Here is a 57,671-nt window from a genome sequence, read left to right as displayed (position 1 = left end):
TGAAACAATTGCCATTTCCATACGATCAAAAAGATATTTCAATACGCGTCCCATCAGAATGTTTGCATTTGCATGTTCTTTATCAATCTCACTGCCAGAGTGACCGCCCTCTAAACCGGTTACAGTCAACCCCACACTATATCCCTGCTGTGTCTGCCATGTTACCGGGATCACCGTGTCCACGGTCATGCCTCCGGCACAGCTTGTCAGAAAATGACCTTCCACATCAGAGTCAATATTTAACATCTTGTGGCCTTTTAACATGGAAAGGTCTATAACTTCTGCCCCAAGCATACCGATCTCTTCATCTACCGTGATCACAGCTTCCAGCCTCGGATGTGCGATTTCCGGTGAATCCATGATTGCCAGTATATAGGCAACTGCAATACCATCATCACCGCCTAATGTCGTTCCTCTTGCTTTTAAGAAATCGCCATCCACATAAAGATCAAGACCATCTTTTTCAAAATCAATCTCCACGCCCTTTTCTTTTTCGCAGACCATATCCATATGTCCCTGCATGATGATCGGATCTGCATTTTCATAACCGGCAGATGCCTCCTTTATGATCACAATATTGTTTGCCTCATCCTGGTAATATTCCAATTCATGCTCTTTTGCAAAAGAAACTAGATAATCACTGATCTGTTTGGTGTTTCTTGAGCCATGCGGAATCTCTGCTAATTTTTCAAAATATGCAAATACTTTTTTTGATTCTAACTCTGGTAAATTTAATTTGTTCTTCATAGATGCCTCCTGTTTCTCATATATTCTAATATGAAAAAAAAATTATTATTATTGTATATCCTTATTTTTGTTATTTATATTTTATTTTTCCCCAAAAGCGCAGTAACTGCAGCTGCAAATGGACTCATTCTGTGGTATGAGCGTGTGCTTCCCTCTCTACTGCCATTTGCTATTTTATCCAATATACTGATCTACTCCGGTTTTACGGAATATCTCGTAAAACTCTTTTATCCTTTTCTCCGCCTGATCTTACCAACCAGCAGAAACGGTTCGTTTGTATTACTTTCAGGTTTTCTGTTTGGTTTTCCAATGGGAAGTAAAAACTGCGCTGAAATGTTAAAATGCGGGCAACTGGAATACATAGAAGCAAACATACTGTTTATGGTTACAAACAATATCAGTCCTGTATTTATCAGCGGTTATATCCTCTGTCAGGAGCTCCAGATGCCTTCTCTGATCTTTCTCAGCTATCTGGTGTTATTTCTTCCTCCCATTATTACCGGGAGAATTCTGTTTGCCATCGTACAAAGGAGAAGAAAAACACTTGCCAGGCAAAACAGTAAAAACACCAGCACATACAAAAAGCCAGCATCTGGATCTCAAATAAATTTTAAAATCATAGACGCCGGCATCATGAACGGTTTCGAAACATTAACCAGACTTGGAGGTTATATTATGCTGTTTTCCATGATTTCTTCCATGCTTCAGCTGATTCCATTTCCGGAAATCATAAATCTGATGCTTTGTGGATTTACAGAAATCACAAACGGTATCAAAGCCGTGAGTCAGTCATCTCTCTCACCTGCACACCGCTACACACTTGCCATGGCATTTACCGCCTTCGGCGGGCTCTCCGGTCTGGCACAGACTGGTTCAATGATAAAAGGAACCAGTCTCTCCATCAAAACATATGGAATGTTTAAACTTATCATGACCGTAATTACTGCTGTTCTGGCATGGGCTGCTGTATCTCTTGTGTATCCGGCTGCTGTTCTTCCTGCAGATCTACCGTAGGATTCAACTCGGCACGATTTGTGGTGACAACATCAAGAAATCCCTGCAGAGCACTCATATATGCTTCGCTTCTTGCCTTTGAAGAATCCATTGCATGCGAGATCGTGCTCTCTAAATTCTTTAAAATATCGTCCGTATACTGCATAGCGCCCATACGGATGTTATTGGCATCATTGGTCGCATTGTCTAAGATCTCCTGTGCCTGCTTCGTTGCGATCATGACAACTTCATTTGCCTGTGCATATGCCTGCTGCATAATTTCATGCTCGCTGACAAGTTCATCTGTTTTCACCTGCGCCTGGGCGATGATTGCATCCGCTTTTGCCTGTGCATCTGCTAAGATTGCCTCTTTATTGCTGATAATCTTCTGATATCGCTTGATCTCATCCGGAGTCTTACTACGGAGTTCATTTAATAATTCTTCCATAGTCTCACGGTTTACAATGATCTTAGACGGTGCAAAGGCCTGTGTCTTACAGCCGTCAATATAATCTTCGATCTCATCTATTATCTGTTCAATTCTGCTGGCCATAGTAACCACTCCTTATTTTTTAATCTGATACTTTTCATAAATCCGGTCTATAAAACGTGTCGGCACAAACTTGGATAAATCTCCTCCATAAGATGCAAATTCTTTCACGATCGTAGAACTCAGATAAGAATACTGGAGACTGGTTGTCAGAAAAATCGTCTCTACTTCCGGATTTTCCACATGATTTGTCTGTGCTATCTGCAGCTCATATTCAAAATCGGTCACAGCCCTGAGTCCTCTTACAATGATCGTTGCGTCAATTTCCCTCATATAATCAACTAACAGACCATCAAAACATGTCACTGTAACATTTGGCATGGAATCCGTCATCTCTTTAATCATACTAACACGTTCATCTAAAGAAAACAACGAATTTTTTGCGCTGTTATTAAGTACCCCGACAACAAGTTCGTCCACAATTTTAGCAGATCGTTCTATAATATCTAAATGACCTAATGTCAGCGGATCAAAACTTCCCGGATAAATTGCTTTTTTCATAGGTTCCTCCCATACAGATGGATCACATAATTTTCTCTAGTTGTTTCTGATGATAAATGCATGTTCATTTGTCTTATATGTCTTTAAGCGTTTTAATGTATATCCCATGTCTGACAGATAGTCAAATGACGTATCGAGAGAAGCCTCAACAATGATCATCCCATTTTCTTTTAAAAGTGAGGAGTCTTTCAGGTAAGTTAACACCTCATATTCAAGTTCCTGTTTATATGGAGGATCCATAAAGATGATATCAAACCGGTATTTTCCTTCCATCGCTCTTAAAGCAGATAAAACATCCGAATTATATAATTTCGTTTCTTTTGTGAACTTTGTAAATTGAATATTATCCTCTACACATGCAGCCGCCTTTTTATTATTTTCAACAAAAACCGCATACTGTGCCCCCCTGCTGACTGCCTCAAGTCCCATCTGTCCGCTTCCGGCAAACAGATCTAAAAAATAACATCCCGGAACCTCGTCCTGTATGATATTAAACAAAGTTTCTTTGATACGGTCTGTGGTAGGTCTGGTGTCAAGTCCCTCTACTGTCTTTAAAGGAAGGCTTCTCGCTGTTCCTGCAATAATTCTCATATTACACTCCATTCTTGCCCGTATTCAGGGCATCTCAAGTTTGTGCGCAAGCACAAATCTTGTGTGTAAAAAATCTTTGATTCTTCACACTAATCTCCATTATACTCTTTTTCTATACATTTCTTTAGCAGTAAAAGTGCACTCTCTGCAGCACTTTTTCTTACATCCATGCGGTTACCGGAAAACAAATGACGTTCCGTCACTGTTTTTCCATTCAGATAACAACCGATAAAAACCAGTCCGACCGGGCACTCTTTTGTTCCACCGTCCGGTCCCGCAACGCCTGTCACGGACACGGCAGCCATGGTTCCTGCTGTTTTTGCTGCCGAAGAAGCCATATCTGTTGCTGTCTCACTGCTCACCACGCCATAAGTGTCAATGGTTTCAGGTGCAACATGTATCATTTTTACTTTTGCTTCGTTCGAATATGTCACATAGCCTTCGGTAAAGAATTCTGAAATTCCCGGAACATTGATCAACGTCGATGCGATCATCCCACCGGTAGCGGATTCAGCCGTGGTAATCGTGATTTGATATTTTTTTAACAAACTATAAATGGAATATTCCAGCGGCTCCTGTGCCACATTTTTCCCGGTACAGGAATCACTGGAATCATATACATGTTCAGCCAACTGCTATTCTCCTATTTCTGCTCTTTTAAAACATTTTTGTTCTTGGCAATATAGTCGATCAAAGATACAACTGTAAGTATAAGTGCAATGTATGTAAGAACCGTGCCAAGCACTGCAAAAAACTGATTTGGGATATCTAAGATCAATACGATCACCATCAGCATCTGGAAAACCGTTTTAAATTTTCCCCAATAGCTGGCAGCAATTACAATTCCATTGTCGGCCGCAACCAGACGAAATCCGCTGATAATAAATTCTCTCGCGATGATAATGATAACGATCCATGCTGCAAGCTGTCCTTTTTCAATCAGACAGATCATTGCTGAGCAGACAAGCAGTTTGTCTGCCAGCGGATCCATAAATTTTCCAAAATCAGTAACCAGGTTATATTTTCTCGCAATCTTACCATCTAACATATCAGTAAGGCTTGCAATAATGAAAATTGCTACTGCAATATAATTTCCATAACCTTCAAAATACGGAGCAAGCATAAAAAAAACAAAAAACGGAATCAATATCATACGCATTACTGTCAGTTTATTTGGCAAATTCATAATTTACACTCTCCATTCTGCACAATAAATTTTAAATACGATCAGATCAATTCTCCAATCAGATCATACTCATAAGCACCGGTCACACGTACCTTTGCAATATCTCCAGTCATGAGTTCTTCATCTGTGTTGATAAAAATGTAGCCATCCACATCAGGCGCATCACGGTAAGTTCTTCCGACGTATGCATTTTCATCGCTCACTTTTCCCTCAATGAAAACGTATAACTCCCTGCCTTTCATAGTCTCATTTTTATCAAAAATGATCTCTTCCTGTAGCTCCATGACATCTGCCTGCCAGTCTTTTTTCAATTCTTCGTCAACCTGATCTGCAAACTCAGCAGCAGGTGTTCCTTCTTCCGGCGAATACGTAAAAGCTCCGAGACGGTCAAACTCCATGTCATTGATAAACTGCATCAATTCTTCATGCATTTCCTGCGTTTCGCCTGGAAAACCACAGATCAGTGTAGTACGCAGTGTAATATCCGGAATACGTTCACGTAAATGCGTAATTATCCGTACCAGATCAGCATTGTTTGTTCTTCGTCCCATACGTTTTAATATGGTATCGTTTGCATGCTGGATCGGAATATCCAGATAATGGCACACTTTCTCATTGCGGATCATTGCATCAATAAGGTCTTCGTATATTTCTTCCGGATAACAATACATGATACGGATCCAGAACAGACCATCAATTTTGTTTAATTCATCTAACAGGCGATGCAGTGACTTTTCACCATAGAGGTCTACTCCATAAAGTGTGGTCTCCTGTGCTACTAAGATAAGTTCTTTTGCTCCGGCAGCAACCAGCTCTTTTGCCTGTGCGATCAGATCTTCCATCGGAACACTGCGGTAATTACCACGGATGTACGGAATGATACAATAAGTACATCGTTTATTACATCCCTCTGCGATCTTTAAATACGCAAAATGTCCACCTGTTGTCACAGACCGTTTTGTATGCAGTGTCGGAAGTCCCTCTAATGTTTTAAAATTTTCATAATGTTTGCCCTCTAAGGACTGATGAACTGCATTTACAATGTCTTCGTAGGAATTCGTACCAAGGATTGCATCCACCTCTGGGATTTCCTTGATAATCTCCTCTTTATAGCGCTGTGCAAGACATCCTGTCACAATCAGGGCTTTTAACCTGGCTTCTTTTTTCAGTTCTGACATCTCAAGGATGGTATTGATGCTTTCCTCTTTTGCATCATTGATAAAACAGCAGGTATTGACAATAATTATGTCCGCCTCACGCTCATCATCCGTCATTTCGATCCCATCATCCCTTAACATGCCAAGCATAAACTCTGTGTCGACTAAATTTTTGTCACATCCGAGTGATACAAATAAAAGTTTTAAATTATTCTTCATCCGATGACTCCGGTAAAATCTTTACTTTTCCTTCATAAAGTTCTTCTACTGCGATAGATAATGGTTTCGGGCATACTTTCTTCTCTGCCATCGGCTCATCACCTGCAATAATCTGGCGTGCTCTTTTTGCCGCTGCGATCACAATAGAATAACGGCTGTTTACAACCGGTTCCTCGCCGATCTCCACACCGTCATTTACAACTTTCATTAATTCTACATAAGATGGATGTATCATAATAATTCCCCTTTCTTTGCGCATTGCGCATATGGCGGTTACCCGCACTTAAATTCTTATATTTATGCTACAGATAGTAATCTGTGTCATGGACAAACTATTTTGAAAATGCTTTTAGTTCATTCCGCATTTCCTGTATCGCTGTCGTATTTCGATTCACGCGGTAATGTTCATTTTTTATGATCTGATGAACTTCCTCCACGCATTCTTCTAATATATCATTGACCACAAGATAATCATAGGACTCAATGCCCTCTGCCTCTTCAACAGCTCTCGCCAGTCTTGACTCAATTACATCCATGGTCTCTGTTCCTCTGCCTACCAGACGATTTTTTAACTCTCCGGCGCTTGGCGGAGTCACAAACAAAAGTAACGTATCCGGGAACTTTTCTCTGACTTTCAGTGCTCCCTGGATCTCGATCTCTAAGATGACATCTTTCCCGGCTTCTAACTGTTCTTCCACATATGCTTTCGGTGTTCCGTAATAATTGCCAACGAACTGGGCATATTCGATCAATGCATCTTCTTCTATCATCTGTTCAAACTGTTCTCTGGTGCGGAAAAAATATTCCACACCATCTGTTTCGCCCGGTCTTGGATTTCTTGTTGTGGCTGAGATAGAAAGTGCATAGCTGTCAGCATATTTTTTCATCAGTTCTTTCATGATGGTTCCTTTTCCAGAACCGGAAAATCCGGATACCACCGTAAGGATTCCTCTATTCTTTCGCATCATCATATACCTCTGTCACATTGCCGTTAAACCGGCCTGCAAGTGTCTCCGGCTGCAATGCTGATAAAATGATCTTATTATTTTCTGTAAAAATGACACTTTTCGTTCTGCGTCCCTGTGTCGCATCGATCAGATTTTCCTGTTCCTTGCCTTTCTGTACCATACGCTTTGCCGGTGCAGAATCTAAGGATACGATGCAGACAATCTTATCGGTATTGACCATATTGCCGAATCCGATATTCATTAACTTTGCCATACACCACCGCCCTATTCTATATTCTGAATCTGTTCCCTGACTTTTTCGATATCCGTCTTTAAGCTGATACCGATATCAGAAATTTCAAGATCATTCGTCTTAGAAAGGATCGTATTGGCTTCGCGGTTCATCTCCTGTGCGATAAAATCAAGCTTTCTGCCCACACTTCCGCCTGTCTCTAAAGTATCTTTGGTACTCTTAATATGACTGCGCAGCCGGACTGTCTCTTCATCCACACAGATCTTATCCGCAAAAATTGTTACTTCTGTTGCAATTCTTGCATCATCAATCTGACGGTCACCTAACAACTCAGCCACTTTAGCTTCTAAACGTTCCCGATATTCTTTAATGATCATAGGAGAACGTTCCTCGATAAAGTCAACATAAGAAAGCATGCCATCAAGTTTCTCGCACAAATCTTTCTTTAAATGTTCGCCTTCTTTGATCCGGCTCTCCACGAGCTGCTCTGCTGCACCACGTATCGCCCTTTCAAGTCCCATCCAAAGCGATTTTTCATCGATACTCTGTTCTTCCATGGCAAACACTTCCGGATATCTTGAAAGCGTACTCACACGGATATCATTATCAAGTCCGAACTTCTCAGCCATCTGATTTAAATATGTCAGATACTGGGCTGCAAGTGCTTCATTGTATTTTAATGAAACATTATCCTGCGTAAAATCTTCATAACTGATAAAGATATCGACTTTTCCCCGTTCCATATACTCTTTCAAAAGAGTGCGGATCGCGCTTTCAAAGAAATTCAGCTTTTTGGGCATCTTGATATTAACATCGAGATAACGGTGATTGACCGCTTTTATCTCTACTGTAAATTTACGGTCTTCATCCGCAAATTCACACCGGCCGAAACCGGTCATACTTTTTATCATATCTTTCTCCGTTTCTGCAAAATAACCTGTCACGTAAAAATCACTTATGCATCACGGCTTCATCTCTTTCTCGTATGCATAAGTGATTTTATTATAAAGCGAATTTGGTTTCAAGTCAATATAGCGGATTTTTTATTTTACTTTAATTTTCAGACTGCAACGACTATTTATGTTTTTCATCATATTGCTTTCTGTGCTTCCATGCAAAGAAAAGTGCAGCGCCAACAACAAAAACAAGAACTACATAATGCAACATCATTTTGTATAGAAACTATACACATACATATGGAGGTATGTATGATTGCAGACAAAATTAAGCTTTTACGGGAAGCAAGTCATCTGACACAGACAGAGCTTGCAAAAAAGTTAAACATCACGCGAAGCTGCGTCAATGCCTGGGAAATGGGTATTTCCGTTCCAGCTACCACTTACCTGATCGAACTCGCCTTACTTTTTCATGTTTCTACAGACTTTTTACTAGGCTTAGAACAAAATAATACCATTGATATTTCCACGCTTTCTGAACGTGAAGCTGTACTAGTCTATGAATTGGTGGATTATTTTACTTCACAAAAAAAGATGTTGTCGACTGACAACATCTTTTTGGGTTGGCAATATTACTTTCTTACTGTTCATACGGAAGTAATTCCGCAAGATATCCTTTCTTTTTGAGTGCTTCCTCTATCTCATTTAACACTTCTTCACTCTCAGCGCTGATCTTATGAAAATGATATCCAGACGTCACATTGAGAAGTGGTGTTGATTTTCCTGTTTTTAAATCATCCATAAAATTCTGCACATCACGCCTGCTCTTGATGTTTAACGAGGCATCTAACTTTCCATAAACCCGGTGATTGACCATGACATTGACCACACAGCCACCAAGATCAACGATTGTGGTAAGTTCATCCTCCACCTGTTCATTGGTATGACAGACTTTAAATATCTTAGACGCCTGTTTCGGCTCATCTAATAAATATCCCCTTGCCGTAGAAATAATCGGATACCCTTGTGTGCGGAGAAGTGCAATATCCTGTACCACAACCTGTCTGCTGACACCTGTTTTCTTTCCAAGTGCTGTACCCGACACCGGTGTATCTGCTTCCCGTATCATGGTAAGGATTTCTTTTCTTCTGTCTGTTCCGGTCATTTCTTTTTCCATTTACGATCCTCTCCTTTTTGACTCTCCACTTATTTTAGCTGAATCTGTTTATTTTTACAAGCGTTACTGAAGGGAATCTGTTACTTTCAAATGTTTCAGACTGACATCTAAGATCGGTGCAGAATGTGTCAGTGCACCACTGGAAACATAATCAACGCCAAGCTCTGTGATCGTCCTGATATTTTCTTTTGTGATATTTCCGGAACACTCTGTCTTTGCCCTTCCAGCAATCAGACGGATTGCCTCCGCCATCTGTTCCGGTGTCATATTATCAAGCATAATGATGTCTGCACCAGCTTCCACAGCTTCTTTTACCATATCAAGATTTTCTGTTTCCACCTCAATCTTACGGACAAACGGAGCATAGGCTTTTGCCGCAAGAACTGCCTCTTTTACACCGCCTGCCGCGTCAATATGATTATCTTTTAACAGCACACCGTCAGACAAATTATAGCGATGATTCTGTCCACCACCCACGCAGACCGCATATTTTTCAAAAATACGCATACATGGTGTGGTCTTTCTTGTATCAAGCAGTGTTGTACTGCTGCCTTCTAATAACTGAGCAACCTCACGTGTATATGTTGCAATACCACTCAGACGCTGTAAATAATTAAGGGCCGTACGTTCTCCAGATAAAAGCACACGCACATCTCCCTTTACCGTTGCAAGAAGCTGTCCCTTTTTAACAGCATCACCGTCTTTTACCTCAGTACCATCCTGTTTTTTTGCCCATATCACTTTTGTAGAAGCATCTAACATGGTAAATACACGCTCAAATACCGGAAGGCCTGCGATCACTCCATCCTGTTTGCAGATCAGTTCCACCTCTCCGGCTTTATATTCCGGCATTACTGCGTTAGTGGATACATCCTCACTGTGAATATCTTCCTCTAAGGCAAGACGGATATATTTGTCAGCAACAAGCTGCATGGTAATTGGATTCAAATTCATGATCTTTATTTCCTTTCTCTTCGTTTTGTATTTTTATTGCTGCACGTTTTGCAAATACAAGGCTTTCTAACAGACTGTTGCTTGCAAGACGGTTCTTTCCGTGAACACCATTGCAGCTTGTTTCCCCAGCTGCGTAAAGATGCGGCATTGTAGTCATGGAATCACGGTCCACATGAACACCACCCATAAAATAATGCTGTGCCGGTACGATCGGTGCCGGTTCTTTCAACAGATCATAGCCTTCTTCTAAACAGCGCTCATATATGTGTGGAAAATGTTTTAAAATAATTTCTTTTGGAACATGTGCAAATGAAATCCATTCATGTTCCACACCTTCTTTTTTCATCTCTTCCTGAATCGCTTTGGTCACAACATCACGCGGCAGAAGTTCATTAACAAAACGTTCTCCTTTGTGATTGAGCAGAATCGCTCCCTCTCCCCTTGCTGATTCCGAGATCAGAAAACTTCTTCCGGGTTTTTTGCTGTAAAGACAGGTCGGGTGGATCTGTACATAGTCCATGTGTTCAAGTTCCACACCATGTTTTTCGGCAATCCGGCATGCATCGCCGGTCAGGATTGGAAAATTAGTGGAATGTTCATAAAGTCCGCCAATTCCTCCCGTCGCCATGATCGTGTTTTTGGCATGGATATGTAGTGTCCCGCCTTCTTTTGTTTCTGCAGCCATACCGGTACATTTTCCACCATCCACCAAAATATCTGTCATTGTCGTATATTCTAAAATGGTTACATTAGAACATTTTTTTACATGTGATAAAAGTGTCGTCGTAATTTCTTTTCCGGTAATATCCTCGTGAAAACAAATTCTTGGTCTTGAGTGTGCTCCCTCTCTGGTATATGCAAGGCTGCCATCCGGATTCTTTGCAAACCGTACACCAAAATTCAGCAGATCATTGATCACATCCCTGCTGGAACGTATCATGATGTCAACGCTCTCTTTCCGGTTTTCATAATGCCCTGCCCGCATGGTATCTTCAAAATACGAATCGTAATCCTCTTCATCCCGTAATACACAGATTCCTCCCTGTGCCAGCATGGAATCACAGCTTTCTAAGTCCTCTTTTGAAAGCATAAGAACACTCATTTCTTCTGGCAGATTTAAAGCTGCATAAAGTCCTGCCACACCACATCCTGCAATTGCCACGTCGTAATACAGATTTCTCATATCTGACCTCATTTCTGTGCTGCCACCTGATATAATTTATATTTTACAGCACACATTACTTTTATTTTCCTGCAAGTTCTAACATTCTCGCCAGTGCATTTTTTGCTGCTTTTTCCGTTTCCGGTTTCGCATGGATTTCATTCTCTCCCGTTTTTAAAACATGAAGCACTTTTTCAGGCGTGATTTTTTTCATATTCACACAGGTCGGTATCGTCTCCGGGAAATAAAATTCTGCATCCGGTCTGCGCTCTTTTAACTTTGTAAGAACTCCGCACTCCGTACCAATGATAAATTCTTTGTCACTGCTCTCACCGGCAAAATTGATAATTCCGCTTGTGGAACCGATAAAATCTGCAATCTCAATAATTTTACGGTTACATTCCGGATGAACCAGAACTTTTGCATCCGGGTGCTCTGCCTTTAAGTCAAGCAATTCCTCTGCCTGCATAAATTCATGCACAATGCAGAATCCCTCGTTGTAAATAAATTCTTTTTCCGGTACTGCTGCTGCAACAAAATGAGCCAGATTCCGGTCCGGAATGAATAAAATATGTTTGTTCGGCAGATTTTTTACGATCTTTACCGCATTTGCGGAGGTCACACATACATCAGACCATGATTTAATCTCCTGTGTTGAATTGATATAACACACAACTGCCAGATCCTCATACTGGTTTCTCGCCGCTTCGACAGTTTCTTTTGTCACCATATGTGCCATCGGACAATCTGCAGCAAGATCCGGCATCAATACCGTTTTATCCGGATTTAATAGTTTTGCGCTCTCGCCCATAAATGTCACTCCGCAGAGTACAATTGTTTTATTATCAAGTTCTGTTGCCTTTTTACTCAGAAAATAAGAATCTCCGATATAATCAGCAAGCGCCTGTACCTCCGGTCTTACATAATAATGTGCTAAGATCACGGCATCTCTTTTCTTTTTCCACTCTTCTAATTCTTCTAAACTAATCATATACCCTCTTAACTCTCTTTCAAAAATCTTATTTTGCCCATCAATCCCAGATTTTTACTGAAACTTTTCGTAGTATATCACTTATCATTACATATGACAAGATACATGTTTGAAATTATGTAAAGTTTTTTACAGAAAACAATCAATCATTCTGAATCCATACATAATCCAGACTGTTTTGCAGCATATTAAGCAATAGAATGTATGACCCACATTCGGTTACTGCAAAAAAATATGAAAAAGAGGTATTATATATGTTAAACGGAGATACCATAAAGTTACTGCGTGAATGTGATGCCGGCACAAAAATGGCAGTTTATTCCATGGATGAGATCTGTGATAAAATCTCAGACACAGATTTCAAAAATGTTGTCACAGCATCCAGGCAGAAACATGAACGTCTTGGTAATGAAATCCATACACAATTAGATAAATGCGATGATTCCGCCAAAGAATCGAACGTATTTGCAAAAGGAATGTCCTGGCTGAAAACAAATGCCAAATTAGCTGTCGAGGAAAGCGATGCTGTGTGTGCCGATCTGTTAACCGAAGGATGTAACATGGGTGTCAAATCACTCTGCCGTTATTACAACCAGTACGCAGCTGCAGACGAACAGGCACAAGGATTCTGCAAGGAACTGATCCATCTGGAAGAAAATCTCGCCAAAGAAATACGAAGTTATCTATAGGCAGACAAATCAAAAAAGACAATAACAACCTTTTGGATTGTTACTGTCTTTTTTGTTATCTGCCTTTTACAACAAATTCCTGAATTTCTTCCATAACCATATCATCTTCTTCATGTATCGTCAGAGTCAGTGGCTTTGACAGATCCATTGTGCAGACGCCGATAATAGATTTTCCATCCACAATATATCTGCCTTTTGCAAGATCAAATGTTCCCTTATGACTGCTTAGAATATGACATAGTTTCTTTGCTTTTTCCGGTGCATCGATCAATACTTCTATCTGCTTCAAAACAAAATCCTCCTGTTTTTATTCTTGTATAGATATAGTATTCCACAATTTTCCACCGGTTATTCATTATTCAGCAAGCAATGCTTCAATCTCATCAAGCACTTCTCCAAACACATCAAGTGCTTCCTGGATCGGCTTTGGTGTTTCAAGATTAACGCCTGCAATTTTAAGGAGTTCTACCGGAGAGGCAGAACATCCGCCTGACAAAAATTTCTTATAACGCTCTACTGCAGGTGCTCCCTCTTTTAAGATTCCATGTGCCAGTGCAACCGCGGAAGAAAATCCCGTTGCATACTGATATACATAAAAATTATAATAAAAATGAGGGATTCTTGCCCACTCATAGGCAATCTCAGGATCTGATACCATATCCGGTCCAAAATATTTGCAATTCAGGTCATAATACAGTTTATTTAATGTCTCAGCAGTCAGGCTTTCTCCCTCTTCTGCCATCTTATTACTTAACATTTCATACTCTGCAAACATTGTCTGACGGTAAACAGTTCCTTTGAAGCTGTCAAGATAATGGTTGAGCAGATAAGCGCGCTCTTTTTTATCTGTCGTATTTTTCAGAAGATATTCCATTAAAAGTACTTCGTTACATGTAGATGCCACTTCCGCAACGAAAATCTTATACTGGGAATAAATATATGGCTGCGCTTCGTTTGAATAGTAGGAGTGCATTGCATGTCCCATCTCATGTGCAAGTGTAAACATGTTATCAAGCGTATCATTGTGATTTAACAATACATATGGATGTCCGCCATATGCGCCTGCAGAATAAGCCCCGCTTCTCTTTCCCTCATTCTCATAAACATCGATCCAGCGGCTTTCAAATCCTTCTTTTACCTTTGCAACATATTCTTCGCCGAGTGGTGCTAATGCCTTTAAAACAGTCTCTTTTGCCTCTTCAAAAGAAATCTTCTTTGCTGCATCTGCAATCATTGGTGTATACACATCATACATATGAAGTTCATCTACACCGAGACATTTTTTACGAAGACGTACATAACGGTGCATTTTGTCCATATTTTTATTGATAGTATCGATCAGATTATAATACACAGACGGAGAAACATTGTTTGCATCCACTGCTGCTTCCAATGTTGAAGCATAATGTCTTGCATTTGCATAAAAAATCTGCTGTTTTACCTGTCCATTATATAATGCAGCAAGTGTATTAGCATACTGTTTATATACACCGTAAAAACCTTCAAATGCGTCTTTGCGCACGCGGCGGTCTGCAGACTCTTCAAACGGCACAAAATTACCGTGGGACAGTCTTACTGTATCACCCTCTTCATCTTTGATCTCCGGGAATACAAAATCAGCATTGTTGATAATAGAATATACCTGTCCGGATGTCTCTGCCATATCCCCTGTCATCGCCACCAGCTTTTCCATCTCCGCAGAAAGCGTATGTGCTTTGGTACGCTCAATCTCTTCAATCTGCTTCCGGTAAAGTTCCAGTTCCGGCAGTTCTTTATAATATCCTTCTAATACATTTTCATCCATTGTAAGAATCTCCGGGACAATAAATGCTGTGCGGCTCGACACTTTTGTCATCATGGAATACATTTTCTGAGACATTGCCTGATGCGCAGTATTTTTCTGATCCTCATCAAACAGTCTCTCTGCATATTCAAAATCATAATCCAGTTTTTCTCCTGCTTTTGCTGCATTTTCCAATACAAACAGCAGATTTTTTGCAGATGCAGCTACCTTGCCTTCCATTTTCCCAATCTCATCCAGGATCTTATCAATCTCCGTTAAATCTTTTTTCCAATCCTCATCGGATGCATACATATCTTTTAAATTCCATGTATATTCTTCTTTTACTTCACTTCGTTTTAATAATTTTTTTGCCATTGTAAACCTCCAGATTTTTACTGCCAGAAAATAATTCCAACACTCTTTAATTTACGCTCTGCAAAAGAAATTGTAAAGAAAAATATTGATGTTTTTTTATCTATTGTTTATTCGGTGCAAGGAACAGCTCGTAGAAGTTATTCAATGCATCCGGTTCTCTGCTGTTTCCGATTCCATGGTCTTCCACATATTTTTTTATCTCTTTGATGGTTTCTTTTGATAATACATAGGTTTCAACCGGGGTATCATTATCCATATTATTTAATGCTGATTCCAGTGCCGCACGGTATTCCGGATCGACTTTCCAGATAGAATTATCTTCAAGTCCTCCCTCTTCATACGGCTTATGATAATATTTGCTGTTGATGAAACGGGTAACTCCGGTCAGATCCATCTGTGTGATCTTCTTCGGTGTTGTATCAGTTACATACACCATGATCTGTTTCACATAAGTATTTCCTGTATGGTCAACTACAGTCAGATTTTCCGATGTGGCAAAATCATGCTGCAGGTTTGTAAACTCACCTGCCTGATAGTCCGGGATCGTAAAGGATGTGAAAACCTCCGGATCACTTGGAGCCGGGTTTGTTCCCGGTAAAATCGGGCTTCCATCCTCACGGTCGGTCGCTGTTGCATGGCTTAAAATCTCTTCTTCCGTGATAAATCCGCTCTGTGCCTGTTCTAAAGTGTAATACAGATCCTGCGCCTGAATCCACGGACAATCATCCCATACAGCATAAAGTGTGATCTCTCCACCATCTTCTGCTACAAGGTTCCGAACGATATCCCCGGCTTTCCACTTCGGGATAAAGGTATCTTTGCCATCTTCCAACGCCCATCCCATAAAAATGGATGCATATACCTTTTTCTTTGGTGCTTCGGCTTTCTTATCTTCCTCCACTTCATCCAGTCCGTCTGCTTCTTTTGCGTCTTTTAAAGCATCGATATCGACTGCATCATCTTCTGTCCTTTTTTCCAGCATAGCATCTCCGTTAAGATCTGTTTCATCTGCAGCGTCTGTATCATCAGAATCTGCTTCTGTTTCTGCAGCTTCATCAGAATTATCTTCCATGCCTGATTCATCCATATCGTCCGCGGATTTCGATACATCTTTGGTTTCAGCATCTTCAATTTCAGTATCTTCACTTTCAGCATCTTCGCTTTCAATGTCTTCACTTTCGGCATCATTGTTTTCGGTATCGTCACTTTCAGTATCTTCCTCTTCATATCCTGCCATCATGGCTTTTGGAATTGCCCCGGAAATGACACCATCTGTCACGTTTTGTCCATCCAGTGTATACTTCACATAGGCAGCTGTTCCATCTGCATTCCATACATCCGGCAGTGTCACATCGGTATCATACGTGGTTTCGATATCGTCGATATGTCCGGCTCCGCCGTTTGGATCAAAATGGATCGTATATCTATTTGCTTCTGCATTGGCTGTCATCGTGACATTTCCGGCCGGCATTGTGAATGTAAATTTCTTTGTATCCACGGTCTGATCTCCACCGGAACCTCCGGTATAATTACCAGTCCAGTTCAGCCAGTGATAGCCTTCTTTTACATTGGCATCAATCGTTACGCTCTGGCCGTAACGGTACGGTCCTGCTCCGATCGTTTTTTCTATGCCTATCCCAGCATTTAAGGTCACATTATAAAGGTGTCTTTCATAATAATAATCAATGACCATCTTTCCATCCGCAGTGACTGCTTTCGTCTGTGTTTTCGGACTGTCAAATCCGGTATATGTCTTTACTGCAGGCGTTACTTTGCTTCCGATCTGTGCTTTCTTTGTCTCTGTCTCGGCAAGCTCGTAATTTTTATCATCATGTGTGGAAGCAATGCCCGTTGTTTTCTGTTTCCAGTGACGAACGGTATAAACAGCTTCATCTAACACTCCGGTAAGAGTTAAGGTCATGTTATAAGCAGGCATGCTTCTCTCATAGGCATAGGTTTTATCATTCACATAATCAGATGTAACCTTAAAGTTTGTCGAAACACCAGTCTTTTCATTGAGATCCGTCCACATGCTGAACACGTAGCCGGTATTAAAGGTCGGTGTGGAAACAATGTTTGCATTACACGGCAATTCATACGATGTCATGTAATAATCACCAGATACCGTGCTGCTACTGTTTACTGTGCCACCGGCACCAGTGATCGCCGTCCCATTATTAAATACCTGTGTTACAGCTTTATTGACCGTGGTTTTGTCGATCTTGACAGTAAGTACATAGATCGGAACTCCGACTGATTCTTTCGTTAATATGTCATCAATGGTAGTACCAGTTGCAACATTTTGTGATCTCAAATCACCGGACAGCCTAGATCCATTCTTAAACTCTTCCACTCCGGAATTTTTCTCATATGTACAGTCGATGCTGTAACTGATATAACTGCCTCTGCTTGGGTTTTTAAATTTACTTTCTTTATAATCTGTTCCATAATTTCCCTGTGTATCAACCGCAAAGGTTACCGTATGATTTTTCGCATTCCATGTACCGGTGATTGTGGTTGTTTTATCCGCTTCCTTGTTGTAAACAGTGAGTTTTGGTTTGGTATTGGTCGGAGTCAGTGCTTTATCTAATGTGACTACCAGTTTTCCATTGTAATAACCTGTTTTTGTCTGCAGGGTTTTATTGGTGATCTTCTGTGAAACGTTAACTGTGGTAGGACTCTTTACCGTTGTGACCTGATTTCCTTCTGCAAAGTTATCCGAGATATCTATCGCAATACCTGTCACAAACATGGTAACCCATTTGGTAAAATCTCCGGTATTGGTCTGCAAAGTATAATACTGATTTGCATAGGCAGGCTGTGTACTTTCCTTTTTAATTGTAAAATCGACCAGATCTCCTCTTGTTGTCGTCGCTTTACTGTACAGTGCATTTCCATTGATCGATAAATACGGACTTACATCTTTTGACAGTCCGAAAATCTTTTTGTTTTTATCAAACTTTTCAGACGCTTTCTGTGCATACAGGTTCATTTTGGTAAATTTGGAATTACTATTAGTGCTCTCCACAAAAATCATCAGATATTGTCCGGTCAAAGGCACTTTATCATTTGCCTTGTATGCCTTTGATCTCACACTTGTAACCATTCCGGTTTTAATGTCTTTCTCTACCCATTCTCCATTATGCTTTGAAACATCATCAATATTAAAATCCGCGGACATTCTAAGACGCACTGCCCTCATCGGAACTGACATATCACAGTTTTCCACAATGATCAGCTGCCATCCACCGGCGCCCTCGCCACCGCCGATATGCTCATAATACGGAATGTTGAATACCGAATACGTTCCATAGATCTTGCTGCTTTTATTAATGATATCCGTCACATCCGCATACATGTTTACGAAGGTGTACTGTTGCCTCACTCCTTCCTCTTTGTTTTGGTTTTTATAATCAATTGACCTGTTATCATAAGTTGCATACTGTGCCTTTATCAGTTTTGCCGTTCCATCCGGCAGTACAAAAGCGATTTCTGATTTTGCAAGTGCTTTCGCATCTGTGTCCGATCTTTTGATACTTGTCCTTGCCTGCCATACCAGATATGCTGCACGGATCGTCCCATCCGCACCTTCTGACTTTGTCAGCTTTGCAGACCGGTTGTTTTTGATCTTCTTTCCGATCACTGAATTATCTGCATTTTTCAAAACATTTTCCGCAGCTTTATACTGGTCTTTTTTACTATCATAGGTATTATAATTCGTAACGATATCATAAGCCCATGTATCATAGTTCGTATTTCCGGTATAGTTAATATTCAGCCGCCCATACAGCGGGGTTTCTTTTCCAGCTTGTGAATCTGTCATATAGACATTTCCTGCTTCTTCTACCGTGATCGCTTTCACACTCTGTGGAATCATGGTGGCCAGAAACATTACTGCGCAGAGCAGTAAAAATCTGCTTAGTTTCAATATTTTTTCTTTCATAGATCTCCTTTCGACTTTTCGTCCTGTGTATTTATATTTTCATTTTGAAAATACCGTGGTAAATAAAAAATGAACTGCAAGGTAATCAGAGATTCCAAGCAGTTCATTTTTTCGACTATCAAAATTAATTTTGATAGTTTTCATACTTATTCAATTTTCCTTGCTGTTTTAAAGTTTGGTTACCCAGCCATCCTTTTCCCTAGCTTCATCTATGCCTCTTCCTGTTCTACAACCTGTAACATACTTACTAAAAGAAGTCGGTTTATCGCTGACAGTCACTTTCCAGGAATAACTCCAACGTCCATCCGCTGTTTTTAAAGTAATAACAGCTGATCCTTTCCCAATAACCTCAAGACGATCATCTTCCGTTACTCTTAATACATTTTTATTACTACTGGTCATGATAATCTTATTATTGCTTGTAATAGCATCTGCTGAATCACTTGATGCTGCAACTTTTTTATCTGCTGAGAAAAATTCTGTTGAAACAGGCAAAGTGCTGTTTTCAATCGTTCCATCCTCATGTTTCTTTACATAGTACTTGATATTATCGTACCTATCAAATCCCACTGCCAGTACCATGTCATTTTTCTTGACAGTTACATTATAAGCAGCTTTGACTTTCTTATTGGCTTTGGATGTAACTGTGATCGTTGCGGTTCCTACCTTTTTCGGTGTAACAAAACCGGTAGAAGAAACGGCTGCGACACTTGTGTTGCTGGACTTATAGGAAACAGCACTGTTATTTACACCGGTGATCCGTTTTACCTTGATCTGCGCCTGTCCGTATTTTTCTTTCTGTACTAAAAGCTGTTCTCCAATAAACTGATCCATGCTCTCGTGATCTTCGGTATAAAATTCAAGGCTGTGTGCATCACCACAATGATTATAAATCTTATGGAAAGATTTTTCCGGGTACAAAACCACGTTATCTTCTTCGAGGACGATCTTACCTTTTCCTTTTTCGGAATAGTCCGTGTCAATCATATCCGCCGTTTTTACTGTTACCTTAAACACAGCTTTTACTTTCTTGTTGATTAGGGAAGTTACAGTGATTGTAGCTGTACCAGCTTTCTTTCCGGTTACTTTTCCTTTGGATGATACCGTTGCAATTTTCTTGTCACTGGAAGAAAAGGTAAGGTTCTTATTGCTGAGACCTTTAAACGATTTTACCTTGATCGTGGTTGTATTTCCAACAATGATACTCTCTTTGCTCTTTTTTAAAGTGATCTTTGCTTTCTGCTTTCCTTTGCTTACCGTCAGACTCAGTGTTCCTTTTACTTTGGAATCATAAATGGATGTCACAGTGATCTTACATTTTCCTTTTTTCTTTACTGTCACAACACCCTTTGCATTTACTGTTGCAATGCTGGTGTTCGAGGATTTGTATTTCAGTTCACCGGATTTGATACCGTCTTTACTGTTTTTTGATCCTACTACCACTCCATTTTTAAACATGGCAACCGGGATGATCGTGAACTTCTCTCCTGCATAAACAGTTTTCTTTTTTATGCAGTGATAATGTCTGTATGTAGAAATATTGCAACAATGTTCCTGCGTTTTATGCCATTTGGCATCATCCGATGTTGCAAACACGATCTGATTCTTTGGCTGATCCTCTCCAAAGTAATCAATGTATGTTGCCTGCTTTGCCGATACTTCCTCCGGCTGCGGTACTACGATGCTGCTGATGCACATGATAAGTGCCAGCGTGAGCACGACTGCTTTTTTCCATCCTGCCACCTTTGCGGTGTTCATTCCTTTCCGGTTTCTTCTTTCTCTCATAACTTCGATTCTCCTTTATCTTTTATTTTTGATTCTTTTACCTTATGACGTTGACAAATAAAATGGAAACTTCTATAATATACCTATCAAGACAGCCGGGTGATAAGCAAATACCTATCTGCTCCGGCATATATAAATCTTTAGTTACATAAAATAACCGTCAGATCTTGCGAGGAGCTGGACGGTTATTTTTTTGTCTTATCATGGGTATCATTTCTGACACTTCTGACAAGCGTTATGATGGCACATATCCTTATTATTGCGCATGTTTTCTGCGCATCTGAAGTTTCGTCAGAAACTTCTAATATGAACTCGTTAGAGTTCATTATTTCATAATAACAAATGTGAACAAGTCACTATATGTAACCATGCTACCACCCCTTTCTCCGAATCTCGGAGCAGATCTAAGTGGTAAAGCCGTCCTTTCGGCTGCCTTGAAAAGTATACTATATTGGATTTCCTGTTTTTATTATAAACGTAATGCTATGGAAAAGCAACTCCTCTGATCGAATCTCTTCTTAATTTAATTGTCAAAGTACGGTGTGTGAATAAAGCCATTGTTTCACTTAAATGCGTCAGGAATATTCTTAAAGATATCTGTAATGAAATAAAAAAGACTGTTACGGATATGCCATCTTTATTAATAAAAAGCTGACATATAGAATATCCAGATTAAAACTGATATTTCATTTCTTCATATGTAAATTTAGTATAACAAATTTTTTACATAAAAAAAGACATTTTCATTTATTTAATTTTATTTTTATATTTGTAATTTATTTTTAATTAAAATATACAAATTCAAATTGTCCTGTTCCCGCAATAATAAAAATGAGTGCAAGCATGTTGACACACTTGCACTCATTGATATTTTATATCAGTTTAAATTTTATTTTATAGTTGTAACCTTCGGAGAATAATATTTATCCAAATGACCTCCACTGTACCACTTATAGTCTTCCTTATTAAATGTAATCTTCTGCACAGTCACACCTGAAATCTGCAAATCATCAATATATACATAACCGCTGGTCTTTGTGCAGATGCCCGTGACACCGATTCCCTGTCCAAGATTATATTTCGTTTTCGTGTTAATCTTTGATGTCTTTTCATCCTTATAAACAGTATTTTTCAATGGCATATTATTGATCGTGATCACATAATATTTTCCGGATTTTTTATAGCTGGCTATTTTCCCAGGCTTACACTCTTTTTCTTTCACCAGATCCACCAGCGCAAGACGTATTTTTTTGCCCTCTTTGCTCAGAATTACCTGATATTTTGCACCGATCTCCCCAGCATATTTACCGTTTTTACTATTTTCCAGATTTATCCATGCATCCACAATTACAGTATCTCCATTCTTTTTTAAGGCTGCTGCCGGAACGTACACTTTTGCGGACATTTTCATATTTTTCTTGATTTTTGAAGCTTTTTGATAACCTGCCTGCATAATATAATTGTTATTTCTCCACGCTTCATCAGAGTCCTTATCTCCGTTAAATGTAACCTTTGTACGAAGCGCTTTATTTGCAGCAGCAAATGTCTCTGTCGACGGAATAGCTGCAAACACACCGATCAAAAGTGCCATTACCAGTACTTTCGCTATCACCACAATACTCTTTTTTTGTTTTAACATACGCAAATCCTCCAATCCTCATTCTCCCTATGTTCCTCTTAGCAACTCATTTCTAAATACAATACTGCCAGCTTAATTTTTCTTTCAGGCACACATTCATATCAAAATCTGCATATTATTGTTTGTATAATTTTATTAGTTTTTTCGACAAATTTTGACAAGTTATTGTATTTATAGGAATTTATATAATAATTATATTATTTTCATTTTAATGTGTCAACAAATATACTATCTATCAACATTGTTTTTGCATTAAAAATCCGTTATAATATCATTCTGCGGGAAATCCGCGGAAACACATTCCGAAAGGAGATTTAAAAATGGCTTTTGATGGATTAGTAATATCCAATCTTGTATATGAACTGAATCAGACAATTTTAAATGCAAAGATCAGCAAAATTGCCCAACCGGAAAACGACGAGCTTCTTTTTACCTTAAAAGGAAGTAACGGGCAGTTCCGTCTTGCCATGTCAGCGAGTGCTTCGCTGCCTTTTCTGTATCTGACAGAAACAAACAAACCAAGTCCACTGACAGCACCAAATTTTTGTATGCTGTTGCGCAAACATATCGCAAACGGACGGATCATAAAAATTTATCAGCCCCATATGGAACGTATTATTCATTTTGACATTGAACATCTTGATGAGATGGGGGATCTGTGTCAGAAAACACTGATTGTAGAATTGATGGGAAAACACAGCAACATTATTTTCTGTAACGCCGACGGCATGATTATTGACAGTATCAAACATGTATCCTCCATGATGAGTTCTGTGCGTGAAGTCCTTCCGGGACGGGCTTACTGTATTCCTGCGACACAGGAAGATAAATTAAATCCACTTGAAGTTACGGAAGAAGTTTTCATGGAATCCGTCATGAAAAAACCTGTTTCCATCACAAAGGCAATTTATGGTTCTTTCACCGGAATCAGTCCTGTGATCGCAAATGAAATCTGTTACCGTGCTTCGATTGATGGAGATATGCCAGTAGATTCATTGGATGCAGACGGCAAAAAACATCTGTTCCATAACTTTTCATGGATGATGGATGATGTCAGAAATCACAATTACTGTCCAAACATCATCATGCGCGGACGGGAACCGATCGATTTTTCCTGTTTCCGCCTGTCAGAATATGTCCACACTATATCCGACAAAAAAATCATGCAGAACACAGATATTTCTGACACAGATGGCTATACTATGACAGAATATGATTCGATCTCCAAAGTACTTGAAGAATACTACGCTTCAAGAAATATTTACACACGCATCCGACAAAAATCTGTCGATCTGCGTAAAATCGTATCAACTGCATTAGAACGTAACCGGAAAAAATACCAACTCCAGCAAAAGCAGTTAAAAGATACAGAAAAAAGGGATAAATACAAAGTATACGGTGAGCTCATCCACACATACGGCTACGGTTTAGAGGAAGGTGCCAGACAGCTTGAAGCAGTCAATTATTATACAAACGAAAACGTTACGATTCCTCTTGATCCGACTTTAGATGCCAAAGCAAATGCGCAAAAATATTTTGATAAATACGGGAAGTTAAAACGTACTTATGAGGCACTTACCGATCTGATCCAGGAGACAAAGTCTGAAATTGAACATTTAGAGAGTATTGCCACCTCTTTAGATATTGCCCTGACTGAGGATGATCTGGTGCAGATCAAAGAAGAACTGGTAGAATATGGATATATCAAACGGAAACGCACCGATAAAAAAGCAAAGATCAAAAGCAAACCTTTTCATTACATTTCTTCGGACGGTTACCATATGTATGTCGGGAAAAATAATTATCAGAATGAAGAACTGACATTTAAATTTGCAACCGGAAACGACTGGTGGTTTCATGCCAAAGGAATGCCAGGTTCCCATGTTATCGTAAAAACAAACAACGAAACAGACCTGCCAGACCGCATGTTTGAAGAAGCCGGAAAACTTGCCGGTTACTATTCAAGCGGCAGGGACAGTGATAAGATTGAGATCGATTATCTTCAGAAAAAAAATGTAAAAAAGCCAAACGGAAGTGCTCCGGGCTTTGTGGTGTATTACACTAATTTTTCGCTGACGGTACATCCTGATATTTCTAATCTGACGCTGGTGGAATAAAACAATAACCAGCCCTCCAAAACAACTATGAATCAGTGTTATAAAATGATAAAAATCGCAGCCGTGGATTTATAAGACCACGACTGCGATTTTTCTGTCTAAAATTATATTTTAAAATAAGTTATGCTTCTTTCTTTTTACTGAGTAATAATAATGCGATGACAGCAAAAAGCAGATACGCTGCTATGGAAATAACAGAAGACTCCACACCGAATTCTCCACCCGTCAGTAGAAAAGAATCTGTATCAAGCACATAATTATACCAGGCTGTACCATCCACCGCAGAGCCGATATGGATCAATCCTCCGATCATCAGACAATTCCAGACTCCATGCATGAGTGCAGAATACCAGATTGTTCCGGTATAACAGGTCACAAGGGAGAACAAAATGCCAACCAAACTTCCTGCTATCACAACCTGGATCATTCCAGAAATACTCATCCCCTCTTCGATATGCAGACATCCAAACAGAACGGATGGAACGATCACTGCAATTTTCCGGTTCCACGCATATTCTACCGAACTCATAATAACTCCACGGAATACTGTCTCTTCCACGATTCCCGTTGCCAGCCCTAAATATGCCACGCTTCCGGCGACAAGCCGTTTTATCGTTTCCGGTTCCATGGACGATTGCTGCCATGTTCCTGCAAATAACTGATATACTAAGATCACCAGCAACGGCATTGCAAAAGCAGCGATGATCCAAAATGGATACAGATCCGGCTTCCCAACCTTAAAATCTGTCACTGGTATTTTCAACATCTTCTTGCATATCAGCCAGACTCCGCCAAGCACCAGTCCTGCATATAAAATTCCGGTAAAAATATTCCCGGTCACTGCTGACATTCCGCCTGCCACCAGCATATTTCCGATCAACAGTGCCAGAAGCTGTGAAAATGCCAATAAGCAAAGTGCAAGGATACTTACCCCAACTGCTTTTGTTCCACTAAATTTTGTTTGATTATTACCTCTCATATCTGCTCCTTTTTCCTTTACCGGCAAATAATTTTTTATTTTACTTCTCTAAACGCTTCATCTCTGTATATGCAAGTAAAAATGGACCGACACCTTTTGCATCATCTTTTACAACCGGCTCGGACATATAATAATCAAATGTTCCGGAACGGCGGTTTGCTCCGCCTAATCCTGCAACCAGACAGATACCATCTAAATGAAGCTCTCCGTTTTCATCTTCCGATAAATATTTATCACAAATACCGTGAAATGCCCTCTCACCGTAAACACGGTAACTTTCCGGCAAAAATCCAAGACGTACACCCTTAAGCAGTGCATATGCCATGATCGAGCTTCCGCTTGTCTCAAGATAATTACGATCCATTCCACCGACATTTACAACCTGATACCACATGCCACTCTCATCCTGATATTTTAACATGGAATCCATCAGATCCACAAAGATCTGTTTCATTTTTTCATATGGTTCGCCGACAGACGCATCTGCTTTATCCAAAGTATCAAGCAAAGCCATGGAATACCATCCCAATGCACGAAGCCAGAAATTCTGGCTGAGACCGGTTACTTTATCACACCAGAACATTTCTCTTGAGGAATCATACGCATGATAGTAAAGTCCAGTCTTTGGGTCACGCATGTGCTCTGCCACATTAAAAAACTGTGAAAAAATATCGTCATAATTTTTTTTGTCATTGAAACGGGTCTCATACTCCATATAAAATGGCTGGCACATATAGAGTCCGTCTAACCATACCTGATTCGGATAAATGTTTTTATGCCAGAAATTTCCTTCTTTTGTACGAGGCATTTTCTTGATCTGGCTATATACAAGGTCGATCGCTTTACGGTATTTTTCTTTTCCTGTCAGATCATAAAGTTCAAATAATGTCTTTCCGGCATTGACATTGTCAATATTCAGCTCTTCCACGGAATATCCTTCAATCGAACCATCCTCCATAACTTTACAGTCAATAAAATGATCTGCAAATGAAAAATATTTTTCGTCTTTTGTGATGGCATACATCTCTAAAATTGCCTTGATCATACAGCCATCAATATAATTCCAGGTTGACTTTTTCCCCTGCAGAATTTTTTCGATGTTCCAGATCGGGCGATCCGGTGTGCTTTTCTCTAAAAGTTCATCAATGTATTTTTCAATCTTATCCATACTGTTTTTCTCCTTCTCCTGTGCATTTTGCCAGCCTGCATTACGAATTTCTGACACAACCACGTTACCTTTATCATAGCTTATATGATCCGGTTTGTAAATAAATATTTGTAAGCGCTTACAAATATTTATTTACAAAACATAAAACAGATATCTTATGCGTTTTTCAAAACGGATATTACTTGCTTTTCTGACAAAAAATACATGTTTATCTGACATCATATTTCATATACTATCACTGAACAAAACAAAACGCGATCAAAACACCGCAGCAAAACACAAACGCCGCGGAACATATGATCAGCGCGGCGTTTGTTCAGACTTTAATACAAAGGATACTTTGAAACAAATGATGTATCACAACACACCAAAGGAGGAAACTATTATGGCAAGTCGTTCATCTAACAGAGCAGCAGTTCCTGAAGCAAAAAGTGCATTAGACCGTTTCAAATATGAGGTAGCAAGCGAGATCGGCGTACCTTTAAAGGACGGTTACAATGGAGACCTTACTTCCAGACAGAACGGTTCTGTCGGCGGTTATATGGTTAAGAAAATGATCGAGGCACAGGAGAAACAGATGTCAGGCAAGTAATCATCTGCCAGCTAAGATTTATCGTCCGCTAAAATCATAATTTTGTCAGGAGCTATATGTCACCAGGAATTATGATTCCAGCCCAAAAAACGGGATGCTTTCCATAACGGAAGCTCCCGTTTTTTATGTTTTTATGTTCTGCCTCTAAATAAAATCCATTATAAACAGATCTCTGTCATAAATTTAATCTGCTCTTTTGATCCTCGAAGAAAATCTCCAGATAATGCTGCAGATTGACATTTTCTTCGCCACAAAGTTCCGGGTCTGCGGCAAGCAGATCCTGCACTTCCTCTGATGCCTGTTGTAACACGGCTGCATCCTGATAAATATCTGCCAGTAAAAACTGCATCTCTCCGGACTGGCGGATGCCAAAAAAATCTCCCGGACCACGTAATTTCAGGTCTTCACTTGCAATTTTAAATCCATCATTCGATTTATTTAAAATATCAAGCCGTTTCATCGAATTTTTACTGTCTGAGGCGTTGACCATAATACAGTAAGACTGGGCGTCACCCCTTCCGACACGTCCTCTTAACTGATGGAGCTGTGCAAGTCCAAAACGTTCTGCATTCTCGATCATCATGACCGTAGCATTCGGCACATTGACGCCAACCTCAACAACTGTCGTTGAAACAAGCACCTGAATCTCATTTTTTACAAATTGATCCATAATCTTATTTTTCTGGTCTGCTTTCATCTGTCCGTGTAAAACACCGATCACAATGTCTTCCGGCAGTTCTTCCCGCAGACGTTTTGCATAATCGGTAACGTTCTCCGCTTCCATATTTTCACTTTCTTCCACCAGCGGACAGATCACATATGCCTGATGTCCCGCGCGTATCTCATGCTCGATAAAAGCATATGCTTTCGGGCGGTATCGCCGGTCAACTACACAGTTTTTGATTGGAAGTCTTTTTGCCGGAACTTCATCAATGACAGAAATATCCAGATCCCCATAGATAATGATTGCCAAAGTACGTGGAATCGGTGTTGCACTCATGACAAGTACATGCGGTTCTGTTCCTTTTCCTGCAAATGTTTCACGCTGCCGTACTCCAAAACGATGCTGTTCGTCCGTGATCACAAGTGCCAGATTCTGATAAATTGCTTTCTCCTGTATCAGTGCATGTGTCCCGATGATCATAGCATTCGGATATACCTCTAATGCTTCATAAGCGCGGCGTTTCTGTTTTGCCGTCATGGAACCGGTCAAAAGCACGATAGGAATATGAAGTCCAAACTGTTCACACATATTCTGATAAGACTCATAATGCTGTCTTGCAAGTACTTCCGTCGGCGCCATGATCGCAGACTGGTATCCATTGTGTGCTGTATCAGCCATCGCAAGGAACGCAACGATCGTTTTACCGGATCCTACGTCTCCCTGGATCAGACGCTGCATGACCGTCTCGGAACGCATATCACGTTTCACATCCGCAAGTGCTTTTTTCTGTGCATTGGTAAGCTCATAAGGAAGTTTTTCTATCAACTCATTTGTAAAATCATCCTCAGCAAAAACAAACTCATTTTTCTCTTTGACATGCTTTTCCTTCTGATACTGCATGCTTAATATAAAAAGGAAAAATTCATCAAACACAAGGCGTCTTCTCGCTGTAATGAGTGTATCCATATCCTCCGGAAAATGAATCTGCCGTATGGCGTAATTATACTCACAAAGCCCATATTTTTCGCGGATCGCGCATGGAAGATAATCCATAAACAACTGTTCGTCTCCAAGTGCCGCCCGCACTGTTTTCGTGACAAGATTATTGGAAAGTCCGTTGGTCAGCGTGTATACAGGCAGAAATACCTGTTCCATGGATGCATACTGTTCTTCTGTAAACAAGGCTGCCTGCTCCATGACAAGTCTTCCGTTCTTTTTATTAACTTTTCCATAAAATATGTAGGTGTTGCCGGCTTTTAAATTATTTTTCATATAAGGCATCCGGTACCATACCAGTTCTAAGGAAACTCCCATCTCACTGATCGTCGTAACCGTGATCTGCATAGTACGCACTTTTCGCACTACCGGTGTTCTTGTGATCCGTCCAAGAACCGCTGCCTGTTCTCCGTCTGACACCTCATCCACATGCTTCGCCTGCGGGTACTGTATATATGTCCGGGGATAATGAAGGAGTATATCACCTACGGTGTATACTCCTATCTTATGAAATAATTCTTCTGTTTTAGCGCCAACACCCTTAATATCTCTTAAAGGGGAATTGCGGTCCATTTTTACTCCATTCTTATTCTACAGAAATGACATAATAGTAGATTGGCTGTCCGCCGTAATGCACTTCGATCTCGACATCCGGGAATGCCTCTCCAATCTTCTCGCCAAGTGCATTTGCATCTTCTTCTTTCGTGTCCTCACCATAATAAATGCTGACAATCGCAGAATCTTCATCCACAAGCTGTTTCATCATATCCATGACTGTCGGTTCTAAATTCTGTCCTACGGAAAGAATACCGGAATCGCCGATACCCATAAAATCATCCTGTTTGATCTCTTTATCATCGATCACTGTGTCACGGACTGCATAAGTAACCTGACCTGTCTTGACCGTGGAAATCTCAGCACTCATACGCTGTTCATTGTCTTCCGGTGTACTGTCCGGAATGAAATTGATCAGAGCAGTGATACCCTGTGGAATCGTCTTAGTCGGGATAACAATGATCTTTTTGTCCTCTACTAAAGATGCTGCCTGATTTGCTGCCAGGATAATATTTTTATTGTTCGGTAAAATAAATACCGTCTTTGCATTTACTTTTTCAATGGCATTTAACATATCCTCGGTACTCGGGTTCATAGTCTGACCACCCTCGATGATATAATCAACACCGAGTCCCTTAAAGATCTCATTGATTCCCTCTCCGATGCTGACGGATATAAATCCCATCTCTTTTGGAGGCTCTGCCGGTTTTTCCTCTTTTTCTTCCGGAATGCCTGCAGACTGCATCTCTTTTTCTTTCAGGGCAGAAATCTTTTCATCACGCTCTAACTTCATATTTTCAATGATGATTGTAGTCAGGGAGCCATAGGTCAGTCCTCTCTGCATCGCAAGTCCCGGATCGTTGGTATGTACATGTACCTTTACGATCTCATCATCTGCGACAACAACAATGGAATCACCGATCGTCTCCAGATAAGACTTAAACTCATTCTCCTGCTGCAGTGTGATCGGCGTATCAAGCATAATAAGGAACTGTGTACAATATGCAAATTTGATCTCCTGATTTGCCTGTGCTTCAATATTGTAGGATGTTCCTGTACTTTCCGGTGCCTTTTTCACCTCCTGAGTTTCCTCGATGGTGTAATCCACTTCTTTGCCGAGCAGTGCATCCATTGCACCTTTCATAACCTGCATCAGACCCTGTCCGCCGGAATCCACAACTCCCGCCTGTTTTAAAACAGGAAGCATCTCCGGTGTGAGATCTAACACGCGGTCACCTTCCTTGATGACTTCTTCACAGAAATATACCAGATCTTCTGTATCATCACAAAGTTCTAACGCACGGTCAGACATGCCTTTTGCCACAGTCAGGATTGTTCCCTCTTTTGGCTTCATAACAGCTTTGTATGCTGTCTCAACGGCCTTCTGGAAAGAATCTGATAAAATCTGTACGTTGATCTCATCATATTCTGCGATCACCTTTGTAAAACCACGGAACAACTGTGAAAGAATAACACCGGAGTTACCTCTCGCTCCTCTTAAAGAACCGGATGAAATAGCTTTTGCCAATGCTTTCATCTCTGGTTTTTCCAAAGCACTTACCTCTCTTGCCGCTGACATGATCGTCATTGACATATTTGTACCGGTATCACCATCCGGAACCGGGAATACGTTCAGCTCGTTGATCCATTCTTTCTTTGCATCCAGATTCTTTGCTCCGGCAAGAAACATCTTCGCCACAAGCTCAGTATTTATCGTAGTGATTTCCACCTTCTATGTCCTCCTTAATCAATTACACGCACGCCTTCAACGTAAATGTTAATTTTTTTGATTTCCAGTCCGGTAAACTCTTCTACTTTATATCTTACCGTCTCTATTAAATTATCGGAAACCGTACTGATGCTGACGCCGTAGGATACGATCACATGAAAATCGATCGTAATCTTATTATCCTCGTCAATCGCTACATTAATACCATGTGTCAAATAATCTTTTTTCAGTAACTTCACCAGACCATCTTTCATGTTAACTGCAGCCATACCTACGATTCCAAAGCACTCTACAGCTACAGATCCTGCATAGGTTGCAATCACTTCCGGGTCTATTGAAACTCTTCCCAACTGGGTATCCATATGTCCATTCATATACGTTCCTGCTCCTTTCAAAGCCATATTAACGCTAGTTTATTGTCTATTATAACCGCTTTTTACCAAAATTCCTAGTCCTGTTTACTATTTTTAATATTTTTTTTAAAATTTACTTGCAATATAAAAATGAATCTGTTAGAATAAACATGTTGTGAGTCTGATAGTACAGGCAGACTTAGTGAATTACAAGGAGGTGCAAAACTATGGCAAAATGTGCAGTTTGTGGAAAGGGCGCTCATTTCGGAAATAATGTCAGCCATTCTCATAGAAGATCAAATAGAATGTGGAAATCAAACATCAAGCGTGTGAGCTGTAAAGTAAACGGAACACCTAAGAAATTATATGTATGTGCTTCCTGTTTGAAATCCGGCAAAGTTGAAAGAGCTTAATTGAACAGTAAAAAAGCTGTCATATCAAATTTGATATGGCAGTTTTTTTATGTAATAGGAAATTTCGTTGAAATTCTCTATTACATAAAATAATGTTCTATAAATTAAATACGAAGACTCAAAAAAGGGATGGCATTTCATATCTGTCATCCCTCTTTCCTTTAAAAGATCAAATTCCTGTCTTTATTTTTTCTTTACCTTTATCACACAGGTAACCTTTTTTCCACTGGACGTAGTTGCTGTAATTTTTACCTTTCCAGCTTTCTTTGCTTTTACAGTTCCAAACTGGTCTACCGTTGCAATCTTTTTATTTGAACTCTTCCATTTTACGATATCCGTTGAATTAAACGGTTTTACTTTTGCCTTAAGTTCATATCTGCCGCCAGTCTTCATGGTCAACTGTTTTTTATTTAATTTGATTGACGTCGATTTTTTGGCTTTCTTTACAACATGTACCTTACATGTTACTTTTTTGCCACTCGTCGTCTTAGCTGTGATGACTGCAGTGCCGGTCTTTTTAGCTGTTATTTTTCCATTTTTTACGGTTACCACTGATTTTTTGGAACTGCTCCACTTAATTTTATCGGTACTGTCAATTGGATTCATGGTTGCTTTAAGGCTTATTTTTTTCCCTTTTACCACATAAATCTCTTTGACATTCATGGTTACTTTTTTAGACGGAATTTTAACTGTAACGGTACAAACTGCTGTTTTTTTACCGTCTGGCGTTTTTACTGTAATTTTTGTCTTACCTTTTCCGACCGCCTTAATCACGCCTTTGGCATTTACGGTTGCAACCTTTTTGTTGCCTGAACAGAATACCACCTTTTTATTTGCTGCATTTTCCGGTGTTATTTTTGCTGTCAGTGTAAACTTTTTCCCTTTATTTAAAGTAACTTTCGTTTTATTCAAAGATATGGCTGTTACCGCTGCATTTCCTGAATCCTGTGAGTCTGGTGCTTTTTCATCTGGCTTCTTTGTATCTGGTGTCTTTTCATCTGGTATCTTCGTATCTGGTGTTTTTTCATCTGGCTTCTTTATATCCGGCGTATTTTCATCCGGTTTTTTATCTCCTGGTTTCTCCGGATCTACATTTTCTCTATCCTTCCACTTCGCATAAAGAACAACATCACCTGTCATATTAGCTTCGATATTCTCTACCAGAACTGTATATTCAGGATCAAGATACCATCCCAAAAATTCATTTGTATCACAGGAAGGCGCTTTCAACCCGACCATTTTACCATAAGTATAAGCATCCGGATTCGGATTTTTTACGTCTGCATCAAGATTCATCACATATTGAATCTGATATTTATTCGGCTTATAGAACAGCTTTATTACCAGTTTATCTGAGGCTTTCCCTGATACAACACTACCATTCACTTCAGGTGCAAACGTATATCCTTCATAATTTCTGCACAGTCCATCTTTTTGTGCATCCACCATGGTATCTGCCTTGGCTGCTCCATGTGCCTTTTCATATAACACATAACTTCCATTTTTCTGAAGATAATGTTCTACCTGATAGCTGCAGACACCATCGAGTGTCTCATCGCCAACCTTTGTAAGAGACACATCCTTAAGCCACATTTTTGTATTTTCCGGTGTATTCTCATCACATGCACCAAAGAAAAATCCAACTGTAGCTTTTTCATCATTTGCCTTAAACTGACATGTAAACTCCTGTTCATCCCCTGTCATATCAAAACTGAATTTCTGTCCACTGATATCAACATCAAGTTTTTTATTTATCTCGGACTTTGCCTTAAATTTTAAAACATATTCTGTATCTTTAGAAACAAGAACATTCTGCGATAACTGGATTCCCCAGGAATCATAAACACCAAACTGGTTTTTCCACGGATAAAGCATATTGATTTCTGCCTGACCGCCCACATAACGGACACTGGCAGATTCCGGCTCACCACCTGCCCAGAATTTCCAATTTTTTTCGCCTTCCGAGAAATCACCATTCGTCATGTATTCCTGAATACCGGCGCTTGTGATCTGCAAAAATGCAAGATTTGTATCTGAAAATCCATCTGCTTTTATTACGATCTCATAGTTTCCTGTCTGGTGAAATACACTACCGGAAATAGTAATTTTATCATCATCAAACTTGCTGTTTTGTTTTTCCACAGCGGTTCCATTCACATAAACTGTCTTTTCTGCAGCATTCCATGCATCATTGACACCAACCAGGTTCAATACTGCATCCTGTGTCAGCTTGACACTTCCTGCGGATTCAACTTCAGGAATCCGCGTCAGTGCATCTTCCGCACCCATTTCTTCTATACAAATATTATCAAAATAAACTGTATGTTCATCAGATGGTGTGATCAGACTGCCCATCGCCACATTTCCAAGCATGAATGCTATTTCCGCATTATTTTCCGGTGCAGTAAAATAACGGGTGTATTTATGATATCTGCTTCCCAGTTTATAGGTTGTAAGTCCACCTGCAATCTGAAGGCTGACCGGACGGTCCACTGTTGCACGAGCATCAAAGGTAATCTTATATTCAACACCTTTTTTTACCGGAATATTTTTTTGTATCAACTGAAGATCCCAGAAATTCTGAGCCCATTTATACTCAATTTTCGCTTCTTTCGATTCTGTTACGCTGAGATTTCCCGCAGGATATCCTTCCCCCTCGTTAAAATAGCTGTCTGCCCATGATGCTGTTCCTTTTGAAAAATTACCATTCAAAACCAGATTTTTTCCTGCTGGAAATACCTCAAGATTCCACTCACAAAGATCAAATCCGGAAGCTGAAATTTTGATTTTATATTTTCCTTCCTCTGAAATAGTTCCAGCCGGAATTGTCATCGTAGTATCATCAAATACAGCTTCCACCTGTTTTCCATCAACTGTTACTGTTTTTTCTGCTGCTTTCCATGCATCCCCTGTACCACTTGCAGGATGCATCTGAAATACAATATCCTGCTCTGCTTTTGCTACACCATTTTTATAGAAGAACGGCATCTGCAAAATCGGCGCATTCGAAACATTAAGTTTCACATTACGAAATGAAATTTTGCACTCACCTGATACCTGCGCAAGCAGATATTTAAACTCCATCACACCGGAACTATTACAGGTAAACGTAATATCCTCGTTTGTCCAGTCAGTTGTCGTCTTACACTGTTTTTCGGTAATAACTGTATAACTTCCATCTGTCGTTTCTATTTTAGCAGTGTATGTTTCTCCCGCACGTTCTGCTTTCTGTTCAAAATGCAGTTCATACGTCATTCCCTCTTCCATCTGCATGGCATCGGCAATCAGCATTTTATCCCATACATTTCCACTTGGAACTGCAGTTACCGTACACACGCCATCTGCCACATCAACAGCCGGATTACCATAAGTACTCCATCCTTTTAAATCATTTCCGCTGCATCCTGCAAAATCACCATTTTCAATCGGATATACTTTTATCTGGCTGTAATCCACGTTATAATTTGTCAAACGTTTCAGGGATATATTATCTATATGTATTTTCTTACCATCATTCCCAACTATAAATGATACACTTCCTGTTTTGTCAGATACATTTTCCGGCACTGTAAAAGATACTTTTTTCTTTTGCATGTCCGAAGTCAGATCCACCGTTTCAGAAATATACTCTGTGCCATTTGCTCCCTTCACCTGCACTCTGATACTATCACCTGAAAATGCAGCAGCATCGAAAGTAAGTTCATAACGATCTTTTCCAAACAGAGAAATTCCTGTCTGTTCTATGCCAGCATTTTCATCTGTTCCAGATCCAAGTACCAGTTTACGCTGTGTATCAACATTTGCAGCTGCATTACCTTTTACATTCCAAAATTTTAATCTTGTATAGGCACCACCTGCATCTTTATTATTTCCCTGATCAAAGGTTCCGTTATAAATGTGTTCTCCACCCTTTGTCGGTTCCTTATCTCCATCTTCTGTGATTCCCTGATAAAGTCCGATTGCAACCAATGATGCATTTCTGATATAAACTCCGGCCGTGGACGTCAAACCAAGGTTTAATTCCAGACGTGCATAGTCATCGTTAAATTCTTTCATGTCGAACTTATAGGTATAAGTTTTCCATTCGGTCGTCAATGGAACGGTAAAAGCATCGCTGTATTTTGTCCAGCTTCCAAGGAAATTATAGGTAAAATCGCCTGCCTGTGCCGTGATACTGCGTGCTTCATCTGCTTTTGCATCAAATTTTAATTCATATTCATATCCATATGTCAATGGAAACTGATGCATCAGCTGCACAGAGTACCCATTTTCTCCGGCAGAACTGATGCTTACCTTAGCACCACCCTCGGCAGCAGTCACATTCGCTGCACCTCCTGTGCCATTCTGCAGATACCAGCCTTCGATTCCCTCTGCATGTTCAGTAATTTTTCTTGCCTTCGTCAGATCACCGCTTAAGAAATTGGTTTTTCCGACAATGCCGCCTTCTAATCCGCCAGCCTGCGCCGCCTCTGATTCAACAGTTTTTTCATTCTCAGAATAATCATGGATTTCTCCATTTGCATCCAGCAGATCATAGACACGCACATAGTCTACTTTCATCTGTCCGCCATCAATGTCATCCAGATTGCCACTGTCGTAATTGCCACCCACTGCCAGGTTTAACATGATATAAAATTCCTGGTCAAACGGAGCCGGATAAGTAAAGTTTTCTTTATTATCTGAACCAATAGAATACCAGTTGGTAATGGTCTTGTAGCACTGATCATCTACGAACCAGCTGATCTTACCCGGTGTCCATTCTAACGCATATTCATGCTCCTGTGTAAAATTAAAGGAAGGATCGATCGTCGTATCATAGTGTCCTCCACGTGATTTATTATTCGGCCATGAATTACCAAAATGTATCGTACCGTCAACACTTCCCGTAACACGTCCTCTTGCCTCCATAATATCGATCTCACCGGACGAAGCCCATCCACCATAAGCGTCATCCAACGGCATCATCCAGAATGCCGGCCAGTATCCGGTACCTTCCGGAAGAGACATTTTTGCCTCAATACGACCATATTTTTTTGCATATAACGGCTCTTTTGCAATTCCGTTATAATAATCATTTCCTTTTGTCCATAATTTCGCAGAGGTATAAGTGGAGCTTCCTCTGTTTTCTTTTCTTGCCGTAATCACAAGATGTCCATCTTCAAAAGAGATATTTTCTCCTTTTGTATAATATTCTTTCTCAGCATTTCCCCATCCGGCAACTCCATAATCACTGCCATCACCAGACTGATAATCCCATTTTGTCAGATCTAGCGAATCTTCATTAAATTCATCACTCCAGACCAGTTCCCAGTCTGTACTCTTTGTTTCTTTTGTTTCGCAGTCTACCGTATTTTTTGTAACTTTAGAACCAATCTGGGGGAAATCTGAACTTTCTAATTCTATCTGTTCTGTCTCAATTTCTGTCTCTATCTCAGCATCGTTTTCTGTCTCCATGCCGATTTCTGTCTCTGTCCCTGTTTCCGTATTAATCTCCGTATTGATTTCTTTTTCGGTGCCAGCTTCGGTTCCTGTCTGACTCTCTGTCTCATTTTCTGATGTCTCAGCTTCTGATATTTCCGATTCTGATACTTCTGATTCCTGCACACTCTCCGTTGTTTGTGCTGCCTCTTCTGTGACCGGATCATTCTGCGCCCCTAATACCGTCCCGCACGGCATCACAGATGTTGCAGCCACAGTTGCCGTCAACGTAATTGCGATAATTCTGGTTAGTTTCCTGTTTTTCATCATTATACTCCTTCTCTTCTTTTTAGGTGCAAATCCCCCTTGCAACCTTATTTTTATTAAAAAATACAATGATGCCAGAAACAATTCTCCATTTTTCAAAATGGTTTCTTTTTTTTACTTTTTATTTCGAAAAAAACACCCGAAAATTCAGATCTGAATTTTCAGGTGCTTTTCTTTATTCATTCTCTTATTTTACTTTGATACTTTTTCCTTCATAATATAAGGTACTCTTAAAGGTTTTATATTTCTTATTGATTTTCACTTTCTTTTCAGCGACAACTTTTACGTAATATGTTTTACCTGATTTCAAAGCAGCTTTTCCATATTTTTTAATCGTAACACTTGTTTTCTTGCTGTTATAGGTACCGACTTTTTTATATCCGCTCTTTTCCTTATTGGAAACATATACCGTATAACTTGTTGCTCCTGTCACTTTATTCCAGTTTGCAGAAATTTTCTTTCCGGATGATTTTAATTTTAAATTCTTGTATGGTGCCTTTGCAAAATATAATGTGTCAGACCATGCACCATAAGCCTTTTTGTTATTATTTAAATTGACATAACCTCTTACTTTGATACGGTAAAACTGTGTTTTCTTGATCTTATTGGTAGAAATATCAAGGCGTTTAGAAGTCGTTGTATTACTTAATATTTTCTTTCCGGAATTATCATAAAGAATATATTCATATCCACTCGCGGAATTAGAAGGATTCCATTCTATATATGCAGTATTTATATATGAATAAAATACGGTATTTTCTACTCCGGTGATCTTCGTTGGTTTAACTTTTACATCATAATAGTAACTGCCAGAACCTGCATAAGCTGTAAAGCCTGTACTGCTTGTTCTTCCTGCATAAACATGTCCACAATAACGGTTGTTCTTTTTTAATCCGGTAATTTTTACATTGTTATTTTGGGAGATAACTTCTGATGCTGTACGCTGCGATGCATTATTTAAATAATAATCGATCTTATAACAGTTTGCACCGGAAGAAGCCGGCCAGGTCAATGAAATGGATGTCGTACCTGCACCACTCTGTTTTACTGAACTCGATGCAACCTGCGCTGGAGCTGTTACAACTTCAATCGCCTTCGACCACGTCACATCGGCCGGCACAGTCGAACCAGAATGTGTTGCTGATGTTCCAATCTGGACGTAATAACTCTTTCCCGCAGAAAGACCTGAAATATAGCTTTCTGATTCATCATAGTTCCGCTCGCTTTTACTGCTGTTAAAACTTGAATCATTGCTGATACGATAATAATAATAAATATCATTCTGCATAACAGCATCCCACTGTACTGTTACAGAGCTGCTGCCCGCTTTTACCTGTTTCACGCCTGCCGGTGCAGCAGTCTGTGCATTCGCATCAACTCTTCCGGCAAGAACTAATGTCAGCGCAAACATCATAACAAATAAAATCTTTTTTGTCTGTTTTCTTAACATTTTTATTCTCCTCTTTTTTATATTATTAATCTTATTTTACATCTTATATCACAGGAATGCAATCCTACTTTCTTCCCAACCTGATTTTTTCTAAAAAACTTCTTTTAAATCCGGCACGAATCATACAATCCCTGAATATATTCTTTAGACTGTACTGCATTCTCCGGCGTTGTATTTTCAAGCGTCACATGTATATACGGCTTTCTCTCCTTAATGAAACGAATAATCTTCTCATAGTTCATCTCACCTGTTCCTGCAGCGACTGACACCAGTTTCCCATCCTGCACCACAAAATCTTTCATATGAACCATTGCAATATCATCTCCAAGCAGCTCTATCGCTTCTTCTATGATCGCATCCCTGTTCTGATAATTGCTGATATCCAAAAGATTGACCGGATCAAAAATGATCTGAAGATTTGGAGACGCGATCTCATCAAGCACTTTCCGCGCTCTCTTCGGATTACATACGATATGTTTCCACACCGGCTCGATTGCAAAAATAACGCCCATTTTTTCTGCATAGGAAATCACCGGTTTCACATTCTGTATAAAAATATCCAGCGCCTCATCCGAGTGATTTTTCTCCTCAAACTTATATGCCTCGTTGACAGCACCTGTCTCTGTTCCGACTACCCCGACGCCAAGCAGTGATGCAAACCGAATATGCGCCAGATAACGGTGTGTGATCTTTGCAAGCTGTCCTTCATCTGGATTTGCAAGGTTTAAATAACATCCCAGTACGGCAATATCAAGATCGTTTTTTGCAAATATTTTTTTCAAGTACATTGCATACCCCGGAGTCAGTGCCCCATCATCCACCGGATATTCCGTGATTACTTTTGAGAGTGCCAGATGTCCGCACAAAAACCCCTGCTCCTTTGCGATTGCAAGGCGCTCCTCAAGTGGTGCTTTTTTGATATCATGTAAACGTATTCCTAACTGCATATGTTTTCCTCTTTCTGTTCTACTGCACGAAATGGTCAATTCCCTCTGTAACAAGAAGTTCTCCATCCTGTCCCTCTATTTCCACGTTTTCTAATACCAGTTCTTTGATGTTGCGCGCAAAGATTCCCTTCTTTGTACACTCTTCCACACCGGAAGACATGGCAGGAACGCCGGATTTCGGATTCTTAGCATATGTCACTGTAATATTTTTCATAATGATCTGCTCAATTTTCTGTTCCGGCAGTCCATCAAAATATGCAGCTGCCACATGACAGTTTTGGGCTTTAATATCCTCAAAATCAAGTCTTAAGATCGCAGGTGTACCATCATCTACCGGCATTTTTTCACGGCTCTGGACAAACTCGGTCTTGCCGTCCGGATCACAGAAATAAAAACAGTTTATCACAAACGGCGTCATAACCTGATCCATATCGATTTTCCGGAAAATAATCTGATCTAAAACGGCATCTTTTCCCCGTCCTCTGCGTGTCTTGATACGTAGTCCCCGGTCTGTATCGTAAAACCGGCATTCTTCCACGACCAGATTTTTGACACCGCCAGCCATCTCACTTCCGACTGTTACTGCACCATGACCATTTTCCATCAGGCATTGTCTGATATGGATATTTTCAGAAGGTGTCTTATATTTCTTTCCCATATAGATCTTACCAGACTTAACTGCTATGCAGTCATCTCCAAGTGAGAATTTCACACCGACAATATCTACATTTTTGCATGATTCAGGATCCAGGCCATCCGTATTTGGCGAATCGCTTGGATTGTTGATCGTAAGTCCGTAGAATTTCAGGTTATCTGAAAAATACGGATGCAGTGTCCAGGACGGACTGTTCTTGAAAGTTACACCACAAAGTGTCACATTCTGACAATGGCTTAAGAAAAACAGACGCGGTCGGAATGCTCCTACCATGACTTTCGGATTTTTCCACCAGTTTTCTTTTGAAGCATTGCCATTTATCGTTCCTCTTCCGTAGATCAATACATTTTCTACATCCAGTCCGGTGATGATGCCGGCAAACATCGGTAATGGATTTCCTTCCCATGTTCCTAAATTATATTCACCCTGTTCATCATAACTTTCAATCATACCAGGAAATTTCGGATAGGCCGCCCTGTCTGTATCTGCGATAAGTTCCGCTCCCTTTGCAAGCTCAAGGCGCAGATTACTTTTTAAAAACAGACTGGTAATGCGATAGCTTCCCTTTGGAATAAGCACACGGCTTTCCTTCGGACAGGCTAGGATCGCTGCCTGTATAAACTTCGTATCATCCTGTTTTCCATCGCCTGTGGCACCAAAATCACGGACATTTAATGTGACAAATTCATATGCTGTAACAAACGATACCATTCCTAGTTCGGTACCATCTGCTGTTCTTACAGAAACCTCATAGGAAGTCTGCGGTTTTAAATCAAACAATGAATTTATAACCGTATCCGTTGAAAATACCTCTTCACCGTTCAGCAGAACATGATATGTTTCTTTTGTATTGTAAATTCCACCATCTGCAATTTCAATGACCGCATTGCGGGCAGATTTCATAATCAGTTTTACTTCCATGACTCTTTTCCTCCCTATTCCGACTGTTCCATCGCAAGCAGATCATATTGTTCTATTGTTCTTGCTGTAATGTCTGACAGATATTCCGTCTGATCTGCCATGCCCGTATTTTTCAGATGCCCTGCCATTAAAGCACCTGTTTCTGCATATTTTTCTTTCAGCAAAATTCCAATATTGCAGCCTTTTAATATGGCATAGGCAAGTTCCGTTGTTTCTTCTCCCTCAGCTAACGCATCCTTTAATACGCGTTTATAAACTGCGGTCAAAGTGCGGTATTTTTCATAAATCTCAAAACTGATCCCATCAATCACATCCACCAGAGCTGCTAAATATGCATTTCTTGCTTTTGCATCGGCAAATCCGGTTGACGCCTCATCTTCCATCCGGTCAACGATCTTATTGTACCGCTCTTTTTTCCCACATACCGTTTCATATTCCATAAAAAAAGGCATGGCACAGATATCCTCCGGCAATTCGCCCTGCGCTGCACGGATCTGTTCTGCTTTCTCCTTATATACTCCATCTCCTGTTTCTTTATAAAACATGACTGCTAGTCTTCCGAGCCGGTCTGCCTCTGATTCATTCAGAGAAGCAATCGCCTCTTCCGGCATCTGCATAAGTTTTCTGATATCTTCCTGTCTTTTTGTTTCCATTTGTCTCCCTCGTTTTTCTGATACTGACTTTTTTATGCTTCGATATCCTGATAAATAAAATTTAAAAAATCTGCATACAATTTGTGTTCTCCGGCAACCGCATAAATACCTGTCATTGCCCCGGTAAAGCGCTTACCCATATGAATTCCTTCATCGCATAGATAATAAACATTCGCAATCTCTGCTGCTATATGTTTTTCTTCCCCCTGCAGCCGGTAAGTAAAACACCGCTTTAAATACTCTGTTTCCACTTTCAGGCTGATCTTTTTCCCTGAACAATCACATGGAAGCATCTGTCTCTCATGCAGAACATCTTTATCCCCAATATGTTCTTTTACCTGGATATAATAAGAATTTTCCCTGCAGACTGCAAGACACACCCATGTATTTTCGTCATAATAACAGACTAAACCTGCTTCCTGACCACCTGTAAGTTCCGGTATCACAAGTTCCGTTTCCGCAGTAAAACAAAACGAAGTCTGTCTCTGCAATAAAATATTTTTTGCAGCCACATCTCTGAGTGGAAAACGGCTCCCTTTGATACGGATTCCTGATGAGAGAAAACGGATTCCTTCCGGCTCCGGTGCACGTGGTGTCATCCATTTTGGGTTCCAGCCAATATCCGGCTCTTCTTCCGGCATCCACACCGGAAGATCCGGTCTTTTCTGCAAAACAGAAGGACCTTTTAATCCATTTACGATCGGCCAGCCATCCGCTGTCCAGCTTACCGGATCAAGTGCCGTCTCCCTGCCAAGCATACTGTAACCATCTCCGATCATCCTGCCGCAGAGATATACCATATACCACTCCCCGTTCTGTGTGCAGACCGGCTTTCCATGACCACATCTCTGGATCGCTGCCCCCTCATCCATCTGCCGCATGATCGGGTTGTATGGACACGGTTCATAATTTCCCATAAGTGTCTTACTTCTCGCAACAGAAATCCTGTGTCCCATTCCGGTTCCTCCTTCTGCCAAGAACAGATAATAATAACCGTCTTTTTTCAACAGATGTGGTCCTTCCGGCGCACGTTTCTGATCTCCGTAATATAATAATTTTGCCTCAGAGATCTGCTTTGTGCAGTCATCATTCAGTTCTAAAATCCTCGCCCCACGGTTTAGCAGCATATAGTGTCTGCCATTCTCGTGAAAGATAGACGGATCAATTCCATCCTCATCAATGACCGCCGGTTTACTGTACGGTCCCTCCGGTCTATCTGAGCTTACCACGATCTGTTTACGGTACACAGTGCCTGTGTCATTCAGGCGGTATGTTGCCGTGACATAAAATTTTCCATTATCATAAGAAATATCCGGTGCCCAGTAGCCTCTGCCGCCTTCCAGTTCATCCAGTGCCGCCCACTGTGGATCTGTGATCGCATGACCGATGATCTCCCAGTGTATCAGATCCCTCGAGTGCGAAACCGGGATACAGGGGAAAAATATGAATGATGAATTCACCATATAATAATCTACCCCGACACGCACAATAGACGGGTCCGGGAACATTCCACAGCGTATCGGATTATGATACATCCCCTCATAAGATGCACCTGTTCGTTCTTTATAGTAAGAAAGAAGTTTCTCATCTTTTCTTTCATATGCAATCTGATACGGTGTCACACATTTACCATCTCCTGCCGTAATATCCATTCCAACTTTTTCCACAAGGTAACGGTTCATTTCCAGATTACCGGACGTCGCTGCATAATGCAGAATATTTCTATGATTTTCATCCACCGTATTCATACTTGCTCTGGAATATTCGACAATATACTTTACAATAGAAAAATCTCCAAGTTCCGCTGCATACAAAGCAAGCGGTACACCTTTTTCCGTCACATCATCAATGCAGGATGGATTTTCTGTCAGTTCACGGATCACACCATCTAAATTTTTTGCTTCTAATTCTTTTTGAAGTCCCATAATCTAATCTTCCAGTGCCTCTACATGCAGATACTCGAAATCTCCATATCCTCCCAGTTCCTTTTCCCCGATGACATTCGCAAACAGCCCTATCTTCGCACCTACCCAGGTATGATCAGACGGTGTAAACTCTGCTCTCACTTCCGTCCAGGATGCACTATCTGTATCATCAGTCAATGAATAATAACAATGAAATACACTGCCGTTATCTCCCTCGCGCATCGCAAAGATCAGATAAACTTGTTCCTGTCCCTCCGGCAGTACCAAAAGCTGCTCTGCCTTCTCGCGCATTCCATCCTCACTGTCATAGGATTTTCCAAGGATCAGACGTTTCTGACCTCTGATTACGCGGACTGCGAGGTATGCATAGTGACCGCCCATCATGACCATTCCTGCCTGCTCCTGTTCAGACAGGGCAGAAATGTCAACACAGGCAGATGCCTCAAAATATGGGCAGACCAGTTTTTCCGTCAGCACATTCGAACACTCCCAGAGGATCGGCTCCACTTTCCCTGATGGATTTTTACAGTATAATCTCAAAAATCCCTTTCTCTCTTTCAAAGAATAGAAATCATCCTTCGGATTGCCAAGCCACTGCCACTGCAAGCCGATTTTTTCCGATGAAAAGTCATCTCCCGCCGCAAGATAACAAGGTTTCTCCGTGATTCCGGTATTTGGTTTTTTATGGATGATACATGGCTCCCCACAGCCATCCACTGCGTTGATCCCCATAACCGGCCAGTCATTTTCCCATGTAACCGGCTGCATATGGACGATTCGTCCGTAAAGTCCTCTGTCCTGAAAATGAATGAACCATTCATCTCCATTTACTGTATCCACCAGAGCCCCTTGATGTGGTCCATTTATGATACTGTTGCCCTGATGAAGCACATTTTTTTCTTCATAAGGCCCGTAAATATTTTTCGAACGCAAAATAACCTGCCAGCCGGTTTTTACACCGCCTGCCGGGGCAAAAATATAATAATATCCATTTTGTTTATATACTTTAGGTCCCTCAATCGTCGGCTGTGTCTTAAGTCCACAGTAGAGAATATGATCCTCCCCCGTCGCCTTTGTTCCATCCCATGACATCGGGAATATGCCAAGATGACTCTTAAATCCAATACGGCTCTTCGCATAACCATGGATGATATATGCATTTCCATCCTCATCCCAGAACGGGCAGGAATCGATCAGACCTTTTCCGGCTAACACAAGTACCGGTTTTTCCCAGGTTCCAAGTGCGTCTTTTGTGCGCACCATGTAGATGCCCTCATCCGGCATTCCGTAGTAAATATAAAAATATCCCTCATGATAACGGATCGCAGGTGCCCAGACACCCTTTGCATGCTGCGGCAGATCATAGCCCGGCTCATCGATCTTTTCGATCGCATAATTTTTCAGTTCCCAGTTTACCAGATCTTTGGATGTTAAGATCGGCAGTCCCGGCACATAGTTAAAACTGGATGCCGTCATATAATAAGTATCCCCTACGCGTATCACATCCGGATCGGAATAATCTGCAAAAAGTATCGGATTTTTATAAGTCCCATCTTCCTGATCCGATTTCCATAACAACGACATAACTTTAAAATCCTCCTATATACTGGTTATTTTTCCTGATACAAAAATGGCAAGGGATCACTCCCAAGCCACTAATAAATCACTATAGATACCGCCAAGTTCTTTTAAACCTCTCGCTATACATCCCGCGTAGACAACTGCACCCATATATTTCAGATGCGTATTGTCGGTCAGCCCGTCCATATGGGACGGATAGACACCTGCCGGCAGATGCATGTACCATTCTTTGGTTTTTTCAGCTCCAGCCTTTCGCATTTCTGCGCGGCTCATACTGTAAAGATCGATCAGCGGAACATTTAAATTTTCAGCCGTCTGTTTCATTGCCGCCACATAATCGGTATGTTCCCCGATATCTAAATGTTCCTCATCAATAAAACATCTGCGCTCAAGCGGCGTAATAAAAACCGGCCATGCTCCTTTGTTTCTTGCTGCATTTACAAATTTTTCCAGATTCACCATGTAATCGGAATATGGATCTGTATACCGCTGTGGATCATTCTTTTTCTCATCGTTATGTCCAAACTGGATAAATAGAAAATCTCCTGCGGTAATTTTGTCATAAATCGGTGTCAGTCTCGACTCATCGATAAAGCTTTTTGTACTTCTGCCGTTTTTAGCATGGTTCTCCACCCGCACCTCCGGCTTTAGGAACAGATTCATTACCTGTCCTATGCCGGTCTGCGGAAATGTAAGAATGTCATTGTATTGTACGGTAGAATCTCCAGCCCAGAAAATAGTCGCCATACAAACCTTCCTCCTTATTCTTTTACAGCTCCGATATTTACACCTTTTACAAAGTATTTCTGTAAGAACGGATATACGATCATGAATGGAATGATGATAACAATGATTGCTGCATTCTTTACGGTGTTCTCAGTTGCACCACCGTTTGCCTGCGGAAGATCACTACCCATGATGATACTTCTTAACTTCATCTGGAAGTTATAAAGGTTTGAATCTGTAATATAAAGTTTGTAATGTGTATAGTCGTTCCAGTATGTAACGGCAAACATAAGACCGATGGATGCTAATGCTGCTTTTGACATCGGAAGTACGATACGGATAAATGTCTGCATCGGAGTACATCCGTCAAGTGTTGCCGACTCAAACAGGCTGGCAGGAATACCTTCGAAGAAGTTCCTCATCAATACCAGGTTATACACGTTCAGTGCCGGGAATAAGATAACGACCCAGATGGTATTGGTTAAATGTAATGATTTTAATACGAGGTAGGTAGGGATCATACCACCCTGGAAAATCATGGTAAAAAGTAATAAGTTTGCAAATAAGTTACGTCCCGGCATATCCCACTGGATCAGTACATATGCACCAAATGTAGATAAGATCAATGCGATGATCGTACCTGCAATCGTTGTGATTACAGAAATCATTAACGGATGGGACAGCGTCGGGTTTTTGAATACGGAAATGTATCCTGCAAGGCCAAATTCCTCCGGCCATAATTTCATACCATATGCGGTTTTTAAATCGAATGAGTCAACTAATACTTTCCACATCGGGATGATAATCAGTAAACTTAAGATAATAAATATTAACCCGTTTACGATCGGGAAAACTTCTATTTTTTTCTTGCTTTTCATATCTGCTGCTCCTTCCTAGACGATTCCGCGTCCATCACGTACTTTCTTGCTTAAGTGATTGCAGAACAGTACCAGTACACAACCAACCAGAGATTTGAACAGACCAACGGCTGTCGTATAACCGTAATTTGGAATCGCACCACTGTTGAAGGTCTGATAGTAAATATAAGTTTCAAGTACGTTTGCTGTACCTAAAACAGCATCGTTCTGCATTACGAATGCGGACTCGAACAGGTTCATAACCTTTGCAAGGTTTAAGATCAAAACAGTAAGGATTGTATTCTGTAAAGCCGGGAAAGTAATATATCTCATCTTGCCCCAGCGTCCTGCACCATCCATTGCTGCAGCTTCGTAAAGCTCTGTATTTATTCCGGCAAGCGTAGCCATAAAGATAACGGTCTGCCAACCGGTTTCTTTCCAAATATTAATGATATAGTACGCAAGTCTCCACCATTTTGAATCACCCAGGAAATAAATTCCGGAGTCAATCACACCAGCATTGATAAGAAATGTATTTACAAGACCTTCTGCTGTCGGTGCTAAGATCAAAGTAAAGACAGATGCGGTAACTACCCATGACATAAAGTGTGGCAGATAAATAATTGTCTGCACGATCTTTTTAAAATGAATATTTGCGATCTCATTCAAAAAGATAGAAACAATAACAGCTGCTGCTGTTGTCAAAAACAATTTGATAATACTAATCTGTAAGGTATTCCAGAATGCCGTCCAGAAATTTGGCATGGAAAACATTTTCTGAAAATTTTTGAGACCAACAAAACTTGCCTCTTTGATTCCGTTATAATCGGTAAATGCGAAACGGATTCCAAGCATTGGCAAATAAAAGAATATTAATGCAAAAATTAATACAGGAAGAAACATCAGATAGAATCCTCTGTATTTATAGATTTTTGCTGCCAGGTGGTTCTTCTTTCCACCGGTTGTAGCCGTTACGGCTGATTTTTCATTACTTTTTCTCATATCTGTTCTTCCTTTTCAATCAAACATGAATTTGTGATCCATGATCTGTGCCGGCTGCGGATATCCGCAGTCAGGGCACAGATCATAGTTCTTAGTTCCGTTTACCGGAAAGTTTTATTATTTGTTTAAAGAATCAACGATTGCCTGTGACCACTCTGCACCGTGATTTGACTCAAACTGTGCATATGCATCATCAACAGTGATCTCACCCATAACAACTTTTGCGATCAGCTCGTTCTTTAATGTTGTTAAATCACCGTTGTACTCGCTCATCTCATCTGTTGTAGGAACAAGATCAGCAGCTTTGCAGTTATCATTGAATAACTGTGCAGACTCTTTTGCTTCTGCTGCTACAGATTCTTCCTGAGGATCGTTAGCAAGCTCAACTAAAGCAAGCATTGGATCAATGTGAGCTTTGGTGTACTGTGTACCCTCTTTCTCACGGTTCTCTAACATATGGAACTCACCATCAGCATATGTTTTCTCGTTCTCTGTTCCAGCAAATAATGTCTCTGCTGCTGTTGACCAGTGAACACCTTCTACACCGTATGTCCATAAGAACTGAACATCTCCGCCATCCTGCATCGGCTCGATGAAATATTTGAATACGCCTTCCGGATTCTCACATGCAGATGTGATGCACCATACTGGTGGAACACGGTCAAGATACTGACCTACTTCAGCGATCGGAGGTAATGCTACTAACTCACCATCTTTACCGTTTGCTTCAAGGTTTGTCTTTAAGTTGGTTGCCCAGGTACCTGCCCAGTAAGTAAATACACCAAAGCTGTCATCATAGAATTTGTTACGGCAGTCAGATGTACCATTTGTTAATGTGGTAGGATCAATCACGCCCTCTTTGTAGGCAGCTGACATTCTCTCAAGTGCGCTCTTCATAGAGTCATCTGTGAATCCGTCTTTCCATGTTCCGTCTTCTGCTTTATAGAAGCTTGGGTTTGCATCCTGATAGAACTCCGGTAAGTAGTTTGTATATGGAGCCTCTGTTCCGATGAAACCAGCAGCAGATACACCGTAGGTATCTCCGTTTACACCATTTCCATCCGGGTCACCGGTTGTAAATGCTTCGAGCATTGCAAGATACTCATCATAGTTTGTCGGAACATCAAGTCCGCAGTTGTCTAACCATGCTTTCTTAACATATGTAACACATCCGTTACCACGAGCTGCAGGCATACCGTATAACTTACCATCAAGTCTTACACCATCGATAACTCCTGTGCTGCCGTATGCATCCTGTCTTGTTTTTAAATCAGAAGATGCATAAGCGTCTGTCATATCCCACAGAACTCCCTGCTCTGCATAACCTGCATAATAGGTTGAAGATAAGATCATAACATCTGGCCAGTCACCACTTGCAACTGTCTGTCCTACTACATCGTAGTAAGCATCATGATCCGGCTGGATCACATTGATCTTCATTCCAAGAAGATCCTCTAATTTGGCAATGAACTCTGCCTGTCCGTTTTCCTGTGTGAAAACAGTTCCATCTACCATAATGGTGATTTCTTCTGGTTTCTCAACATCAGAATCGGTTGCTGCTACATCTGCGGAAGCATCACCGCTTTCTGTGGTTGCTTCATTATTAGTAGAAGCATTTGAATTTGTTGTTCCTGCGTTACCAGTATTGCTGGAACCGCATCCTGCCATACCAGCTACCATAGCGGCAGCCATAAGGACTGATACTACCTTCTTTTTCATAAGAACCTCCTTATTAGGAAAAATTTGTTTCGACACTGCTCTGATGTAAGTGCTTTCATGTCTTGCTCATACATTACCATCTTATGGGATTTTCAGCAAGAAACAATATTTGACAGGGGGTACAAAATTTGTTTTTGTGCCTCGCAACCCATTGATTTTACTGGTTTTTTCGGTTTCTGTTGTAATTTTCCCATATTATGATAAAATAAAAAAAGTACGATTAAAATACATCCAAAAAGGACATTTATCACCTATGAGAATAAATTTGAATCACACATCAGATACCACAGCAAAAAATGAATCCACTACTTTTCTTATGATTCGCTTTGCTGTCACATACAGTGTCTTTTTGCTTATCATTTTACTTCTGATGGTATATCTCCACCGCGTTTCAACAACACGTTCCGAACAGGATTTCTGGGATCAGGATCAGTCTACATTTGAAAGCGCTGTATCTCTTTTAGATAATAATTTTACCACCATGGACTCTATTACCAGACAGCTCAGTATGAATACAAAACTATACCGTCTTGCTACCATGACGTCCACTGACGATAATGATTTCTACTTGTCCGGTCTTGCCATGAAGCAGTCTCTTGCTTCTTATATGTATTCCTACAATGAACTTCCATTTAGTACATATTTTGTTTATCTGAGAAACAGTGGCTATATTATCAGTGTAAACACTTTCAATTCAGAACAGCTCTATTATATAAGAAACTATTTATCTTCCGGGGCTAATTTTAATGAATGGCATGATCTGCTTAACAATAATCTTACAAAAGATGCCGCGATTTATCCTCTTTCCGATTTTATGCTTCCGGAAAGTGATAACGCTTATCTTTATGTTTTGAATATGGATGTTCTGACCTACAAAGATATTCCTGCCACTGTGGCATTTCATATCAGTGAACAGACTTTTCGCAAAATTTTCAATGGTGTCTCATTAGGTGATACCGGTTACATTCTTGCAGTTGATGATCAAAACCAGCCGGTATTTTCCCTTTGTGGAGATGAGTTTCAGTCTTCTGAGGACAATTTATCCACGCTTGCAGAATCTGTATTATCCTTATCTTACGATGGCAATAATACCTGTATTCACGACAGCACCCATATCATGCGAATGGCTTCAAAAACAAATGACTGGACTTTTTATCTGGTACAGCCGGAATCTATTTATCCGTCCGACTATCAGATTATTTTCCTGTTCATCCTTTTTGCAGCAGTTGTCGGTGGACTTATCATGATATTTATTTTAGTCCGTAACAATATGCGCCCGATTCTTCACTTAGACGGTCAGCTTAAGGAAACACTGCACGCAAATACGCAGCTGATCGAGGAAGCCGCTGCGATCCGTCCAGTTTTATATGACAATTATTTAAGACAGCTGATGAGTGGTGTTATTACTACCCCTGATGAATTTGCATTTATCCGGAATTATCTGCATTTAGAGGATTCCTCGCTTCACTATTATGTTTTATATGGTGTAACTTATGAAAATGATCCTACCATTGATACTTTTCCGAATGAAAATACAGCTTCCGATAGTTCTGAAAACGCAAAAGATATCATAACAAATCTCTTAGCAAGATATTTTTCCTACGAGAACAATTTATATCTTTGTTCGCCAAAGAAACATATTTGCACTTTACTGATTCCTTTTCATGAAAAACCAGACGAAATGCTGATCTCTCTTCAGGAAAAGGTTTTAAAATTTCACAGTGAGCTGTTAGAAGAATATTCAATCTGGTTTTTTGCCGGAATAGGTCTTTCCTGTTCCTTTACCAACATCTGGGAATCCTACCAGCAGGCGAAAGATGCAGCCGGCTATACCAGCAAGAACTATATTTTCCTTCCATATGAAATGTTGAAAAAAGATTCGCATGTTTATTACTATCCGGCAGAATTTTCAACCCGTCTGATCCGCTCCATTACCGGAGGCAATAAGACGCAGGTGATCGAGATTTTTAACCTGATCCATCAGGAAAATATTGAAGAACGTTCCCTTCCGTTCCAGTTATTGCGTTTTTTACTTACCGACATCCGCAATACCTTATTGAAAGCTCGATTTACCTACACCGGAGAAATTACCCCGGAGATCATGGAAATCGACACCCTGCTTTCACAGGATGAGCTTACTTTCCGTCTCTGTGAAGATATCAGCATCAGGCTGTGTGATTTCTTTGCATCAAAGTCAGAGAAAAATAACCTGATCGACAGTATTGTAACTTATATCCGTGAAAATTATAAAAATCCGGCTCTCTGTTTAAGTAAGATATCTGATGAGTTTCATATATCAGAAAGTTATTTTTCTCATATGTTTAAGGAAAATATGAACGTAAACTTTTCCGTTTATCTGGAAGATCTGCGCCTTACAGAAGCAGCCCATCTGATTGAAAAAGGTGAATCCGGCATCAATGAGATTGCATTGGAAGTTGGATATAATAACCAGACTTCTTTCCGGCGTGCATTTAAGAAAAAATTTGGCGTTACACCGAGCAGTTTCGGTGTTCAGTCTTAAATTAAAAACAATAACAGCGTAAATTAACGCAGAAATGGAGTATACAATGTTTGATTTCAAAAAAGATTCTCCAGAAAGTGTTGGCATCCCTTCCAGATGCCTTCTTAAATTTCTGGAACGTTTACAGAAAAAACAGATTCCCATGCACAGTTTTCTTCTGATGCGGCATGATACCCTGATTGCTGAAGGCTATTATGCTCCCTACCAAAAAGATACCCTGCATCGCATGTTTTCCATCAGTAAAAGTTTTACTTCCATTGCGATCGGTCTGTTAGAAGCAGAGGGAAAATTATCTCTCGATGATCCCATTGTCAGATATTTTCCGGATAAAGTTCCATCTAATGTACATCCATGGATCGCAGAAATGACGATCCGCGACATGCTCATGATGCGTACCTGTCATGCATCCACAACTTATAAAGTCAATATGAAAAATGACTGGGTAGAAAGTTTCTTTACAGTACCGCCAACTCATCCGTCAGGAAAGCTCTTTCATTATGACACTTCCTCTGCACATACACTCTGTGCACTCGTAGAACGGCTTTCCGGAATGCCAATGCTCGATTACCTGAAACAAAAACTGTCCGTTCTGGAATTATCAAGCGAGTCCTATATGTTGACCGATCCCTTTGGTATCTCCATGGGTGGCAGTGGTCTTGTTGCACTTCCATCTGACCTTTTAAAATTCGGTTATCTTTTAGCTCATAATGGAAACATTAACGGGAAACAGCTCGTTCCAGCTTCTTATATCAAAACAGCTGCCTCATATCTCTCCGATACCCGCATGACAGCACCTCTCCCAAGTGAAGCCTGTGGCTATGGATACCAGATCTGGCGCAGTGAAAAGAATGGTTTTGTCTGCTATGGCATGGGCGGTCAGTTTATCCATTACCTTCCGGATTATGATTTGCTTTTTGTTACCACCGCAGATACACAGGGAATTTCCGGTGGTAATCAGTTGATTTATGATGCTCTGTATGACGAGATTCTTCCTTATATACAGGCAAATCCACTCCCGGAGGATCAAAAATCGCATACAGAGCTTCTTTCTGCGCTCTCTTCCCTTGCGATTTCACCTCTGGACAACGGATCAAGCACAGCTCCCGCTGTTTCGCATATCTTAGGAAAGCGATATGTGTTTGAAAAAAATGACGGTGAGTTTACGGATTTTAAGGCTGTTTTTTCAAATAATGAGGGATGTTTTACGTTTACACTGCATGACCAGATATGTTCGATTCATTTTGGTTTCGGAAAACTTGTCTGCGGACAGTTTCCAATCTATGATCAGAAATATGCCGCCAGCGGTATCTGGGTATCGGAGAATACTTTGTATGTGCGGGCGCATATTATGGATGCATTTGTGGGAAGTGTCCATTTTGAGGTGGTGTTTGGGGAATCTGATGTGACAGTGTTTATGAAGAAACAGGAAGAAAGTTTGTTTGGGGAGTTTCAGGGACATCTGTTCGGGACGATTGGCTAGCTAGAACTGCAGGTAAAACTATGTTATACCTACATTTTCTTAATAAGATTCGGGTGGCAAAAGGTGATTCTCAACTTAGCGGCTGGCAGATTTCACAAAGCCGTAACTAATTTTGTGACTTTGGGAGAAAATTAGGATATCTTGGTTTACCGGTTCATAACGCAGTGTTGCGTTGCCATGGATGGCAACACAAGTCTTAATTCTCAATGGTAAAATAGAGTTAGTAATTTGATTTTTATGAGGTGATTGATTTGGACGTGAACTCTTTATCACAAAAGTTTTATGTACGTAAATTAGACGAAAATGACCTGGATATTATTTTTGATTTGTGTTGTGGGAATCCTGTTTTTTATCAATATCATCCTCCCTTTGTCACAAAAGAAAGTATATTAAAAGACATGAAAGCACTACCATCAGGAAAAAGTTATGATGATAAATTCTATGTTGGTTTTTTTGAAAAGGAATCTTTAGTTGCTATTTAATGCTTTCTGGTCAAAAAATAACTTTCACGTTATCAACGAGGGAAAATATATTCTTATGGAGCGAAAAATATAAATTATTGCTTTTAAAAGCCAGCATATCTCACCACAAAACTTCCGGCTCCAGTGCACTAAGGCTCGCCGACAGTGCACCGGAACCGGCAATTTTATGGTTCCGGTGCACGTCCCAAGGCTCAGCCATTATTTTACTGTGGCTGTTTACCAATATAAGCTAAAATACCACCGTCTACATACAACACATGACCATTTACAAAGTTAGATGCATCAGATGCAAGGAATACAGCCGGTCCCTGTAAGTCTTCTGCATTTCCCCATCTTGCAGCCGGAGTTTTTGCAATAATGAACTGGTCAAACGGATGTCTGGAACCATCTGGCTGGATCTCACGAAGAGGTGCAGTCTGAGGTGTTGCGATATAACCAGGTCCGATACCGTTACACTGGATATTGAATTCACCATACTCAGATGCAATATTCTTTGTTAACATTTTTAATCCACCCTTTGCAGCAGCGTAAGCGGAAACAGTCTCACGACCAAGTTCACTCATCATAGAGCAGATGTTGATGATCTTTCCGTGACCTTTTTTGATCATAGACGGGATAACTGCTTTTGATACGATAAACGGTGCATTTAAGTCAACATCAATTACCTGTCTGAACTCTGCTGCTGACATATCGCACATCGGGATACGTTTGATGATACCTGCATTATTTACAAGAATATCGATCACACCAACTTCTTCTTCTACTTTCTTAATGAAAGCGTTTACCTGCTCCTCATTTGTAACATCACATACATAACCATGAGCTTTAATACCTTTTTCTGCATATGCAGCTAATCCTTTATCAACCAGCTCCTGTTTGATATCATTAAATACGATGGTTGCGCCAGCCTCTGCATAAGCAGATGCGATTGCAAATCCGATACCATAAGATGCGCCTGTTACTAATGCAATTTTGCCCTCTAATGAGAAATTGTTTAAAAATGACATATTTCTATCTCCTTTTTTGTGTTATGTTTAAGATTCTATAAATAAGAATCCAGTTTCTGCGTTTTCTGCCCAATATTTCTGAAATGACAAATTGAATCCTGTGCAAATATTCTGTTGTCTAAATTATTAAACATGTGACACAATGATTACATGTTTTTGTGAATATTCATTTTATTGTCTATTGCCAGTATGTCATCTCTACAGAGTGACTCCCTGTTTAAAAATTGCCATATCATGGAATCCTGCTTCTTCACTGCGTACTTTCTTACCGGATGCAACATCGATCACATAGTCAAATAATTTCTGACCTGTTTCTTCTAACTCTGCATCTTCCACAAGAACACCCGCATTGAAATCGATCCAGTTCTTTTTCTTTCCGGCAAGAGTACTGTTGCTGGAAATCTTTACTGTTGGAACCGGGGATGCAAACGGTGTTCCGCGTCCGGTCGTAAACAGTACAATATGTGCACCGCTGGCTGCTAATGCAGTTGCAGCAACAAGGTCATTGCCCGGTGCGCTGAGAAGATTTAATCCCGATGTATGTACGCGCTCGCCGTAGGAAAGAACGCCTTTTACTGCAGCACTTCCTGATTTCTGCGTACATCCCAAAGACTTATCCTCTAAAGTTGAAATACCGCCTTTTTTATTTCCCGGTGACGGATTTTCATAAATCGTCTGATGATTATCTTTAAAATACTGTTTAAAATCATTGATCAGATCTACGGTCTGATGGAACAGTTCTTCATTTTCACAGCGGTTCATCAGCAATGTTTCTGCACCAAACATCTCTGGCACCTCTGTCAGGATCGTCGTTCCACCTTTTCCGATTAAAATATCAGAAAACTTACCAACCAGCGGATTTGCTGTAATTCCGGAGAATCCATCACTTCCACCGCACTTCATGCCAATGATGAGTTTGGATGCACTGATCGGCTCACGGGAAAATCCAGCAGCATAATCGATCAGTTCTTCTAAGAGTTTTTCGCCCTCTTCCATCTCATCTTCACATTCCTGGCAGACTAAAAATTTCACACGGTTCTCATCATAATCACCAATGTATTTCTTCAGTTCACCAATATTACTGTTTTCACATCCAAGTCCAAGTACTAAAACACCACCTGCGTTCGGATGCTTTACGAGATCTGCAAGGATTGTTCTGGTGTGTTCCTGGTCGTCTCCCATCTGGGAACATCCATATGGATGAGGAAATGCAATGACTTCCTCCACAGAACCATGAACCTTTGCATTGGCACGTTTTGCCATCGCTGTTGCGATGTTGTTCACACAGCCGACCGTCGGTATGATCCAGACTTCATTACGCACACCGACGCTTCCATCCGGACGTGAAAATCCCATAAAAGTACGATCCTCTGTCTTTTTTTCCTCTGTTTTTACCGGCTCATAGGTATAGGTAAGCAGATCACCAAGAGCAGTTTTGATATTATGTACATGCACCCACTGACCGGCTTTGATATCCACTTTTGCATTTCCGATACGGAAACCATATTTGATCACATCGCCGCCCTGCGGAATATCACTGATCGCCATCTTATGACCGGCAGGGATCATCTCAGCCGCTGTAAATTCTTTTCCATCAACAGCGACTTTTTCTCCCTCCGCAATTTCCTTTATGGCAACAATGACATTATCATTTTCATTGATTTTGATAAAATCTTTCATAAGTATTCTCCTGCTTATGCGTTAAAAGTTTTTTCCATTGCTGCTCTCATTCCGAGTGCACGGATATCTTCCATGTAACCAGTTACAGCCTCTTCCACTCCTGCTAATTTTGTAAGGTCCTCACCCCAGAAATGCTCATTGGATAATACTGCATGTGTATATTCTGCTGCATCTTTTGAACTGTTTTCTGCAAAGAACTCTAATACCGCTGCGTCA

At 40.4% G+C, this 57,671-nt stretch carries 48 protein-coding genes and 1 pseudogene (2 of these 49 cut by a window edge); 10 read left to right on the top strand and 39 right to left on the bottom strand.

Going from position 1 to position 57,671, the window contains the following annotated elements; genetic code table 11:
- Positions 1–747: the 5' portion of an aminoacyl-histidine dipeptidase gene (locus DW650_RS00770; protein ID WP_118208830.1), read on the bottom strand. Its footprint begins 711 nt before the window's first position; only the first 747 of its 1,458 coding nucleotides appear in the window; the start codon lies at positions 745–747; its stop codon lies off the left edge, out of view.
- 30 nt (positions 748–777) lie between these two features.
- On the opposite strand from DW650_RS00770, the pseudogene DW650_RS20560 reads away from it, so the two are divergent.
- Together DW650_RS20560 and DW650_RS19885 are read left to right on the top strand one after the other, a co-directional pair.
- Positions 778–1,143 (top strand): annotated as a pseudogene (locus tag DW650_RS20560) (nucleoside recognition domain-containing protein); the annotation flags it as partial.
- 237 nt (positions 1,144–1,380) lie between these two features.
- Complete coding sequence (locus tag DW650_RS19885; RefSeq protein ID WP_243102828.1) at positions 1,381–1,761, top strand: hypothetical protein; 381 nt, start codon at positions 1,381–1,383, stop codon at positions 1,759–1,761.
- On the opposite strand, the gene DW650_RS00760 is transcribed toward DW650_RS19885, so the two are convergent.
- The 10 genes from DW650_RS00760 to DW650_RS00715 form a co-directional block, all read right to left on the bottom strand.
- Complete coding sequence (locus DW650_RS00760; RefSeq protein ID WP_118208828.1) at positions 1,688–2,293, bottom strand: ATPase; 606 nt, start codon at positions 2,291–2,293, stop codon at positions 1,688–1,690. The genes DW650_RS19885 and DW650_RS00760 overlap by 74 nt on opposite strands.
- A gap of 12 nt (positions 2,294–2,305) precedes the next feature.
- On the bottom strand, positions 2,306–2,791 hold the full coding sequence (gene coaD, locus DW650_RS00755) for a pantetheine-phosphate adenylyltransferase (RefSeq protein WP_117922176.1): 486 nt from the start codon (positions 2,789–2,791) through the stop codon (positions 2,306–2,308).
- A 36-nt stretch (positions 2,792–2,827) separates the two neighbouring features.
- Positions 2,828–3,382: a 16S rRNA (guanine(966)-N(2))-methyltransferase RsmD gene (gene rsmD / locus DW650_RS00750; protein ID WP_186898757.1), complete on the bottom strand. Its 555-nt coding sequence runs from the start codon at positions 3,380–3,382 to the stop codon at positions 2,828–2,830.
- 89 nt (positions 3,383–3,471) lie between these two features.
- Entirely contained in the window at positions 3,472–4,014 is a 543-nt protein-coding gene (locus tag DW650_RS00745) for a CinA family protein (protein ID WP_118208827.1), read from the bottom strand.
- Positions 4,015–4,025: 11 nt separating this feature from the next.
- Positions 4,026–4,568: a CDP-diacylglycerol--glycerol-3-phosphate 3-phosphatidyltransferase gene (pgsA, locus tag DW650_RS00740; RefSeq protein ID WP_117922179.1), complete on the bottom strand. Its 543-nt coding sequence runs from the start codon at positions 4,566–4,568 to the stop codon at positions 4,026–4,028.
- A 41-nt stretch (positions 4,569–4,609) separates the two neighbouring features.
- Positions 4,610–5,944 carry a 30S ribosomal protein S12 methylthiotransferase RimO gene (rimO, locus tag DW650_RS00735; protein WP_117922180.1) on the bottom strand — a complete coding sequence of 445 codons (1,335 nt, stop codon included), beginning with the start codon at positions 5,942–5,944 and terminating at the stop codon, positions 4,610–4,612.
- A complete protein-coding gene (gene rpoZ / locus DW650_RS00730; protein WP_186898755.1) occupies positions 5,934–6,179 on the bottom strand; it encodes a DNA-directed RNA polymerase subunit omega in 246 nt (81 codons plus the stop codon). Before rpoZ ends, rimO begins: the two co-directional genes overlap by 11 nt.
- Positions 6,180–6,276: 97 nt before the next feature.
- Complete coding sequence (gene gmk / locus DW650_RS00725) at positions 6,277–6,915, bottom strand: guanylate kinase (protein ID WP_117922182.1); 639 nt, start codon at positions 6,913–6,915, stop codon at positions 6,277–6,279.
- On the bottom strand, positions 6,896–7,165 hold the full coding sequence (locus DW650_RS00720) for a DUF370 domain-containing protein (protein WP_117922183.1): 270 nt from the start codon (positions 7,163–7,165) through the stop codon (positions 6,896–6,898). The genes gmk and DW650_RS00720 overlap by 20 nt, the downstream gene beginning before the upstream one ends.
- 11 nt (positions 7,166–7,176) lie before the next feature.
- Complete coding sequence (locus DW650_RS00715; protein ID WP_117922191.1) at positions 7,177–8,055, bottom strand: YicC/YloC family endoribonuclease; 879 nt, start codon at positions 8,053–8,055, stop codon at positions 7,177–7,179.
- 297 nt (positions 8,056–8,352) lie between these two features.
- Between DW650_RS00715 and DW650_RS00710 the strand changes: the two genes are divergently transcribed.
- Complete coding sequence (locus DW650_RS00710) at positions 8,353–8,727, top strand: helix-turn-helix transcriptional regulator (RefSeq protein WP_330414553.1); 375 nt, start codon at positions 8,353–8,355, stop codon at positions 8,725–8,727.
- Here the strand turns inward: DW650_RS00710 and DW650_RS00705 are convergent.
- The 4 genes from DW650_RS00705 to nadA form a co-directional block, all read right to left on the bottom strand.
- Positions 8,681–9,217 (bottom strand): transcription repressor NadR, encoded by a 537-nt coding sequence (locus DW650_RS00705; RefSeq protein ID WP_117922184.1) that lies wholly within the window; start codon positions 9,215–9,217, stop codon positions 8,681–8,683. The two genes, DW650_RS00710 and DW650_RS00705, sit on opposite strands and share 47 nt — an antisense overlap.
- Before the next feature lie 63 nt (positions 9,218–9,280).
- A complete protein-coding gene (nadC, locus tag DW650_RS00700) occupies positions 9,281–10,165 on the bottom strand; it encodes a carboxylating nicotinate-nucleotide diphosphorylase (protein WP_186898914.1) in 885 nt (294 codons plus the stop codon).
- On the bottom strand, positions 10,134–11,354 hold the full coding sequence (locus tag DW650_RS00695; RefSeq protein ID WP_117922185.1) for an L-aspartate oxidase: 1,221 nt from the start codon (positions 11,352–11,354) through the stop codon (positions 10,134–10,136). The genes nadC and DW650_RS00695 overlap by 32 nt, the downstream gene beginning before the upstream one ends.
- Positions 11,355–11,415: 61 nt before the next feature.
- A complete protein-coding gene (gene nadA, locus DW650_RS00690) occupies positions 11,416–12,324 on the bottom strand; it encodes a quinolinate synthase NadA (RefSeq protein WP_118208826.1) in 909 nt (302 codons plus the stop codon).
- A 254-nt stretch (positions 12,325–12,578) separates the two neighbouring features.
- Between nadA and DW650_RS00685 the strand changes: the two genes are divergently transcribed.
- Positions 12,579–13,013, top strand: coding sequence for a hypothetical protein (locus DW650_RS00685; RefSeq protein WP_243102827.1), 435 nt, complete (start codon positions 12,579–12,581; stop codon positions 13,011–13,013).
- A 55-nt stretch (positions 13,014–13,068) separates the two neighbouring features.
- Here DW650_RS00685 and DW650_RS00680 read toward each other — a convergent pair whose 3' ends face one another.
- The 5 genes from DW650_RS00680 to DW650_RS00660 all read right to left on the bottom strand — a co-directional run bounded on the left by DW650_RS00680 (position 13,069) and on the right by DW650_RS00660 (position 22,538).
- The gene (locus DW650_RS00680) at positions 13,069–13,302 is read right to left on the bottom strand and encodes an HPr family phosphocarrier protein (protein WP_241070678.1); all 234 of its coding nucleotides are present in this window, start codon (positions 13,300–13,302) and stop codon (positions 13,069–13,071) included.
- Between the two features lie 66 nt (positions 13,303–13,368).
- Positions 13,369–15,171, bottom strand: coding sequence for an oligoendopeptidase F (gene pepF / locus DW650_RS00675; protein WP_117922188.1), 1,803 nt, complete (start codon positions 15,169–15,171; stop codon positions 13,369–13,371).
- Between the two features lie 100 nt (positions 15,172–15,271).
- The gene (locus DW650_RS00670) at positions 15,272–19,114 is read right to left on the bottom strand and encodes an InlB B-repeat-containing protein (RefSeq protein WP_118208824.1); all 3,843 of its coding nucleotides are present in this window, start codon (positions 19,112–19,114) and stop codon (positions 15,272–15,274) included.
- A 168-nt stretch (positions 19,115–19,282) separates the two neighbouring features.
- Positions 19,283–20,899, bottom strand: coding sequence for an Ig-like domain-containing protein (locus tag DW650_RS00665; protein ID WP_118208823.1), 1,617 nt, complete (start codon positions 20,897–20,899; stop codon positions 19,283–19,285).
- Between the two features lie 889 nt (positions 20,900–21,788).
- On the bottom strand, positions 21,789–22,538 hold the full coding sequence (locus tag DW650_RS00660; protein ID WP_243102826.1) for a hypothetical protein: 750 nt from the start codon (positions 22,536–22,538) through the stop codon (positions 21,789–21,791).
- Positions 22,539–22,858: 320 nt separating this feature from the next.
- On the opposite strand from DW650_RS00660, the gene DW650_RS00655 reads away from it, so the two are divergent.
- The gene (locus DW650_RS00655) at positions 22,859–24,655 is read left to right on the top strand and encodes an Rqc2 family fibronectin-binding protein (protein ID WP_118208821.1); all 1,797 of its coding nucleotides are present in this window, start codon (positions 22,859–22,861) and stop codon (positions 24,653–24,655) included.
- Positions 24,656–24,776: 121 nt separating this feature from the next.
- Here DW650_RS00655 and DW650_RS00650 read toward each other — a convergent pair whose 3' ends face one another.
- Entirely contained in the window at positions 24,777–25,634 is an 858-nt protein-coding gene (locus DW650_RS00650; RefSeq protein ID WP_147402998.1) for a CPBP family intramembrane glutamic endopeptidase, read from the bottom strand.
- Between the two features lie 40 nt (positions 25,635–25,674).
- A complete protein-coding gene (locus DW650_RS00645; RefSeq protein ID WP_118208819.1) occupies positions 25,675–26,802 on the bottom strand; it encodes a glycoside hydrolase family 88/105 protein in 1,128 nt (375 codons plus the stop codon).
- Positions 26,803–27,187: 385 nt separating this feature from the next.
- Between DW650_RS00645 and DW650_RS00640 the strand changes: the two genes are divergently transcribed.
- Positions 27,188–27,394 carry an alpha/beta-type small acid-soluble spore protein gene (locus DW650_RS00640; protein WP_117921873.1) on the top strand — a complete coding sequence of 69 codons (207 nt, stop codon included), beginning with the start codon at positions 27,188–27,190 and terminating at the stop codon, positions 27,392–27,394.
- A gap of 175 nt (positions 27,395–27,569) precedes the next feature.
- Here the strand turns inward: DW650_RS00640 and recG are convergent, their stop codons facing one another.
- Genes recG through DW650_RS00625 form a run of 3 tightly spaced genes read right to left on the bottom strand, consistent with a single transcriptional unit; the run spans position 27,570 to position 31,712 of the window.
- Positions 27,570–29,627: an ATP-dependent DNA helicase RecG gene (gene recG / locus DW650_RS00635; RefSeq protein ID WP_118208818.1), complete on the bottom strand. Its 2,058-nt coding sequence runs from the start codon at positions 29,625–29,627 to the stop codon at positions 27,570–27,572.
- Positions 29,628–29,640: 13 nt separating this feature from the next.
- Positions 29,641–31,338, bottom strand: a complete 1,698-nt coding sequence (locus DW650_RS00630) for a DAK2 domain-containing protein (protein WP_118208817.1) — start codon at positions 31,336–31,338, stop codon at positions 29,641–29,643.
- A gap of 14 nt (positions 31,339–31,352) precedes the next feature.
- Complete coding sequence (locus DW650_RS00625) at positions 31,353–31,712, bottom strand: Asp23/Gls24 family envelope stress response protein (protein WP_015560583.1); 360 nt, start codon at positions 31,710–31,712, stop codon at positions 31,353–31,355.
- A 206-nt stretch (positions 31,713–31,918) separates the two neighbouring features.
- Between DW650_RS00625 and rpmB the strand changes: the two genes are divergently transcribed.
- Positions 31,919–32,104, top strand: a complete 186-nt coding sequence (rpmB, locus tag DW650_RS00620; RefSeq protein ID WP_006856028.1) for a 50S ribosomal protein L28 — start codon at positions 31,919–31,921, stop codon at positions 32,102–32,104.
- A 183-nt stretch (positions 32,105–32,287) separates the two neighbouring features.
- On the opposite strand, the gene DW650_RS00615 is transcribed toward rpmB, so the two are convergent.
- The 11 genes from DW650_RS00615 to DW650_RS00565 form a co-directional block, all read right to left on the bottom strand.
- Positions 32,288–37,849, bottom strand: a complete 5,562-nt coding sequence (locus DW650_RS00615) for a carbohydrate binding domain-containing protein (RefSeq protein WP_158576202.1) — start codon at positions 37,847–37,849, stop codon at positions 32,288–32,290.
- Between the two features lie 187 nt (positions 37,850–38,036).
- Positions 38,037–39,299 carry a hypothetical protein gene (locus DW650_RS00610; protein ID WP_118208815.1) on the bottom strand — a complete coding sequence of 421 codons (1,263 nt, stop codon included), beginning with the start codon at positions 39,297–39,299 and terminating at the stop codon, positions 38,037–38,039.
- A gap of 104 nt (positions 39,300–39,403) precedes the next feature.
- A complete protein-coding gene (locus DW650_RS00605; RefSeq protein WP_117921869.1) occupies positions 39,404–40,246 on the bottom strand; it encodes a sugar phosphate isomerase/epimerase family protein in 843 nt (280 codons plus the stop codon).
- A 19-nt stretch (positions 40,247–40,265) separates the two neighbouring features.
- Positions 40,266–41,822 carry a glycoside hydrolase family 28 protein gene (locus DW650_RS00600; RefSeq protein ID WP_118208814.1) on the bottom strand — a complete coding sequence of 519 codons (1,557 nt, stop codon included), beginning with the start codon at positions 41,820–41,822 and terminating at the stop codon, positions 40,266–40,268.
- A gap of 14 nt (positions 41,823–41,836) precedes the next feature.
- On the bottom strand, positions 41,837–42,475 hold the full coding sequence (locus tag DW650_RS00595; RefSeq protein ID WP_118208813.1) for a hypothetical protein: 639 nt from the start codon (positions 42,473–42,475) through the stop codon (positions 41,837–41,839).
- A 32-nt stretch (positions 42,476–42,507) separates the two neighbouring features.
- On the bottom strand, positions 42,508–44,400 hold the full coding sequence (locus DW650_RS00590) for a family 43 glycosylhydrolase (RefSeq protein ID WP_118208812.1): 1,893 nt from the start codon (positions 44,398–44,400) through the stop codon (positions 42,508–42,510).
- A 3-nt stretch (positions 44,401–44,403) separates the two neighbouring features.
- Complete coding sequence (locus DW650_RS00585) at positions 44,404–45,984, bottom strand: glycoside hydrolase family 43 protein (RefSeq protein ID WP_118208811.1); 1,581 nt, start codon at positions 45,982–45,984, stop codon at positions 44,404–44,406.
- A 57-nt stretch (positions 45,985–46,041) separates the two neighbouring features.
- On the bottom strand, positions 46,042–46,728 hold the full coding sequence (locus tag DW650_RS00580; RefSeq protein ID WP_006856021.1) for a rhamnogalacturonan acetylesterase: 687 nt from the start codon (positions 46,726–46,728) through the stop codon (positions 46,042–46,044).
- 14 nt (positions 46,729–46,742) lie between these two features.
- Complete coding sequence (locus tag DW650_RS00575; RefSeq protein ID WP_006856020.1) at positions 46,743–47,585, bottom strand: carbohydrate ABC transporter permease; 843 nt, start codon at positions 47,583–47,585, stop codon at positions 46,743–46,745.
- A 15-nt stretch (positions 47,586–47,600) separates the two neighbouring features.
- The gene (locus tag DW650_RS00570; protein ID WP_117921863.1) at positions 47,601–48,566 is read right to left on the bottom strand and encodes an ABC transporter permease; all 966 of its coding nucleotides are present in this window, start codon (positions 48,564–48,566) and stop codon (positions 47,601–47,603) included.
- Positions 48,567–48,683: 117 nt separating this feature from the next.
- Entirely contained in the window at positions 48,684–50,285 is a 1,602-nt protein-coding gene (locus tag DW650_RS00565; protein WP_117921862.1) for an extracellular solute-binding protein, read from the bottom strand.
- 253 nt (positions 50,286–50,538) lie between these two features.
- Here DW650_RS00565 and DW650_RS00560 point away from each other — a divergent pair, with 253 nt between their 5' ends.
- From DW650_RS00560 to DW650_RS00550, 3 genes are all read left to right on the top strand, one after another.
- Positions 50,539–52,806, top strand: coding sequence for a helix-turn-helix domain-containing protein (locus DW650_RS00560; RefSeq protein ID WP_118209028.1), 2,268 nt, complete (start codon positions 50,539–50,541; stop codon positions 52,804–52,806).
- Between the two features lie 46 nt (positions 52,807–52,852).
- The gene (locus DW650_RS00555; RefSeq protein ID WP_199654167.1) at positions 52,853–54,286 is read left to right on the top strand and encodes a serine hydrolase domain-containing protein; all 1,434 of its coding nucleotides are present in this window, start codon (positions 52,853–52,855) and stop codon (positions 54,284–54,286) included.
- 257 nt (positions 54,287–54,543) lie between these two features.
- A complete protein-coding gene (locus DW650_RS00550; RefSeq protein ID WP_147402997.1) occupies positions 54,544–54,768 on the top strand; it encodes a hypothetical protein in 225 nt (74 codons plus the stop codon).
- A gap of 203 nt (positions 54,769–54,971) precedes the next feature.
- Here the strand turns inward: DW650_RS00550 and DW650_RS00545 are convergent, their stop codons facing one another.
- The 3 genes from DW650_RS00545 to DW650_RS00535 form a co-directional block, all read right to left on the bottom strand.
- On the bottom strand, positions 54,972–55,775 hold the full coding sequence (locus DW650_RS00545) for a gluconate 5-dehydrogenase (RefSeq protein WP_015560591.1): 804 nt from the start codon (positions 55,773–55,775) through the stop codon (positions 54,972–54,974).
- A gap of 198 nt (positions 55,776–55,973) precedes the next feature.
- Positions 55,974–57,455: a UxaA family hydrolase gene (locus tag DW650_RS00540; protein WP_118208808.1), complete on the bottom strand. Its 1,482-nt coding sequence runs from the start codon at positions 57,453–57,455 to the stop codon at positions 55,974–55,976.
- 14 nt (positions 57,456–57,469) lie between these two features.
- Positions 57,470–57,671, bottom strand: partial view of a tagaturonate reductase gene (locus tag DW650_RS00535; RefSeq protein WP_117921857.1) — the 3' end only. It continues 1,265 nt past the right edge of the window; only the last 202 of its 1,467 coding nucleotides appear in the window; its start codon lies off the right edge, out of view — the gene reads right to left on this strand; its stop codon occupies positions 57,470–57,472.

It is taken from the genome of Roseburia sp. AM23-20 (assembly GCF_003470905.1).
GTDB classification, from domain to species: Bacteria; Bacillota; Clostridia; order Lachnospirales; family Lachnospiraceae; genus Roseburia; species Roseburia rectibacter.
The sequence above is the reverse complement of the archived record's forward strand: the minus strand, read 5'-3'. Positions and strand labels throughout refer to the sequence as shown.

What these genes read in the sequence shown, in the direction of transcription:
- DW650_RS19885 (WP_243102828.1), top strand. Translation starts at nt 1,381, where the DNA reads ATGAACGGTTTCGAAACATTAACCAGACTTGGAGGTTATATTATGCTG.
- DW650_RS00760 (WP_118208828.1), bottom strand. Translation starts at nt 2,293, where the DNA reads ATGGCCAGCAGAATTGAACAGATAATAGATGAGATCGAAGATTATATT.
- coaD (WP_117922176.1), bottom strand. Translation starts at nt 2,791, where the DNA reads ATGAAAAAAGCAATTTATCCGGGAAGTTTTGATCCGCTGACATTAGGT.
- rsmD (WP_186898757.1), bottom strand. Translation starts at nt 3,382, where the DNA reads ATGAGAATTATTGCAGGAACAGCGAGAAGCCTTCCTTTAAAGACAGTA.
- pgsA (WP_117922179.1), bottom strand. Translation starts at nt 4,568, where the DNA reads ATGAATTTGCCAAATAAACTGACAGTAATGCGTATGATATTGATTCCG.
- rimO (WP_117922180.1), bottom strand. Translation starts at nt 5,944, where the DNA reads ATGAAGAATAATTTAAAACTTTTATTTGTATCACTCGGATGTGACAAA.
- rpoZ (WP_186898755.1), bottom strand. Translation starts at nt 6,179, where the DNA reads ATGATACATCCATCTTATGTAGAATTAATGAAAGTTGTAAATGACGGT.
- gmk (WP_117922182.1), bottom strand. Translation starts at nt 6,915, where the DNA reads ATGATGATGCGAAAGAATAGAGGAATCCTTACGGTGGTATCCGGATTT.
- DW650_RS00720 (WP_117922183.1), bottom strand. Translation starts at nt 7,165, where the DNA reads ATGGCAAAGTTAATGAATATCGGATTCGGCAATATGGTCAATACCGAT.
- DW650_RS00715 (WP_117922191.1), bottom strand. Translation starts at nt 8,055, where the DNA reads ATGATAAAAAGTATGACCGGTTTCGGCCGGTGTGAATTTGCGGATGAA.
- DW650_RS00710 (WP_330414553.1), top strand. Translation starts at nt 8,353, where the DNA reads ATGATTGCAGACAAAATTAAGCTTTTACGGGAAGCAAGTCATCTGACA.
- DW650_RS00705 (WP_117922184.1), bottom strand. Translation starts at nt 9,217, where the DNA reads ATGGAAAAAGAAATGACCGGAACAGACAGAAGAAAAGAAATCCTTACC.
- DW650_RS00695 (WP_117922185.1), bottom strand. Translation starts at nt 11,354, where the DNA reads ATGAGAAATCTGTATTACGACGTGGCAATTGCAGGATGTGGTGTGGCA.
- nadA (WP_118208826.1), bottom strand. Translation starts at nt 12,324, where the DNA reads ATGATTAGTTTAGAAGAATTAGAAGAGTGGAAAAAGAAAAGAGATGCC.
- DW650_RS00685 (WP_243102827.1), top strand. Translation starts at nt 12,579, where the DNA reads ATGTTAAACGGAGATACCATAAAGTTACTGCGTGAATGTGATGCCGGC.
- pepF (WP_117922188.1), bottom strand. Translation starts at nt 15,171, where the DNA reads ATGGCAAAAAAATTATTAAAACGAAGTGAAGTAAAAGAAGAATATACA.
- DW650_RS00670 (WP_118208824.1), bottom strand. Translation starts at nt 19,114, where the DNA reads ATGAAAGAAAAAATATTGAAACTAAGCAGATTTTTACTGCTCTGCGCA.
- DW650_RS00665 (WP_118208823.1), bottom strand. Translation starts at nt 20,899, where the DNA reads ATGAGAGAAAGAAGAAACCGGAAAGGAATGAACACCGCAAAGGTGGCA.
- DW650_RS00660 (WP_243102826.1), bottom strand. Translation starts at nt 22,538, where the DNA reads ATGTTAAAACAAAAAAAGAGTATTGTGGTGATAGCGAAAGTACTGGTA.
- DW650_RS00655 (WP_118208821.1), top strand. Translation starts at nt 22,859, where the DNA reads ATGGCTTTTGATGGATTAGTAATATCCAATCTTGTATATGAACTGAAT.
- DW650_RS00650 (WP_147402998.1), bottom strand. Translation starts at nt 25,634, where the DNA reads ATGAGAGGTAATAATCAAACAAAATTTAGTGGAACAAAAGCAGTTGGG.
- DW650_RS00645 (WP_118208819.1), bottom strand. Translation starts at nt 26,802, where the DNA reads ATGGATAAGATTGAAAAATACATTGATGAACTTTTAGAGAAAAGCACA.
- DW650_RS00640 (WP_117921873.1), top strand. Translation starts at nt 27,188, where the DNA reads ATGGCAAGTCGTTCATCTAACAGAGCAGCAGTTCCTGAAGCAAAAAGT.
- recG (WP_118208818.1), bottom strand. Translation starts at nt 29,627, where the DNA reads ATGGACCGCAATTCCCCTTTAAGAGATATTAAGGGTGTTGGCGCTAAA.
- DW650_RS00625 (WP_015560583.1), bottom strand. Translation starts at nt 31,712, where the DNA reads ATGAATGGACATATGGATACCCAGTTGGGAAGAGTTTCAATAGACCCG.
- rpmB (WP_006856028.1), top strand. Translation starts at nt 31,919, where the DNA reads ATGGCAAAATGTGCAGTTTGTGGAAAGGGCGCTCATTTCGGAAATAAT.
- DW650_RS00615 (WP_158576202.1), bottom strand. Translation starts at nt 37,849, where the DNA reads ATGAAAAACAGGAAACTAACCAGAATTATCGCAATTACGTTGACGGCA.
- DW650_RS00610 (WP_118208815.1), bottom strand. Translation starts at nt 39,299, where the DNA reads ATGTTAAGAAAACAGACAAAAAAGATTTTATTTGTTATGATGTTTGCG.
- DW650_RS00605 (WP_117921869.1), bottom strand. Translation starts at nt 40,246, where the DNA reads ATGCAGTTAGGAATACGTTTACATGATATCAAAAAAGCACCACTTGAG.
- DW650_RS00600 (WP_118208814.1), bottom strand. Translation starts at nt 41,822, where the DNA reads ATGGAAGTAAAACTGATTATGAAATCTGCCCGCAATGCGGTCATTGAA.
- DW650_RS00595 (WP_118208813.1), bottom strand. Translation starts at nt 42,475, where the DNA reads ATGGAAACAAAAAGACAGGAAGATATCAGAAAACTTATGCAGATGCCG.
- DW650_RS00590 (WP_118208812.1), bottom strand. Translation starts at nt 44,400, where the DNA reads ATGGGACTTCAAAAAGAATTAGAAGCAAAAAATTTAGATGGTGTGATC.
- DW650_RS00585 (WP_118208811.1), bottom strand. Translation starts at nt 45,984, where the DNA reads ATGTCGTTGTTATGGAAATCGGATCAGGAAGATGGGACTTATAAAAAT.
- DW650_RS00580 (WP_006856021.1), bottom strand. Translation starts at nt 46,728, where the DNA reads ATGGCGACTATTTTCTGGGCTGGAGATTCTACCGTACAATACAATGAC.
- DW650_RS00575 (WP_006856020.1), bottom strand. Translation starts at nt 47,585, where the DNA reads ATGAAAAGCAAGAAAAAAATAGAAGTTTTCCCGATCGTAAACGGGTTA.
- DW650_RS00570 (WP_117921863.1), bottom strand. Translation starts at nt 48,566, where the DNA reads ATGAGAAAAAGTAATGAAAAATCAGCCGTAACGGCTACAACCGGTGGA.
- DW650_RS00565 (WP_117921862.1), bottom strand. Translation starts at nt 50,285, where the DNA reads ATGAAAAAGAAGGTAGTATCAGTCCTTATGGCTGCCGCTATGGTAGCT.
- DW650_RS00560 (WP_118209028.1), top strand. Translation starts at nt 50,539, where the DNA reads ATGAGAATAAATTTGAATCACACATCAGATACCACAGCAAAAAATGAA.
- DW650_RS00555 (WP_199654167.1), top strand. Translation starts at nt 52,853, where the DNA reads ATGTTTGATTTCAAAAAAGATTCTCCAGAAAGTGTTGGCATCCCTTCC.
- DW650_RS00545 (WP_015560591.1), bottom strand. Translation starts at nt 55,775, where the DNA reads ATGTCATTTTTAAACAATTTCTCATTAGAGGGCAAAATTGCATTAGTA.
- DW650_RS00540 (WP_118208808.1), bottom strand. Translation starts at nt 57,455, where the DNA reads ATGAAAGATTTTATCAAAATCAATGAAAATGATAATGTCATTGTTGCC.